The 47,116-nt window shown below is 73.7% G+C and carries 44 protein-coding genes, 1 tRNA gene and 1 rRNA gene; 22 read left to right on the top strand and 24 right to left on the bottom strand.

Going from position 1 to position 47,116, the window contains the following annotated elements; all coding sequences use genetic code 11:
- Nucleotides 1–1,644, bottom strand: a 1,644-nt coding sequence (locus ACSMHG_RS15035) for a non-ribosomal peptide synthetase (protein ID WP_435746538.1), incomplete at its 3' end; no start/stop codon positions are given.
- Between the two features lie 52 nt (nucleotides 1,645–1,696).
- Entirely contained in the window at nucleotides 1,697–3,763 is a 2,067-nt protein-coding gene (locus tag ACSMHG_RS15040) for a SpoIIE family protein phosphatase (RefSeq protein WP_435746540.1), read from the bottom strand.
- 174 nt (nucleotides 3,764–3,937) lie between these two features.
- On the opposite strand from ACSMHG_RS15040, the gene ACSMHG_RS15045 reads away from it, so the two are divergent.
- Together ACSMHG_RS15045 and ACSMHG_RS15050 are read left to right on the top strand one after the other, a co-directional pair.
- Nucleotides 3,938–5,077, top strand: coding sequence for a zinc-dependent alcohol dehydrogenase (locus ACSMHG_RS15045; RefSeq protein WP_435746619.1), 1,140 nt, complete (start codon nucleotides 3,938–3,940; stop codon nucleotides 5,075–5,077).
- Nucleotides 5,078–5,090: 13 nt separating this feature from the next.
- Nucleotides 5,091–5,654, top strand: coding sequence for a hypothetical protein (locus ACSMHG_RS15050; RefSeq protein WP_435746542.1), 564 nt, complete (start codon nucleotides 5,091–5,093; stop codon nucleotides 5,652–5,654).
- A gap of 6 nt (nucleotides 5,655–5,660) precedes the next feature.
- Here ACSMHG_RS15050 and ACSMHG_RS15055 read toward each other — a convergent pair whose 3' ends face one another.
- On the bottom strand, nucleotides 5,661–6,413 hold the full coding sequence (locus ACSMHG_RS15055; protein WP_435746544.1) for an AfsR/SARP family transcriptional regulator: 753 nt from the start codon (nucleotides 6,411–6,413) through the stop codon (nucleotides 5,661–5,663).
- 233 nt (nucleotides 6,414–6,646) lie between these two features.
- Here ACSMHG_RS15055 and ACSMHG_RS15060 point away from each other — a divergent pair, with 233 nt between their 5' ends.
- Nucleotides 6,647–7,564, top strand: a complete 918-nt coding sequence (locus tag ACSMHG_RS15060) for a manganese catalase (protein ID WP_435746546.1) — start codon at nucleotides 6,647–6,649, stop codon at nucleotides 7,562–7,564.
- 10 nt (nucleotides 7,565–7,574) lie between these two features.
- Nucleotides 7,575–8,678 carry a putative manganese transporter gene (locus ACSMHG_RS15065; RefSeq protein WP_435746548.1) on the top strand — a complete coding sequence of 368 codons (1,104 nt, stop codon included), beginning with the start codon at nucleotides 7,575–7,577 and terminating at the stop codon, nucleotides 8,676–8,678.
- Between the two features lie 200 nt (nucleotides 8,679–8,878).
- Here the strand turns inward: ACSMHG_RS15065 and ACSMHG_RS15070 are convergent, their stop codons facing one another.
- The gene (locus ACSMHG_RS15070) at nucleotides 8,879–9,616 is read right to left on the bottom strand and encodes a hemerythrin domain-containing protein (protein WP_435746550.1); all 738 of its coding nucleotides are present in this window, start codon (nucleotides 9,614–9,616) and stop codon (nucleotides 8,879–8,881) included.
- Between the two features lie 53 nt (nucleotides 9,617–9,669).
- Nucleotides 9,670–11,145 (bottom strand): RNB domain-containing ribonuclease, encoded by a 1,476-nt coding sequence (locus tag ACSMHG_RS15075; protein WP_435746551.1) that lies wholly within the window; start codon nucleotides 11,143–11,145, stop codon nucleotides 9,670–9,672.
- Between the two features lie 18 nt (nucleotides 11,146–11,163).
- Between ACSMHG_RS15075 and yaaA the strand changes: the two genes are divergently transcribed.
- On the top strand, nucleotides 11,164–11,943 hold the full coding sequence (gene yaaA / locus ACSMHG_RS15080) for a peroxide stress protein YaaA (protein WP_435746552.1): 780 nt from the start codon (nucleotides 11,164–11,166) through the stop codon (nucleotides 11,941–11,943).
- Nucleotides 11,944–11,958: 15 nt separating this feature from the next.
- Here yaaA and ACSMHG_RS15085 read toward each other — a convergent pair whose 3' ends face one another.
- From ACSMHG_RS15085 to ACSMHG_RS15095, 3 genes are read right to left on the bottom strand one after another with little or no spacing between them, the layout of a single operon-like run.
- Nucleotides 11,959–13,212: a bifunctional RNase H/acid phosphatase gene (locus ACSMHG_RS15085; protein WP_435746553.1), complete on the bottom strand. Its 1,254-nt coding sequence runs from the start codon at nucleotides 13,210–13,212 to the stop codon at nucleotides 11,959–11,961.
- Entirely contained in the window at nucleotides 13,209–13,952 is a 744-nt protein-coding gene (locus ACSMHG_RS15090; RefSeq protein WP_435746621.1) for a zinc ribbon domain-containing protein, read from the bottom strand. Before ACSMHG_RS15090 ends, ACSMHG_RS15085 begins: the two co-directional genes overlap by 4 nt.
- 25 nt (nucleotides 13,953–13,977) lie before the next feature.
- Entirely contained in the window at nucleotides 13,978–15,096 is a 1,119-nt protein-coding gene (locus ACSMHG_RS15095) for a Nif3-like dinuclear metal center hexameric protein (protein ID WP_435746555.1), read from the bottom strand.
- Nucleotides 15,097–15,150: 54 nt separating this feature from the next.
- Between ACSMHG_RS15095 and ACSMHG_RS15100 the strand changes: the two genes are divergently transcribed.
- Entirely contained in the window at nucleotides 15,151–15,462 is a 312-nt protein-coding gene (locus ACSMHG_RS15100; protein ID WP_435746557.1) for an antibiotic biosynthesis monooxygenase family protein, read from the top strand.
- A 16-nt stretch (nucleotides 15,463–15,478) separates the two neighbouring features.
- Here ACSMHG_RS15100 and ACSMHG_RS15105 read toward each other — a convergent pair whose 3' ends face one another.
- Nucleotides 15,479–17,008: an AMP-binding protein gene (locus ACSMHG_RS15105; protein WP_435746559.1), complete on the bottom strand. Its 1,530-nt coding sequence runs from the start codon at nucleotides 17,006–17,008 to the stop codon at nucleotides 15,479–15,481.
- Nucleotides 17,009–17,116: 108 nt separating this feature from the next.
- On the opposite strand from ACSMHG_RS15105, the gene ACSMHG_RS15110 reads away from it, so the two are divergent.
- Together ACSMHG_RS15110 and ACSMHG_RS15115 are read left to right on the top strand one after the other, a co-directional pair.
- The gene (locus tag ACSMHG_RS15110) at nucleotides 17,117–18,223 is read left to right on the top strand and encodes a baeRF2 domain-containing protein (RefSeq protein WP_435746561.1); all 1,107 of its coding nucleotides are present in this window, start codon (nucleotides 17,117–17,119) and stop codon (nucleotides 18,221–18,223) included.
- 4 nt (nucleotides 18,224–18,227) lie between these two features.
- Nucleotides 18,228–19,118 (top strand): glucose 1-dehydrogenase, encoded by an 891-nt coding sequence (locus ACSMHG_RS15115; RefSeq protein WP_435746563.1) that lies wholly within the window; start codon nucleotides 18,228–18,230, stop codon nucleotides 19,116–19,118.
- 59 nt (nucleotides 19,119–19,177) lie between these two features.
- Here the strand turns inward: ACSMHG_RS15115 and ACSMHG_RS15120 are convergent, their stop codons facing one another.
- On the bottom strand, nucleotides 19,178–19,528 hold the full coding sequence (locus ACSMHG_RS15120; RefSeq protein ID WP_435746565.1) for a DUF8129 domain-containing protein: 351 nt from the start codon (nucleotides 19,526–19,528) through the stop codon (nucleotides 19,178–19,180).
- Nucleotides 19,529–19,653: 125 nt separating this feature from the next.
- On the opposite strand from ACSMHG_RS15120, the gene ACSMHG_RS15125 reads away from it, so the two are divergent.
- Genes ACSMHG_RS15125 through ACSMHG_RS15140 form a run of 4 tightly spaced genes read left to right on the top strand, consistent with a single transcriptional unit; the run spans nucleotide 19,654 to nucleotide 23,513 of the window.
- On the top strand, nucleotides 19,654–20,022 hold the full coding sequence (locus ACSMHG_RS15125) for a hypothetical protein (RefSeq protein ID WP_435746567.1): 369 nt from the start codon (nucleotides 19,654–19,656) through the stop codon (nucleotides 20,020–20,022).
- 50 nt (nucleotides 20,023–20,072) lie between these two features.
- A complete protein-coding gene (locus ACSMHG_RS15130) occupies nucleotides 20,073–21,482 on the top strand; it encodes a sensor histidine kinase (RefSeq protein WP_435746569.1) in 1,410 nt (469 codons plus the stop codon).
- Entirely contained in the window at nucleotides 21,467–22,150 is a 684-nt protein-coding gene (locus ACSMHG_RS15135; RefSeq protein ID WP_435746571.1) for a response regulator transcription factor, read from the top strand. Before ACSMHG_RS15130 ends, ACSMHG_RS15135 begins: the two co-directional genes overlap by 16 nt.
- Before the next feature lie 16 nt (nucleotides 22,151–22,166).
- Nucleotides 22,167–23,513, top strand: a complete 1,347-nt coding sequence (locus ACSMHG_RS15140; RefSeq protein ID WP_435746573.1) for an MFS transporter — start codon at nucleotides 22,167–22,169, stop codon at nucleotides 23,511–23,513.
- On the opposite strand, the gene ACSMHG_RS15145 is transcribed toward ACSMHG_RS15140, so the two are convergent.
- The 4 genes from ACSMHG_RS15145 to ACSMHG_RS15160 all read right to left on the bottom strand — a co-directional run bounded on the left by ACSMHG_RS15145 (nucleotide 23,500) and on the right by ACSMHG_RS15160 (nucleotide 27,417).
- The gene (locus tag ACSMHG_RS15145; protein WP_435746575.1) at nucleotides 23,500–24,375 is read right to left on the bottom strand and encodes a serine/threonine-protein kinase; all 876 of its coding nucleotides are present in this window, start codon (nucleotides 24,373–24,375) and stop codon (nucleotides 23,500–23,502) included. The two genes, ACSMHG_RS15140 and ACSMHG_RS15145, sit on opposite strands and share 14 nt — an antisense overlap.
- Before the next feature lie 3 nt (nucleotides 24,376–24,378).
- Nucleotides 24,379–24,771, bottom strand: a complete 393-nt coding sequence (locus ACSMHG_RS15150) for a hypothetical protein (RefSeq protein WP_435746577.1) — start codon at nucleotides 24,769–24,771, stop codon at nucleotides 24,379–24,381.
- Between the two features lie 130 nt (nucleotides 24,772–24,901).
- On the bottom strand, nucleotides 24,902–25,879 hold the full coding sequence (locus ACSMHG_RS15155) for an alpha/beta hydrolase (RefSeq protein ID WP_435746579.1): 978 nt from the start codon (nucleotides 25,877–25,879) through the stop codon (nucleotides 24,902–24,904).
- Nucleotides 25,876–27,417: a flavin-containing monooxygenase gene (locus ACSMHG_RS15160; RefSeq protein ID WP_435746581.1), complete on the bottom strand. Its 1,542-nt coding sequence runs from the start codon at nucleotides 27,415–27,417 to the stop codon at nucleotides 25,876–25,878. Before ACSMHG_RS15160 ends, ACSMHG_RS15155 begins: the two co-directional genes overlap by 4 nt.
- Nucleotides 27,418–27,508: 91 nt before the next feature.
- Here ACSMHG_RS15160 and ACSMHG_RS15165 point away from each other — a divergent pair, with 91 nt between their 5' ends.
- Complete coding sequence (locus tag ACSMHG_RS15165; RefSeq protein WP_435746583.1) at nucleotides 27,509–28,534, top strand: AraC family transcriptional regulator; 1,026 nt, start codon at nucleotides 27,509–27,511, stop codon at nucleotides 28,532–28,534.
- Between the two features lie 4 nt (nucleotides 28,535–28,538).
- Here the strand turns inward: ACSMHG_RS15165 and ACSMHG_RS15170 are convergent.
- From ACSMHG_RS15170 to ACSMHG_RS15185, 4 genes are all read right to left on the bottom strand, one after another.
- Nucleotides 28,539–28,610 (bottom strand) — tRNA-Val (locus tag ACSMHG_RS15170).
- A gap of 195 nt (nucleotides 28,611–28,805) precedes the next feature.
- Entirely contained in the window at nucleotides 28,806–29,270 is a 465-nt protein-coding gene (locus ACSMHG_RS15175; protein ID WP_435746585.1) for a peroxiredoxin, read from the bottom strand.
- Nucleotides 29,267–30,928, bottom strand: coding sequence for an AMP-binding protein (locus ACSMHG_RS15180; RefSeq protein ID WP_435746587.1), 1,662 nt, complete (start codon nucleotides 30,926–30,928; stop codon nucleotides 29,267–29,269). Before ACSMHG_RS15180 ends, ACSMHG_RS15175 begins: the two co-directional genes overlap by 4 nt.
- A gap of 10 nt (nucleotides 30,929–30,938) precedes the next feature.
- Complete coding sequence (locus tag ACSMHG_RS15185; RefSeq protein WP_435746589.1) at nucleotides 30,939–31,397, bottom strand: DUF3052 domain-containing protein; 459 nt, start codon at nucleotides 31,395–31,397, stop codon at nucleotides 30,939–30,941.
- A gap of 187 nt (nucleotides 31,398–31,584) precedes the next feature.
- Here ACSMHG_RS15185 and aceE point away from each other — a divergent pair, with 187 nt between their 5' ends.
- Nucleotides 31,585–34,389 carry a pyruvate dehydrogenase (acetyl-transferring), homodimeric type gene (aceE, locus tag ACSMHG_RS15190; protein WP_435746591.1) on the top strand — a complete coding sequence of 935 codons (2,805 nt, stop codon included), beginning with the start codon at nucleotides 31,585–31,587 and terminating at the stop codon, nucleotides 34,387–34,389.
- 21 nt (nucleotides 34,390–34,410) lie between these two features.
- On the opposite strand, the gene ACSMHG_RS15195 is transcribed toward aceE, so the two are convergent.
- Complete coding sequence (locus tag ACSMHG_RS15195) at nucleotides 34,411–35,361, bottom strand: alpha/beta fold hydrolase (protein ID WP_435746593.1); 951 nt, start codon at nucleotides 35,359–35,361, stop codon at nucleotides 34,411–34,413.
- A 114-nt stretch (nucleotides 35,362–35,475) separates the two neighbouring features.
- On the opposite strand from ACSMHG_RS15195, the gene ACSMHG_RS15200 reads away from it, so the two are divergent.
- The 7 genes from ACSMHG_RS15200 to ACSMHG_RS15230 all read left to right on the top strand — a co-directional run bounded on the left by ACSMHG_RS15200 (nucleotide 35,476) and on the right by ACSMHG_RS15230 (nucleotide 42,538).
- Nucleotides 35,476–36,666, top strand: a complete 1,191-nt coding sequence (locus ACSMHG_RS15200; RefSeq protein WP_435746595.1) for a PucR family transcriptional regulator — start codon at nucleotides 35,476–35,478, stop codon at nucleotides 36,664–36,666.
- Nucleotides 36,667–36,756: 90 nt separating this feature from the next.
- Nucleotides 36,757–37,941: an acyltransferase domain-containing protein gene (locus tag ACSMHG_RS15205; RefSeq protein WP_435746597.1), complete on the top strand. Its 1,185-nt coding sequence runs from the start codon at nucleotides 36,757–36,759 to the stop codon at nucleotides 37,939–37,941.
- Complete coding sequence (locus ACSMHG_RS15210; RefSeq protein ID WP_435746599.1) at nucleotides 37,938–38,942, top strand: beta-ketoacyl-ACP synthase III; 1,005 nt, start codon at nucleotides 37,938–37,940, stop codon at nucleotides 38,940–38,942. The genes ACSMHG_RS15205 and ACSMHG_RS15210 overlap by 4 nt, the downstream gene beginning before the upstream one ends.
- 49 nt (nucleotides 38,943–38,991) lie before the next feature.
- Nucleotides 38,992–39,237, top strand: a complete 246-nt coding sequence (locus tag ACSMHG_RS15215) for an acyl carrier protein (protein WP_435746601.1) — start codon at nucleotides 38,992–38,994, stop codon at nucleotides 39,235–39,237.
- Between the two features lie 61 nt (nucleotides 39,238–39,298).
- The gene (locus ACSMHG_RS15220; RefSeq protein WP_435746603.1) at nucleotides 39,299–40,546 is read left to right on the top strand and encodes a beta-ketoacyl-[acyl-carrier-protein] synthase family protein; all 1,248 of its coding nucleotides are present in this window, start codon (nucleotides 39,299–39,301) and stop codon (nucleotides 40,544–40,546) included.
- Complete coding sequence (locus tag ACSMHG_RS15225; protein WP_435746605.1) at nucleotides 40,546–41,997, top strand: acyl-CoA carboxylase subunit beta; 1,452 nt, start codon at nucleotides 40,546–40,548, stop codon at nucleotides 41,995–41,997. The genes ACSMHG_RS15220 and ACSMHG_RS15225 overlap by 1 nt, the downstream gene beginning before the upstream one ends.
- Nucleotides 41,998–42,112: 115 nt before the next feature.
- Nucleotides 42,113–42,538 carry a hypothetical protein gene (locus ACSMHG_RS15230; protein ID WP_435746607.1) on the top strand — a complete coding sequence of 142 codons (426 nt, stop codon included), beginning with the start codon at nucleotides 42,113–42,115 and terminating at the stop codon, nucleotides 42,536–42,538.
- Between the two features lie 38 nt (nucleotides 42,539–42,576).
- On the opposite strand, the gene ACSMHG_RS15235 is transcribed toward ACSMHG_RS15230, so the two are convergent.
- The 3 genes from ACSMHG_RS15235 to ACSMHG_RS15245 all read right to left on the bottom strand — a co-directional run bounded on the left by ACSMHG_RS15235 (nucleotide 42,577) and on the right by ACSMHG_RS15245 (nucleotide 45,085).
- The gene (locus tag ACSMHG_RS15235) at nucleotides 42,577–43,110 is read right to left on the bottom strand and encodes a DUF3145 domain-containing protein (RefSeq protein ID WP_435746609.1); all 534 of its coding nucleotides are present in this window, start codon (nucleotides 43,108–43,110) and stop codon (nucleotides 42,577–42,579) included.
- Between the two features lie 157 nt (nucleotides 43,111–43,267).
- On the bottom strand, nucleotides 43,268–44,191 hold the full coding sequence (locus tag ACSMHG_RS15240; protein WP_435746611.1) for an alpha/beta fold hydrolase: 924 nt from the start codon (nucleotides 44,189–44,191) through the stop codon (nucleotides 43,268–43,270).
- Nucleotides 44,192–44,278: 87 nt separating this feature from the next.
- Nucleotides 44,279–45,085: a PP2C family protein-serine/threonine phosphatase gene (locus ACSMHG_RS15245; protein ID WP_435746613.1), complete on the bottom strand. Its 807-nt coding sequence runs from the start codon at nucleotides 45,083–45,085 to the stop codon at nucleotides 44,279–44,281.
- Nucleotides 45,086–45,201: 116 nt separating this feature from the next.
- Here ACSMHG_RS15245 and ACSMHG_RS15250 point away from each other — a divergent pair, with 116 nt between their 5' ends.
- On the top strand, nucleotides 45,202–45,720 hold the full coding sequence (locus ACSMHG_RS15250) for a hypothetical protein (protein WP_435746615.1): 519 nt from the start codon (nucleotides 45,202–45,204) through the stop codon (nucleotides 45,718–45,720).
- 22 nt (nucleotides 45,721–45,742) lie between these two features.
- Here ACSMHG_RS15250 and ACSMHG_RS15255 read toward each other — a convergent pair whose 3' ends face one another.
- The gene (locus tag ACSMHG_RS15255; protein ID WP_435746617.1) at nucleotides 45,743–46,750 is read right to left on the bottom strand and encodes a tetratricopeptide repeat protein; all 1,008 of its coding nucleotides are present in this window, start codon (nucleotides 46,748–46,750) and stop codon (nucleotides 45,743–45,745) included.
- A gap of 97 nt (nucleotides 46,751–46,847) precedes the next feature.
- Nucleotides 46,848–46,964 (bottom strand): 5S ribosomal RNA (rrf, locus tag ACSMHG_RS15260).
- Between the last annotated feature and the right edge of the window lie 152 nt (nucleotides 46,965–47,116).

The following is a 47,116-nucleotide window of genomic DNA, read 5'->3' on the forward strand; positions in this document are numbered from 1 at the left end:
CGCGCCGAGCCGGCGGGCCGGGCCGCCCCGCCCCGCGGGGGGGGGGGGGCCGCCCCCCCCCCCCCGCGACCGGGTCTCCTCCAGCTGCGCCACGGTCTGCAGGTGCCACTGGGCGGGCAGCTCACCGAGGAGCTGCTCCAGGCGCACCGACGCCTCGACGTACGACAGGGAGTCGCCGCCGAGCGAGACGAAGGTGTCGTCCGGCGCCACCGCGTCGCGGCCGAGGACAAGCGCGAACGTGTCGGCGACACCGACCGGGGCGGCGTCCTCGGCGCGGGCGGCCGCGGCGAGCGACCGGACCGTCGCGGTGTCGACCTTGCCGCTGGGCAGCCGCGGCAGGTCGGCGACGGTGACCACGGCGACGGCGACCGGGGGCAGCCCGGTCGCGCCGGCGACCCGCGCGGCGACCCGCCGCAGGACGCCGCGTTCCCCGACTCCCTCGACGGCGACGAAGAGCCTCGCGTCGTCGGAGGTGCAGCATGCCGTGAGGCCGTCGTCCGCGAGCAGCTGCTCGACGCGCTCGAGGTCGACGCGGAGCCCGAAGACCTTGGCGAACCGGGCGGCCCGCCCGACGACCTCCACCAGGCCCGCGGCGTTGACCCGCGCCAGGTCGCCGGTGCGCAGCTCGACGGTCTCCCGGCCACGCGCGAGGTCCGCAGGCGAGGCGGCGTACCCCAGCATGACGTTGGGGCCGGCGTACACCAGCTCGCCCACCTCGCCCTCAGGCGCGTCCACCCGAAGCGATCCGCCGGGGATCGCGACGCCCACCGCTGCCGGGTGCGCGTGCGCCAGGTCGGGCGGGAGGTAGGCCATCCGGGCGGTCGCCTCCGTCTGGCCGTACATGACGAAGAGGTCGAAGCCACGACGCTGCCCCAGCTCGGCGAAGCGCCGGACGCGCTCGGCAGGCATCCGCCCCCCGGCCTGCGTCAGGTAGCGCAGCGACGGCACCGACCGGTCCGCGAAGCCGGCCCGCTCCAGCTGCTCGAACGTGTAGGGGACGCCCGCGATCGAGGTGACGCCGTGACGGTCCACCGCCTCCCAGAAGCAGGCGTCGACGACCGAGAGGTCGCTCAGCAGCACCGCCGCGCCGCGGAGCAGGTGGCTGTGGAGCACCGAGAGGCCGTAGCAGTAGTGCAGCGGCATCGTCGTGACGGCGACATCGCTGTCCCGGACGGCGAGGTACTCCGCGATCGACTCGGCGTTCGCCTGCACGCCGGCGGCGCCGAGCCGGACCAGCCGCGGCGAGCCCGTGGTGCCGGAGGTCGAGAGCAGCAGCGAGAGGTCGGGGTGCAGCTCGTGCGCCGAGCCGGTCCGTCGCTCCTCCACGCCCCCGGCCCGGACCACCACGTCGGGGTCGTACGCCGCGACGAGCGCGTCCACGCCCTCGTCGCTGTCGGCGGCCAGGAGGACGACGTGGTCGCCCGCCAGCGCGCCCAGGTGGGCGGTGACCGTGTCGACGTCGTTGCGGGCGGAGACGAGCACCAGGCGGCGGGCCCGGCCGAGCGAGTCGGCGAACCCGCTGACCCGCTCCGCGAGCTCGGTGTAGGTCAGCGCGCCCCGGTCGGTCAGCAGCGCCGGCCGGTCCCCGTGCGCCGCCAGGCGTCCGGCGAAGGCCACGCCGCGAGGAAGCTGCTCGACCGTCATGGAGCGATGATAAGGCTTGGCTAACCTCAGTTGCTAACCTCAGTTGCTGACCTCAGCTGCGACGATCGGCCCGGAGCCGGACGGCGACGAGGGCGACGTCGTCGTCGCGCTGGACCGGCACCATCCGCTGCAGCAGCCGGTCGCAGAACGCCTCGAGGTCGGCGGGCCCCGCAGCGAGCTCGCCGAGGGTCCGGGCCAACAGGGCGAGGCCCACGTCGATCGACTGGCCCCGGCGCTCGACCAGGCCGTCGGTGTAGAGCAGGACGGTCGAACCGGGAGGCAGCGCCACCGTGCTCTCGGTGCGTGGCACCTGGGGATGGAGGCCGAGCAGCAGCCCGGCCTCGTCCTCGGCCAGGAAGCGCACCTCGCCCCGGGCGTCGAAGACCGCCGGTGGCGGGTGGCCGGCGTTGGACCACCGCAGCGTCGTGGGACCCGGTCCACCGACTCCCTCCAGCCGCACCACCGCCGCGGTGGCGGTCGTGGCGATCTCGAGGGTCTCCATGGCCTCGTCCACCCCGCGCAGGACCTCGGCGGGACCGTCGCCGGTGTGCACGGCGATGCCTCGCAGCAGGTTCCGCACCTGTCCCATCGCCGCCGCAGCGGCCGCGTCGTGCCCGACGACGTCACCGATCGCCAGCACCGTGGAGCCGTCCCGCTGCGTGAAGGCGTCGTACCAGTCGCCGCCCACCTGGGCGGCCTCCGACGCCGCCTCGTAGCGGACCGCCACCTCCACGTCCGCGCTGGTGGCCGGGGAGCTCATCATGCTCCGCTGCAGGCCCTCGGCGAGGTCGCGCTGCTCGCCGTACAACCGTGCGTTGTCGACGTGGAGGCCGGCCCGCGAGGCGACCTCCACCACCAGCTCCAGCTCGTCGTCGCCGAGCGGCTGCCGGTCCGGGCCGCGGAACAGCGAGAGGAGCCCGACCGTGCGGTCCCGGCCGTGCAGCGGCACGATCGCCGCCGAGGCGGGGCCGAGGACTCCCACCAGGTCCCGCGCCTCGCCCGGCACCAGCACCTCCTCGATGGCACGGGTGGCGTCGGCCTCGACGAGCAACGGAGAACCGGCACCGAGCGCCCGGGCGACGAAGGAGGTGTCGGTCAGCGACGGGATCCGGCGTTGCGCGTACCGGTCGAGGGTGCTGCGGAGCGCGGGGTCGCGGTGCCAGCAACCCACGTCCCGCAGGCGCGCGCGCCAGTCGGACGGGCCGTCGCTCGCGACGAGCGTCACCAGGCACCAGTCGGCGAGCTCGGGAACCAGCACCTGCGCCAGTCGACCCACGCCCTCGTCGGGTTCGAGCGGACGGGTGAGCGCCTCGGCGACGTCAGCCATCAACGCCGAGCGTCGGGCCTCCCGGGCGAGCAGCACCTGGGCGGCGTGCCGGTCGGTGACGTCGTTGAAGTAGACCGACAGGCCGTCGGCCGAGGGCCAGGCGCGCACCTCGAACCACGCATCGAGCGGGGGCGGGTAGTAGGCGTCGAAGGAGACCGGCTCCCCCGTCTCCACCGCGCGTCGGTAGTGGTGCTCGAAGTCGCTGCCGCGCGCCTCGGGGAAGAGGTCCCAGACGTTGCCACCGGTCAGTCGGGTCCCGACCCCGCCGAGGAGCTCCTCGGCCTTGCGGTTGACGTAGCCGAAGCGCCAGCTCCGGTCGAGGTGGATGAACGCGGTCGGCATCGCCTCGAGCACCCGGGTGACCCGCGCCTCGCTGCTCTGCACCGCGGTGTCGTCGAAGGCCGTGCCCAGCAACCGCCCAGCCGTGCCGTCGGGGCCGGGGTACGCCCGTCCGCGCGCCACCACCCAGCGCGGCTCCGCGTCGGGCACCAGCACGCGGTACTCCGCGGCGTAGGCCCCGCAGGTGGCCAGGGCGGCGTCGATCGCCGCCCTCACCCGCGGCAGGTCCTCGGGGTGGACGGCCGCGTGGAAGTGCTCGATGGTGCCACCGAACTCGGCCGCGTCGAGGCCGAAGATGTCGAGCAGGCGCTCGTCGTAGACCAGGCGCCCGGTGACGAGGTCCCAGTCGAAAGTGCCGACGCCGCCTGCCTCGAGTGCCAGGCGCCACCGGTCGCTGCCGTCCTTGCTCCCACCCTCGCGGGCCGGCCCAGGGACGGTCGGGCGCTCTGCCACACGGCTCCTCGGGTGCTCGTTGAGACCCGAGCCTCCCATGTCCCCCACGCCTTCCGCACGTCAATGGACGAACCGGGGTTCGGCCAGCCGAGCGAGCGCGGTGGGTCTGGCTGCCGCGGATGGGGGTACCCGGCAGTGCTGCCACCCCCGGAGACAGGAGACGCCGTGCGCGCCATGGTCTACCGCGGCCCGTACCGGGTGCGCGTGGAGGAGAAGGACATCCCCCGCATCGAGCACCCGAACGACGCCATCATCCGCGTCCGGCTCGCCGCGATCTGCGGCTCCGACCTGCACCTGTACCACGGGATGATGCCGGACACCCGGGTCGGCCACACCTTCGGCCACGAGTTCATCGGCGAGGTGCACGAGGTCGGTCCGTCGGTGCGCGACCTCCAGGTCGGGGACCGGGTGATGGTGCCGTTCAACGTCTACTGCGGGTCCTGCTTCTTCTGCGCCCGTGGCCTCTACTCGAACTGCCACAACGTGAACCCGAACGCCACCGCGGTCGGTGGCATCTACGGCTACTCCCACACCTGCGGCGGGTACGACGGCGGGCAGGCCGAGTTCGTGCGGGTGCCTTTCGCCGACGTCGGTCCCTCCGTGATCCCCGACTGGCTCGACGACGAGGACGCGTTGCTGATGACCGACGCGCTCTCGACCGGGTACTTCGGCGCGCAGCTCGCCGAGATCGAGGAGGGCGACGTGGTGGCCGTGCTCGGCGCCGGGCCGATCGGGCTCTACGCCGCCCGGAGCGCCTGGCTCATGGGGGCGGGCCGCGTGGTCGTGATCGACCAGCTGCCCGAGCGCCTGGAGAAGGCCCGCACCTTCGCGCACGCCGAGACCCTCGACTTCAGCGAGGTCCGGGACGTCGTCGTCGAGATGAAGCGGATGACCGACCACCTGGGCTTCGACCGGGTCATCGAGGCGGTGGGGGCCGAGGCGGACGGCAACCTGACCCAGCACCTCACCTCCGCCCGGTTCAAGATGCAGGGCGGCTCACCGGTCGCGCTCAACTGGGCCATCGACGGCGCCCGGAAGGGCGGCACCATCTCCGTCATGGGCGCCTACGGACCGATCTTCAGCTCGGTGAAGTTCGGGGACGCGCTCAACAAGGGCCTCACGCTGCGGATGAACCAGTGCCCCGTGAAGCGGCAGTGGCCCCGCCTGCTCGAGCACATCCGCAACGGCTACTTCAAGCCCAACGACATCGTCACCCACCGGTTCCCGCTCGAGGAGATCGCGGAGGCGTACCACGTCTTCTCGGCGAAGCTCGACGGCTGCATCAAGCCGGTGATCGTCACGGACGCCGGCTGAGGAAGGACCCGCCATGCCGTACACACCGCAGAAGCCCCCGCTCCCCGAGACCCCCGAGCAGCTGCGGGCCCGCATCCCCGGGTGGGGTGCGGACCTCGATCCGGCCGATCGGCCGGCGGTCCCGCAGGAGCGGTTCGACCCCTCGGCCAGCGGAGCCCACTGGGACCTCCCCGAGCAGCAGCCCGAGCGCGAGCCCCGCGAGCGCTCGATCGAGCACGCCCGCCTCACCCCCGTCTTCGGGACGACGCTGCCGCCCCGGGGCCTCTCCGGTGCCGTACGGCGCTACGCCTACCGCCGCCACGGCGAGGGCAAGGCCGCCCACTGGCTGCTGCTGATCGCCGCCGACCGCATCGACGTCGCCGAGCACGTGGTCCGCTCCTTCGCGACCACCCGTCCCGACAACCCGCTGACGCAGACGGGGATCAAGGCCGAGGTCACCCACGGTGGGCTGCGCTCCCGCCGAGGTGGCCGACCCGACGTCCGCCACCACCTGCTCGATCCCGTGGTCAACGGGGCGCCGTGGCTGGCGGGCGCCGCGGCGGTCGCGTACGCCGCCCGGCGCGCGATCCGCTCCTGACCGGCCTCAGCCGCGCTCGATCGGGCGGCCCAGCATCGGGCCGACCAGGCGCCGGATCACCGGCGACGGGCTGAGACCGAGCTCGTCGGCGAGCAGCCGGCGGTAGTGTTCGTACTGGCGGAGGGCCTCGGCGTGGTTGCCCTCCGCGAGGTGCACCTCGACCACGCGTCGGTGGGCGCTCTCCCGCAACGGCTCGGCGCGCACCGCCTCCAGCGCGGCGGCGAGCGCCTCGGCGTACCGGCCCTGCTCGCGCAGCGCCTCCGCGCAGCGCTCGAGGGCGTGCAGCCGGAGCTGCCGGTAGGTCTCCCGCTCGATGTCGAGCCAGTCCTCGTGCCAGTCCGGCAGCAGGTCGGTGCGCCACACGCCGGGCCGCACGAGCGCCCCGTTGCCCTCGCCCCGCGCCAGCGCCCCGGCAGCCTCCTCCGACTCCCACAGGTCCACGTGCACGTCGGGTCCGAGCCGCACGGCCGTCGAGGTGCACTGGACCAGGGTGCGCCCGCGAGGCCGGGGCAGCCGCCACAGGACGGTGCGCAGGCTGGCCGCCGCGCGCTCCGGCTCCTTGTCGGCCCACATCCGCTCGGCGAGCGAGCCGCGCGGCGCCCGCGCCCGCCGGTGGATCACCGCCAGCTGCGCGACCAAGCGCTGCGCGGGCCGGGCGAGGGACAGCTCGTCGGAGCCGAAGTGGAGCGCGAAGCCGCCGAGCAACGACAGGCGCAGCGCCGGCGCCGGATGCGGTCCTGAGCTGAGCGTCCCCTCCACGGAAGTTAGGTTCCCCTGCCCCGGCTCTCCAACCCCCTCTTAGGGGTGAGCGCCACGCGGCTGGTGACGCGACTGTGACGCCACCGACACGCCTCGGGACACGCGAGGGGCGCGGCCCCGGCGACGCCGGCGTCGGCGCGGCGGCCGACGCCAGGGCCCACGAACCGGTCACGACCGGCCCCGAGGGTGGTGTCACCGGGTGCGGCAGGCGCACCCTCGACGGAAGGCGCGGAATGTTCGCACACACCAAGCAGCTGCAGTACGACGTCAAGCCGGACCGGCCGGACGCCATGTTCGCCGCGAAGCTCCAGGAGGTCGTCGGCGGTCAGTTCGGTGAGATGACCGTGATGATGCAGTACCTCTGGCAGGGCTGGAACTGCCGGATCCCCGGCAAGTACAAGGACATGATCCTCGACATCGGCACCGAGGAGATCGGCCACGTCGAGATGCTGGTGACCCTGATGGCCCGGCTGCTCGAGGGGGCCCCCTCGGAGACGCAGGCCGAGGCCGCCGCCGCCAACCCGGCGCTCGCCGCCGTGCTCGGCGGCCAGAACGTCCAGCACGCGATCGTCACCGGCGGCGCCGCGATGCCCACCAACAGCCAGGGTGTCCCGTGGAACGGCGGCTACATCGTGGCCAGCGGGAACCTCCTGGCCGACTTCCGCAGCAACGTCGCGGCCGAGGCGCAGAGCCGGCTGCAGACCGCGCGGCTCTACAACATGACCGACGACCCGGGCGTCAAGGACACCCTGCAGTTCAACCTCGCCCGCGACACCTTCCACCAGCAGCAGTGGCTGCTCGGCATCGAGCAGCTGATCGAGGACGGCTACACCGACGGCATCGAGGACTCGCTGTCGGAGGAGGAGAAGACCGGGCCGGGCCACACGTTCTACCACTTCACGGCCGACAGCAAGGCCGGCGAGGGGCGGTGGGCGCAGGGCACCACGCTGATCGGCGACCACGAGATCCAGTACGAGCCCGGGCTGCCCCTCACCGACGACCTGCAGGAGATCCCCGCCCCCGACCCGCTGCTGCACGCGACGTACGACGGCAGCAAGGGGCCCGGCAAGCCCGGCAACGCCGCCGGTGCGTACGGCCAGGGCGCGGAGAACGTGCTGAGCAAGGCCAAGGAGAAGCTCACCGGCGAGTGAGCGGACGACCATGACCGAGCTCCTGCTGCGTCCCCTCGCCGACGCGTTCATGACCGTCGGGGTGTTCGTCGCGCTCCTGGTCGTGCCCTTCGGCTGGGCGCGCCACCGGTGGGGCCACCGGATGGATGCCGCTCTCGAGCGGCACCAGCGGTGGGGCCCGCTGCTGGCCGCCCTCCTGACGGTGCCGCCGGGGTGCGGCGGCGCGATCGTCGTCATGTCGGTCTACGCCCGCGGCGCGGTGAGCTTCGGGGCGGCCGTCGCCGCACTGGTGGCCACCATGGGCGATGCCGCGTGGGTGCTCCTCGCAGCGGAGCCGGTCCTGACCCTGCAGCTGAAGGTCCTGCTCGTCGTCACCGGCGCGGTGACGGGCTACGTCGTCGACGCGGTGGGCATCGCCCCGCGGCGTCGTGCCGACGCACCCGTCCCCGCGCCGACGGCGGCCCCGGCCGCCCCTCTCCCGGCGGCACCCGGACCGTCCCTGCGGCCGCGCCCCACCGTGCTGCTCGAGGCCGGCACCCTGCCGGCCTTGATGTGGCTGGTGCTGGGCGCCGGCGCGACCGTCAGCCTGCCCGTCACCTTCCAGGTCCTCGACCCGGCCGCCCTCGGGGAGCCGCTGCTCGGCGGCGTCGACCCGTACCTGGCCGTCGGCCTGGTGGGGACCGTGCTGGCCGTCGGCTTCTTCGTCCGCAACGGGTGCAAGGTCGCCGACGACACCTTGACCGGCGAGCCCAGCTCCATGGGACAGGTGCTCGCCAAGGGAGCCGACGAGATCTCCTTCGTCACGGTGTGGGTCGCCGTCGCGTACGTCGCGTGGTCGCTTCTCACCCACCTCACCGGGTTCGACGGCTCCCAGCTGCCGCTCCTGGGCATCGCCGGCGTCGTGGTCGGTGCCCTCATCGGGCTGATCCCCGGCTGCGCCGTGCAGATCGTCTTCTGCGGCATCTTCCTGGCCGGAGGCATGCCGCTGTCCACCCTCGTCGCGAACATGACCAGCCAGGACGGCGACGCCCTCATCCCGCTCCTGGCCCTCGAGCACCGCTCCGCCCTCGTGGCGACGGTGCTGACGACCGTCCCGGCGCTGCTCGTCGGCTCGGCCCTGCTCGTCCTGTCCTGATCCGGCCCCTCGTCGATTCCTGGGGCCTTCCCTGAAGCACTGCCCTCCGAGGAGGAACGATGTCCGTCACTCCCCTGTCCACGACGCAGCTGCACCTGCTGCTCGCCCTGCTCGCCGCCGTCGCGGGAGCCGTGAGCAGCACCGGCGCCGGCCTGGTCGCCGGCGCCGCCGCTGCCCTCGCGGCGACCAGCGTCATGGCCCTACGCGCGTGGGTCCTCCACGTGGGTGCTGGCGTCCTCGCCGACCCGCAGCGGGGCGAACCGCTCGATCCGGCCGGCGACGCCGGCCAGCGTCTGGCTCACGCGGCGTAGCCGCTCGGCGTCCGGCCCTGCAGCCCGCTCCGACCGGTGGTCGACCACGTCTCGCGCGCGGTCGATCACGGTCAGCGGCACGCCGGCCAGGGCGTTCCCGGGGGGCCGTCGGGCGACGGTCGGGTGCGGCCTGGTCGGCGCCGTGCGGCGTACCGCCTCCCAGGCGAGGCCGAGCGCCCGCAGCTGCGCGACGCCGACCGCGGCCTGGAGCCGCGGGAGCAGCTCGTCCTCCTCGTCGCGGGCGTCCTCGCGGAGGACCTCCGCGAGGCGCTCGAGGAGCCGCCGGCGCTCGGCGGGGTCGAGGTCGTGGTCCCGGTCGTCGCGCTCGAGCCGGACGACGAGGTGGTTGACCTCCTGGTGCTCCTGCTCCACCTGGAGGGTCAGCGCCTCGCCCTCCTCGCGCGGGAGGATGCGGCGCAGCACCGGCCACAGCACGGACTCCTCGGCGAAGGCGTGCGGGAAGACCAGCCGGTTGAGCTCCCGCAGCACCGCCCGCTGCCCGGCACCGCTGCTGTCGAGGAGCGCCTCGAGGAGCTCCTCGAGGCGGGCATGGTCGCGGCGCTGGCGGTGCAGGACGCTCCAGCGCCCACCGAGCTCGTCCACGGTCTGGTCGGCGATGCTCCTCATGCCGAGATGGGTACCCGTGTTCCGCCGGGTCCAGCCGGTGGTCCAGCCGGCGTTCAGCCGCCGGTTCCGCCCGCCCCGACGTCCTCGACCAGCTCGAAGGCCACCCGCCGGGTGGCCGGGTCTGCCTCGACGAGGCGGACGCGGACCTCCGTGCCGAGCGGCAGGTCGGTGACCGAGGTGGCCCGGGCCTCGACGGCCGGCTCGCGGAGGACGACGTCACCCGCCTGGAGGTCCTCGTCGACGTCCACGACGACGGCGGTGAACTCCTCGCCCACCCGGGGTGCGAGCAGTCCCGCCTCGACGAGGTCGAGGATCGCGCCCTCGTAGCGGCTCGCCCGCTGGCCCGAGCTCTGCATCAGCCCCGGCAGCTCGGGGAGCCGTTCGCGCACCCACCCCGGCACCTCCTCGCCGGCGCAGAGGGCCAGGCAGACCTCGCCGGCGTACCGGTCGGCCAGGCGCCGCAGCGGTGCGGTGACATGGGCGTACTCCGAGGCCAGCGCCGCGTGCTGGGCGTCGGCGGGCACCTCGCCGTCGAAGGCGACGTAGCCGCTGCCGCGCAGCAGCCGGGTGCAGGCCACCACCATCGCGGCGTGGTGGGGCAGCGTCGGGTCGAGCGATCGGACCAGGTCGCCGTAGAGCTGCTCGGCCGGCCACTCGATGCCGAGCGCGCGAGCCGTCCGGTGCAGCCGCTGGACGTCGCGCGGGTCCGGCGGCGGGAGGGTGCGCAGCAGGCCCACCTGGGCGTAGACCATGAGCGAGGCGGCGGCGAAGCCGGTCAGCAGCGAGATCTGGGCGTTCCACTCCTCGACGGGCAGCTGTCGGCGGAAGGCCAGGTCCCAGCGGTCCCCGTCGACGACCACCTCCTGCTCGGGCAGGGGGAGGCTGACGCCACCGCGCGCGGCCTCCCGGGCCAGGCGGAGGGTCCCCACCTCACGCAGCAGCTCGAGGGTCGCTCCCGCGGTCCCCTCCTCGAGCGCGGTGTGGGCCTGCTCGTAGGAGAGCTGCGCCCGCGACCGGACGCGGGCCCGCTCGACGGTCACCTCGGTCCCCTCGCCCTCGGCGTCGACGCGGATGGTCCACAGCAGCGCGGGACGGACCTGGTCCGGCAGCAGCGAGCCGGCGTCCTCGGAGATCACCTTCGGGTGGAGCGGGATCTTGGAGTCCGCGCCGTAGAGGGTCTGGCCGCGTCGCCGCGACTCGACGTCGACCGGGTCGCCCGGTGTGAGGAACGCGTGCAGGTCGGCGATCGCGTAGTGGACGACGTAGCCGTCGCCGTCGCGCGCGATGTGCAGCGCCTGGTCGAGGTCGCGCGCCGACGGCGGGTCGATGGTGACGAACGGCAGGTCCGTCCGGTCCAGGTCCGGCAGTCGGGGTGCCGCGGCAGCCGCCGCCGCGGCCTCCTCCACCTCGGGCGGGAAGTCCGGCGTCACGCCGATCTCGGCGCGGATCGCCTCGATCCCGCCGCGCAGGCGCTCGGCGGCCACCCCCTCGTGCCTCGTGCGGACCCGGACCACGCGGTTGCTCGGCATGCCCCGTACCTTAGGCCGGTGCTGATCCTGCTCCCGCCGAGCGAGGGCAAGACCGCCCCGCGCCGTGGCGCGCCGCTCGACCTGGACGCCCTCTCCTCCCCCGTGCTGCGACCGGCGCGGGAGCGGGTGCTGGCCGCGCTCGTCGGCCTCTGCTCCGGTGACGCCGCGGAGGCCGCGACGGTCCTCGGCCTGGGGCCGTCCCAGGCCGAGCTCGTCGAGCGCAACGCGCTGCTCCGCGACGCCGCGACCGCCCGAGCCGAGCGGGTCTACAGCGGCGTGGTCTACGACGCGCTGGACCCCGCGACCCTCAGCGCGGCGGCCAAGAGGCGCGCGGCGTCGCGGGTCGCGGTGGTCTCCAGCCTCTTCGGGATGGTGCGGCTGGGTGACCGGATCCCGGCGTACCGGCTCTCGGGCGATGCGGTCCTGCCGGGGCTGGGCCCGGTGGCCGCCGTCTGGCGGGAGGCGCTCGGCCCGGCGGTCGTGGACCGGCTCGGCCGTGGGCTCCTCGTCGACCTCCGGAGCAGCACCTACGTCGCGTTCTGGCGGCCGACGCCCGACGTCGCGGCGCGGACTGCCTCCGTGCGCGTGCTCCACGAGGTCGACGGTGCCCGGAAGGTGGTCAGCCACTTCAACAAGGCGACGAAGGGCCGGATCGTCCGAGCGCTGCTCGAGGACGGCCGGGACCCGCGCACGCCGGCCGCCCTCGCCGACCTGCTCCGCGAGCTGGGCTGGACCGTCGAGGTCGGGGAGCCGACCGCCCGCGGCACGCTGCTCGACGTGGTCGTCAGCGAGCTCTGACCGGGGCCCGGCCGCTCACCAGCGGCCGAGCTCCTCCACGAGGTCGTTGCCCGGCGGCAGGGCGTTGAACAGCCGCATCGACCCCCGGCGGCCCTCCGGTGCCGCCCGGTCGGGGAAGAAGGACAGCACGGTCACCGACGCGGGGGTGAGCTCCATGCGGAACACCGCGTCCAGCGGGGCGCCCACGGCGTGCGAGACGAGGGTCTTGATCGGCGTCACGTGGCTCACCACGACCACCGTGCGGCCGGCGTGGTCGGCGAGGACCCGCTCGAGCCCGGCGAGGACCCGGTCCTCGACGGCGCGGAACGACTCGCCTCCGCCGGCGGCGACGTCGAGGGACCCCAGCCAGGCGTCCAGGCCCTCGCGGTCACGCTCGGACACCTCCGCGAAGGTCAGCCCGTCCCACGAGCCGAACTCCATCTCGGCGAAGGCGGGCTCCTCCTCGAGGGGGCGGCCCAGCACCTCGGCGAGGATGTCCGCCGACTCCCGCGTGCGGCGCACCGGGCTGGCGACCACGACGTCGACCCGGTCGGCGATCGGTCGCAGCCACTGTGCCGTGGCCCGGACCTGGGCGCGGCCCTCCGCGCTGAGCCCGGGGTTCGCGCTGGCGAGGCCGCCGGAGAACCTCTTCTCCTTGGTGTGGGCGGTGACGCCGTGCCGGACGAGCACCAGCGTCGTCGGTCCGCCCGCGTCCGGGGACCAGCCGCGCGCCTGCGCCTGCATGGCGGCCGGACGGTCGCCGGCGGCCGCGGCGGCGGGACTCTCGATCTCCTCGATCAGCGAGTCCTCGTCCGGATCGCCGGAGGAGCCGCCCGTCGAGGCCACGGTCACGCCCGACCGCTTGCCGTCGAGCGCCTCGTTGGCGAGCCGGTCGGCGTGCTTGTTCCGCTCCCGCGGCACCCAGGTGTACGTCGTGCCGAACGGCGCGAGCCGGTTCGCCTCGGCGGCCAGCGGGCGCATGTCCGGGTGCTTGATCTTCCAGCGGCCCGACATCTGCTCGACCACGAGCTTGGAGTCCATCCGGACCTCGATGTCGGCCTCGGGCGCATGCTCCTCGGCGAGCCGCAGGCCGGCGATCAGGCCGGAGTACTCCGCCACGTTGTTGGTGGCGCGGCCGATCGTCGTGCCGTCCTCGGCGATGACCTCGCCGGTGTCGGCGTCCTTGAGCACCGCGCCGTACGCCGCCGGCCCGGGGTTGCCCCGGGACCCGCCGTCGGCCTCGATGACGACGCGGCGCGCGCCGGCGCCCCGACCACCAGCCGCGCTCACAGCCCGGACTCGGGCGTGCGCACCAGGATGCGGGAGCACTCCTCGCAGCGGACCACCTGGTCGGCCGGCGTCTTCTTGATGACGGCGAGCTCGGCGTTGTCGAGGGTGAGCCGGCAGCCGGTGCACTGGCGCGTGCGGAGCTCGGCCGCACCGACTCCGCCCTTGGCGGCGCGCAGCTTGTCGTAGAGCGCGAGCAGGTCGTCGGGCAGGCCCTCGACCGCGGGGCCGCGCTCAGCGTCCGCCTCCTGCAGGTCGGCGTCGATCTCGGCGAAGCGGCGATCCCGCTCGGCGCCCAGCGCGGCGAGCCGCTCGTCGTGGGCCGCGAGCTGCTCCTCGAGGTGGCTGAGCGCGCCCTGTGCCTCCTCGAGCCGCTCCATCACCTCGAGCTCGTCGTCCTCCAGGGACCGGACCCGGCGCTCGAGCGACTCCAGCTCGTGCTGCATGCGCTCCAGGTCCTTCGGGTTGGTGATCAGGCCCTGGTCCATCCGGTCCCGGTCCCGCGTGCGGCGGGCGCGCACGGACTCGACGTCGGCGTCGACCTTGGCCTGCTCGGCCACGAGGTCGTCGACGACGATCCGGGCGTCGCGGGCCTGGTCGTCGAGGGCCTGGCGGCTGCGCTGGAGGTCGGCGATCTCGGCGAGCTCGGGCAGGCGGGACCGCTGGTGGCGCAGCTGCTCGGCGCGGGAGTCGATCCGCTGGAGGTCGAGCAGCGCGAGCTGGGCGGCGGGGTCGGCTTTCAGGGCGTGCTCCTGGGTCTGGGGCGGGTCAGGCGCGGAAGGTCCACGGGTCGGTGCACGTGGTGCTCACGCGGGTGCCCACCGTATCGCCGATGGCCTCGCGGACCCGCCTCTCCACCACCGGCAGCCAGGTCCACTCCGCGGCCCAGTGCGCCACGTCCACCAGCGCCGGCCCGCCGTGCTCGAGGAACTCGCCGGCCGGGTGGTGACGCAGGTCGCTGGTCAGGTAGACGTCGGCGCCGCTGGCCCGCACCCGGTCGAGCAGGAAGTCCCCTGCGCCGCCGCACAGGGCCACCCGGCGCACCTCGCGGTCGGGGTCGCCGCCGACGCGGACACCGTGGGCCGTGGCGGGCAGCACCTCGGCGACGTGGCGGGCGAACTCACGGAGCGTGGTCGGGGCGACGTCGCCGATCCGCCCCGTCCCGGTGCCGCCGACGCCCGGGTCGACCACCTCGTATAGGTCGTAGGCCGGCTCCTCGTAGGGGTGGGCCGCCAGCAGCGCCCGCACGACCGCCGCGCGGCGGGCGCGCGGGAGGACCACCTCGACCCGCACCTCGTCGACGACCTCGGCACGGCCGACCTCGCCGATGGCCGGGTTCGCGCCGGGCAGCGGCCGGAACCGTCCCTCCCCCCGCACCGAGAAGGACGCCTGGTCGTAGTCGCCGATCCGGCCGGCGCCGGCGGCCGCCAGCGCCTCGCGCACGGTCCCGGCGTCCTCGACCGGGACGAAGACGGTGAGCTTGTCGACGGGTGCTGGCGGTGCTGTCAGGAGCGGCTCGGCGCCGGTGAGGCCCAGCGCACCCGCGAGCGCCTCCGAGACGCCGTCGACCGCCTGGTCGGCGTTGGTGTGCGCGGTGAGCAGGGCGCACCCCGCCTGCGCCAGCGTCGTGAGGGTGCGTCCCTTGGGGGTCGCGGTGGTGAACCCGTGCACCGGCTTGAGGAAGAGCGGGTGGTGCACGACCAGCAGGTCGGCGCCCCACTCGGCCGCCTCCTGTGCCACCTCGAGCGTCGGGTCGACCGCGAACAGCACCTTGCGGACCGGGGCCTCGAGGTCGCCGTGCACGAGTCCGACGGCGTCCCACCCCTCGGCGGTCTGCGGCGGGTACCACTCGTGCAACAGGTCGACGACGTCGTTCAGCGCGGGCACCGGTGCAGGCTAGCCCCATGGAGGCCGGCGGGTGGGCGCCCCTAGTCTCGCCCCATGCCCGTCGTGAAGATCAACGCCATCTCCGTCCCGCCCCAGGCGGGAGCCGAGCTCGAGAAGCGCTTCGCCGCCCGTGCCGGGACCGTCGAGGGGACCCCCGGTTTCCTCGGCTTCCAGCTGCTGCGCCCCGTCGCCGGCGAGGACCGGTACTTCGTCGTCACCCACTGGGAGGACGACGCCTCGTTCGAGGCGTGGCGCGACGGCGACGCCCGCGCCGCGCACGCCGGCGCCCCGGCGGGCGGGCCCGTCTCCTCCGGCGCCTCGCTGCTGGAGTTCGAGGTCGTCCTGGACGTCGGCCGCCCGGCCTGAGCCGAGGAGGCCCGGGTCAGTTGACCTGCCGGTCGCGTCCCTCCCAGTAGGGCGCCCGAAGCTTGAACTTCTGCAGCTTCCCGGTCGCGGTGCGGGCGAGCTCCTCACGGAGCTCCACGGACGTGGGCGCCTTGTAGCCCGCGGCCCGCGCCTTGCACCACGCGATGAGCTCCTCCTCGGTGGCCGAGGCGCCCGGAGCGAGGACGACGAGCGCCTTGATCGTCTCGCCCCACTTCTCGCTGGGGACGCCGATGACGGCGACCTCGGCGACCGCCGGGTGCGAGAAGAGCACGTCCTCGACCTCGATGGACGACACGTTCTCGCCGCCGGTGATGATGACGTCCTTCTTCCGGTCCGCGATCGTCAGGTAGCCGTCCTCGATGGTCCCCCCGTCGCCGGTGTGGAACCACCCGTCGGCGAGCGCCGCAGCCGTCTCCTCGGGCTGCTCCCAGTAGCCCTCGAGGACCACGTTCGAGCGGGCGAGCACCTCGCCGTCCTCGGCGGTGCGCAGGCGTACGCCGAGCGCCGGCGCGCCCGCGCGCACCAGCTTGGCGGCCCGCTCCTCCGCCGACAGCCCGTCCCACTCGGACCGGCTCCGGTTGACCGTCAGCAGCGGCGAGGTCTCGGTGAGCCCGTAGATCTGGATGAACTCCCAGCCCAGCTCCTCCTCGACCCGCGCGACCGTCCGAGTGGGTGGCGGGGCGCCGGCGACGATGATCCGCACGCGGTCGCGACCGGGCACCTCCCCCTCCCACGTGGCCAGGGCGTCGAGGACCGCCGCGACGACCGCCGGGGCGGCGCACATCACCGTCACCCCGTGGTCGCGCACGCGGCGCAGGATCTCCGTGCCGTCGATCTTGCGGATCACCACCTGCTTGATGCCCAGACCCGTGGTGACGAACGGCATCCCCCACCCGTTGGCGTGGAACATCGGCAGCGTGTGGAGGTAGACGTCGCGGTCGGTCAGGCCCGCGTGCAGGCCGAAGGTGAGCGCGTTGACCCAGATGTTGCGGTGCGTGATCTGCACCCCCTTGGGACGAGCGGTCGTCCCGGAGGTGTAGTTGAGGCAGGCGGTGGCGTTCTCGTCCGGCTCCCAGGGCCGCGGCTCGGTGCCGGCAGGCGCGTACAGGTCCTCGTCGTGGCCGAGCGTGTGGCGCAGCTCGGCGCGCACGCCGCCCAGCTCGTCCTCGAGCTCCGGGTCGACGTAGAGCGCGCGGGCACCGGAGTGCTCGACGATGTAGCGGACCTCCTCGGGCCGCAGCCGGAAGTTCACGGGCACGAGCACCCGGCCCGACCCCGCGACCCCGAAGAACGACGCCAGCAGCCGCGCGCTGTTGTGGCTCACCACCGCCACGCGCTCCCCGACCCCGACGCCGAGGGCGTCGAGCTTGGCCGCCTGCCGCGCCGCCAGGTCGGCGAGGTCCGCGTAGCTGAGCTCGCCCAGCGAGGGCGCCGGCTGGTGCGGCTCGTCGACCACGCCCGTCCGCTCGCCGTACACGAGGGCGGCGCGCTCGATGAAGTCGGAGATGCTGAACGGGACGAGCACGGGACCTCCGGTGGGTCGGCGAACGTGACGGGCGCCACTGTAGGCAACCGGCGTTGCCTCCCGGTTGCCTCCCGGTTGCTCCGGCGCGGGACGGGGAACAGGGCCGCCATGGACACCACCGACCTCAGCACCCTCAAGCAGGCGACCGGACCGTTCGCCACGGTCCTCGTCGACGTCAGCCACGGCACTGAGAGCGGCGACCAGGAGCACGGTCTCCGCGTCCGCGCCGCATGCGACCAGCTGCGCGAGCAGGGCGCCGGCGACGAGGTCGTCGACGCCGTCACCCGCAGCCTGATGGAGCCCACGGACCGGCCGGCGCCGGTCGGGCGTCTGGTGGTCGCCAACGCCGGTGGCGTCGTCCTCGAGGACGTCGCGTCGGTCCAGGTCGACCAGCCGGTCGCCACCTGGGCGCCGTTGCCGGACCTGGCGGCCTGGATCGAGCACCGCGACAGCACGGTCGCGTTCGTCCTCGCCCTGGTCGACCACACCGGCGGCAACGTCTCCATCCACACCTCCGACGTCCCCACGGCGCTCGAGGAGGAGGTCCTCGAGACCGACGGGCGTCGCGCCGACGACATCAACAAGGTCAGCGTCGGCGGCTGGGCGCAGGGGCACTACGAGACCCGGGCGGAGAACGCCTGGCGCGACAGCGCCGAGGAGGTCGTCGACGCGATCACCTCCCACGTGCGTGCGGGCCACCGCCTCGTGCTCCTCGCCGGCGACCCCACCTCCAAGGGCATGGTCCGCGAGCGCCTCGAGGACAGCCCCGCCGAGATCGTCGAGCTCGAGTCCGGCCAGCGTGCCGAGGACGGCGGCGACGAAGCGCTCCAGGAGGCGATCCGCTCGGCGCTGACCGACCACGTGGTGCAGCGCCGCCTCGCGCTGGTGCACGAGGTCAAGGAGCGCCTCGGCCGCGGCGAGTCCGTCGCGACCGGCGTGGACGACGTCGCGGACGCCTTCGTCCGCGGGCAGGTGGACACGCTCCTCCTCGACCCGGCGTCGGCGGCGGAGCTGGAGCTCGATCCGACCGCGTACCAGGGCCTGAGCCTCGGCGAGGGCCTGCCCGACGGTCCGCTCCGCGTCGACCAGGCGCTCGTGGCGGCCGCCGTCCTCACCGACGCAGCCGTGGCGGTGAGCCCCCGAGCCGCCCTCGGTGGCGAGCCGGTCGCCGCACTGCTGCGCTGGGACCAGGCCGCCGTCGGAAGCCAGGAGTGACGCGATGAGCGACGGACACGGCCGGCACGAGCAGCCCGACACCGAGGGCGAGCAGCTGCCTCCTCCGGGCTCACCGGACTCGGTCACCCCCGCCATGGGCGACGAGCCCGACCACGGCGAGGCGAGCTACCGCGGGAGCGGTCGCCTCCAGGACAAGGTCGCGATCGTCACGGGCGGCGACTCCGGGATCGGCCGTGCCGTCGCGCTCGCCTTCGCCCGCGAGGGCGCCGACGTCGTCCTGGCCTACCTCCCGGGCGAGGACGAGGACGGCCGGATCACCGCCCGCCTGGTGGAGGACGCCGGCCGGCGTGCCGTCACCGTCCCCTGCGACCTCACCTCCGAGGACGCCTGCCAAGAGCTGGTCGACCGCACCGTCGAGGCGTTCGGCCGGATCGACGTGCTCGTCAACAACGCGGCCTACCAGATGGCCCAGCCGGGCGGCATCGCCGACATCACCACCGAGCAGCTCGATCGCGTGTTCAAGACGAACCTCTACGCGATGTTCTGGCTGTGCCGGATGGCCCTGCCCCACCTCCGCGAGGGCTCGTCGATCATCAACACGACCTCGGTCCAGGCGTCCTCGCCCTCGGTCCCGCTCCTGGACTACGCGGCGACCAAGGCGGGGATCGCGAACTTCACCCGCGGCCTGGCGGGCCAGCTCGGCCAGCGGGGCATCCGCGTCAACGCCGTCGCGCCCGGGCCGATCTGGACACCGCTCATCCCGGCGACCATGCCGGAGGACATGGTCGAGGGGTTCGGCGAGTCGACGCCGCTGGGCCGGGCCGGCCAGCCGGCGGAGGTGGCACCGGCGTACGTGTTCCTGGCGTCCGCGGACGCCAGCTTCATCTCCGGGGAGGTCGTCGCCGTCACCGGCGGGAAGCCCGTCACCATCTGACGGGCCCCGGCCGGTGACGGCCGAGCGACCACCCAGCGACCACCCAGCGACGGCCCGCCTCAGCGACGCGGCTGGGCGGGGTTCGTCGGCACGCCCTGGGAGGGCGGGTTGATCGCGGGCTCCTCGGTCACGGCGGCACCGCCCTGGGAGTCCGCCCGTGGCGCGTGGTCCACCTCCGGCGCCTCGGCCATCGGGGACCCGCCGGACAGCGGCGCGCCGTCGCGGACGGCCGCGAGGCGGTTCTCCAGCAGCTGCACCACCTGCACGCGGTCCGCGTGGGCGCGCTCGTAGGCGAGCAGGGACTCCAGGGCGCCCGCGTCCAGGGAACGGATCCGGCCCTCGAGCGAGCCCACCGGCATGTGGTCGTAGTCGGGAAGGGGCAGCTGGTCATGGTGCGGCGCGTCGGCCACGGTCATCTCCTCGTCGTCGGGGACAGGTCCTGCCCGGGTACCCGCGGGCGGTCCCGACAACCTCATGAGAGACCTCTCATGCGGCTCTCACCCGTCTCGCACCGTCGGGCAGGATCGTCGTCACCATGCGCGCGTCCTGGAAGCACCTCCTCGGCCTCGCGGTCGTCCTCCCCCTCGGGGGGTACGTCGCGGGCTCGCTCGCCGCGTCCAGCGCCGACGACCCCGCTCCCCGGGAGGTGATCGTCATCCGCGAGGCGCCGCCGCAGCAGCTGTCCCCCGGGTCCCGGCTTGTGCCGTCGCCGTCTCCCTCGTCCCCCGCAGCGCCGCCCGCTGCCCCGGGTGACGACGCCGCGGACGACGGCGGCGGGGTGACGGTCGTGGGACCGGAGCCGGACGACCTCGAGGACGATGACGGCCGTGCCGACGACGACGACCGCGACGACGACCGCGACGACGACCGCGACGACGACGGTGGCGAGGAGGACGACGACTGACCGCGATCACCCCGACCGAGGAAGCCCGTGCTCGCCGCACGGGCTTCTCCGTGCGCGCCCGGATCACCGCCACGGTCGCCGTCCTCGTCCTGGCCGCTCTCTCCGGCGCCGGCCTCATCGTCTACGTCGTCGAGAGCCAGCGCGTCGAGGCGCGCACCGTCGACGAGGTCGAGCAGGAGCTCGAGGAGTTCGCCATCCTCGCCGAGGACGGGACCGATCCGACCACCGGACGCCCGTTCACCGACGTCAAGGCGCTGCTCCGGCTGTTCCTCAACCGCAACGTGCCGGACGACGACGAGGCCCTCATCGGTTGGGTCGGTGACGGCCCGGTCTACGTGTTCCCTCGGGACGACCCCCTCTACAAGGACGAGTCGGTCCTGGCCGCGGCCGAGCCGCTCGTCCGCAGTGGCGGCTCCGCCCGCCTGGAGACGGCGTACGGGCCGGTGCTCCTCGCCGCGCAGCCGGTGCGCCAGGGCGACGAGCGCGGCGCCCTGGTCGTCGCGGTCTACCTCACCGAGGACCGCGAGGAGCTGCTCGACACGATGCGGACCTACGCGATCGTCGCGACCCTGCTGACCGTCCTGGTCGTGGCCGCCGCCGCGTGGCAGTCCGGACGGTTGCTCGCGCCCCTGCGGCTGCTGCGGGCGACGGCCGACGAGCTGCGCGAGACCGACCTGTCACGGCGGATCCCCGAGTCCGGCAACGACGACATCACCGCGCTGACCCGCACGGTCAACGCGATGCTCGACCGCCTCGAGACGGCCTTCGGCGAGCAGCGACGGTTCCTCGACGACGCCGGCCACGAGCTGCGCACCCCGCTCACGGTGCTCCGTGGCCACCTGGAGCTCCTCGACGCCGGCGATCCCGCGGAGGTCGCGGAGACCCGTGCCCTGCTGCTCGACGAGGTCGACCGGATGGCCCGGCTGGTCCGTGACCTGATCCTGCTCGCCAAGTCCGACCGGCCCGACTTCGTCACGCCCGCGCCGGTCGACGTCGCCGCGCTCACCGAGGACGTGCTGGCGAAGGTCCGCGCCCTCGCCCGACGCGACTGGGTCCTCGACGCGGCCGCCGACGTCACCGCGCGCCTGGACAGCCAGCGGATCACCCAGGCGCTGCTCCAGCTGGCCGACAACGCGGTCAAGCACACCGAGGACGGCGACACGGTCGCCGTCGGCTCGTCGTACGACGGCGAGCGGCTGCTGCTCTGGGTCCGCGACTCCGGCCCGGGCGTCCGCGAGGCCGACCGGGAGGCCGTCTTCGAGCGGTTCGGCCGGGGCGCCGTGGTGGCGGGTGACGACGGGTTCGGCCTCGGGCTGTCCATCGTCCGAGCGATCGCCACCGCGCACGCCGGGACCGTCCACGTCGAGGATGCCCGCCGCACCGCACCGCACGGGGCCCGGTTCGTCATCTCGTTGCCCAGCACCGCCGTCGTCGAGGAGGTCCCGTGGCCCGCATCCTGATCGTCGAGGACGAAGCACGCATCGCGTCGTTCGTGGCCAAGGGCCTGCGTGCCGACGGCCACCAGACCACCGTGGTCGACGACGGCCACCGGGGCCTCGACGAGGCGCTGTCCGGTGGCCACGACCTGATGGTGCTCGACATCGGCCTGCCGGGCATCGACGGCTTCGAGGTCCTCGAGCTGCTGCGGGCCCAGGGGTCGCGGATGCCGGTGGTCGTGCTGACGGCCCGCGACTCGGTCACCGACACGGTCTCCGCGCTCGAGGGCGGTGCCGACGACTACCTGGCCAAGCCGTTCCGCTTCGCCGAGCTGCAGGCACGGATCCGGCTCCGGCTCCGCCAGGCCCAGGGCGACGCCGCAGGCGGCTCCGCGGGTGCCGGGGGTGGGACGGTCGAGGCGGGCGGGGTGCGCCTGGACCTGAGGACCCGGCGCGCGACCGTCGACGGCGCGGAGCTGGACCTCTCGGCCCGCGAGTTCGCGCTCGCGGAGATCTTCATGCTGAACGCGGGACAGGTGCTCTCCCGCGAGCAGCTCCTCGACCACGTGTGGGGCTTCGACTTCGACCCCGGCTCGAACGTCGTCGACGTCTACGTCGGCTACCTGCGCCGGAAGTTCGGCGCCGCGACCATCACCACGGTCCGCGGGATGGGGTACCGCTTCGAGCGCTGAGGGGTACCAGCGGTCCGTGCCGACCCGCAGCGACCGACTCGACGCCCTCCCCTTCACCCGCCAGCACCGACGGCTGGTGCTGGGCTCGGGCGTCGGCTGGGCGCTCGACGCCATGGACGTCGGGCTGATCAGCTTCGTGATGGCCGCGCTGGCGGTGCAGTGGGACCTCAGCCGCACGACCCTGTCGTGGATCGGGAGCATCGGCTTCGTCGGCATGGCGCTCGGCGCCACCCTCGGCGGACTGCTCGCCGACCGGATCGGCCGCCGGCAGGTCTTCGCCCTCACCCTGCTGGTCTACGGCCTCGCGACCGGTGCCGCTGCGCTCTCCTGGTCGGTGGGCGCGCTGCTCGTCTTCCGGTTCCTCATCGGCCTCGGGCTGGGGGCGGAGCTCCCCGTGGCCAGCACCCTGGTGAGCGAGTACGCACCGGCCCGGATCCGCGGCCGGGTGGTCGTGGCGCTGGAGTCGTTCTGGGCGGTCGGCTGGGTGCTCGCCGCCCTGATCGGCTACTTCGTCATCCCGCTCTCGGACGACGGGTGGCGGTGGGCGCTCGCCCTCGGTGCCCTGCCGACCGCCTACGCGCTGGTCGTGCGGTGGGGGCTGCCCGAGTCGGTCCGCTTCCTCGAGAGCAAGGGCCGCTACGCCGAGGCGGAGGCCGCCGTGCGGCGCTTCGAGGAGTCCGCCGGCGTCGCCGCTCCCGCCGAGGCACCGGCGGACCCGGCCGGCCGGACCGCGGCCACGACGACGGCCCGCCCGCGGACCGGCCGCCGGGCCAGGACGCTGTGGGGCGCTCCGCACGCCCGCTCGACCGCCGCCCTGTGGGCGGTGTGGTTCGGGGTGAACTTCTCCTACTACGGCGCCTTCATCTGGATCCCGTCGTTGCTGGTGGCCGACGGCATGACGCTGGTGAGGTCGTTCGGGTTCACCCTGGTGATCACGCTCGCCCAGCTGCCCGGGTACGCCGCGGCGGCGGTCCTCGTCGAGGTGTGGGGCCGCCGGGCGACGCTCTCGAGCTTCCTCGTCGGGTCGGCCGTCTCCGCGGTGCTCTACGGCCGGGCCGATTCGGAGACCGCGATCGTCGCGGCCGGGATGGCGCTGTCGTTCTTCAACCTCGGCGCGTGGGGCGCCCTCTACGCCGTCACGCCCGAGGTCTACCCGACGGCGCTCCGAGCCACGGGCGCCGGCGCCGCGGCCGGCTTCGGCCGGATCGCCTCGGTGCTGGCGCCGCTCTCGGTGCCCTGGTTGCTGGACCTCGGCACCGGGACGACCGGGCTGTTCGTGGTCTTCGCCGCGTTCTTCGCCGTGGCCGCCGGCGCTGCATGGGGCCTGCCGGACCGCACCGGCGACGCGCTCAGCGAGTCGTGAACCCGGCCAGCCGGGCCCGCGGCAGCCGCGCCAGGACCGGCTCGAGCGCCTCGGCAACCTCGTGCGGCAGGGGCCGGTCGGCCGGCCGCTTCTCGAGCATCGCGCCGACGACCTTGACCACCTCGTGCGGCACCCGGTCCGGCAGCGCCCGGGGGCCGGCCCACACCTGCGGGTAGCGCTGCTCGACGTCCGGCGCGTCGAGGTCGCCGTCGTCGAAGGGCCGGTAGCCCGCGACCGCCTCGAAGAGAGTCGCGCCCAGGCCCCACACGTCACTGGCATGGCCCGGTGCGCCGGTCTCCGGTGGATCGGTCTGCTCCGGCGCCAGGTAGGCGTCGGTCCCGATCGGTGACGTGAGCGACGCCGCGTCCGCCACCGGCCGGGCGACCGAGAGGTCGATCAGCCGCGCCGGCGCGCCCATGATGATGTTGCTGGGCTTGATGTCGAGGTGGGTCCAGCCCAGGTGGCGCAGGTAGTGCAGCGCGGAGGCCACCTCGATGGCCAGCGGGAGGTACTGCTGCTCCTGCAGCGGGCCGTAGCGGCGCACCAGCGTGGACAGGCGGGGCCCGTCCACCTGCTCGAGCACCACGTGCGGCCGCTCCCCCGACAGCTCGTGCCGCAGCCCGCGCACGACCACCGGGTGGTTGACCGTCGCCAACGCCTCGACCTCGCGGCGCAGGCCGCGCAGCGACGAGGCGTCGGCGACCCGCCCGGGACGCACGACCTTGACGACCACCGGCGCGTACGTGACCTCGTCGAAGGCGAGGTACGCCTCGTACGACGAGCCGCCGCCCAGCAGCTTCACGGCCGTCAGCTCCGAGGTGATCGACTCACCCTCGGCCAGGTTCCAGCTGTCCCGGGCCATCGGTCAGCGCCCTCGCGTGTCGTTGCGCGAGCGGTCGTTGGTCTTGTTCTTGCTCCAGTCCCGGGTGCGGTCACCGCCGTCGCGGGTCCAGTCGCGGGTGAGGTCGCTGCGGCTCTTGTCCCGGTCACGGCTGACGTTGGTGAACCGGCTGTTCGTGTGGTCCCGGGTCGACTTGCTGGCGCCGGTGTTGCGGCTCCGCGTGTCGTCGTTCGTGTCGTCGTTGGTGTCGTCGTCGTCGTCGTCGACGGCCATCACGACGTCCGGGTTGTCGTCCTTGCGCTGGAACGCGCCGTCCCTGTCGTCCTCGGCGAACGCCACCGGGGCGCCCCACGCGACCAGGCCGGCGCTGACGCCGCCCGCCACGGCCAGGACGCCGGTCCTCATGAGCTTGCGCATCGTTTCTCCTCCGTCGGTGATCGGTGTCATCTGCTGACGGGTGGAACTCTGCGCGGCCGGGGTGAGGTGTCCGTGAGCCGCGGATGAGGACGCTCTCACGAACCGACGAGCGGCGCCGCCGGGGGCCGGATCAGGAACGCAGGTGCCGGGCGAGCCAGTCGTCCACGCACGCGTACGCCGCGCGGCGCGGCTCGGGCAGGGACAGGAAGACGTCGTGCCGGGCGTCCACGACGGGCACCACCGTCGTCTCCCCGCCGAGGCACCCCGCCCAGCGGGCGATCTGACGGACGTCGAGGACCGTGTCGGCTCGGTCGCAGGCGTCGCTGTGCACCCGGGAGTAGTGGGTCTTGTCCGAGCGCAGCACCAGCGACGGGACGCCGATCTCGAGCCCCCGGTGCAGTCGCGCGTGTCCGCGCCGCACGGCGTTGAGCCAGCCCACGGTGACCGGGAAGCCGGTGAGCGGCTTGAGGTCGAGGTCGTAGTCCCACTCGCCGGTGCGGCTGACGTGCAGCGAGTCCCCGTAGACGGTGCTCGCAGGCAGGTCCAGGGCGCGCAGCGGCGCCACCTTGGCGACCGCGCGGAGGGCCTGGGTGACCGGGCCGCGCATCACCGGCTTGCCTTGCAGGTCGAACCACGGGCTGTTGAGCACCAGGCCGGCGACCGGGGCGGTGCGACCCTCGCGGCGCCGGCGGTCCAGCCACAGCGGGGTGATCAGGCCGCCGGTGGAGTGGGCGACGACCACGACGGGCGCGTCGGCGCCGTGGTCGGCCGCGACCAGCTCGAGGGCCTGCTCCAGCTCGGCGTCGTAGTGCGCGAGGTCGGCGGCGTAGTGCGCGGTGTGCCCGGCGCGTCGGGACCGGCCGGACTTGCGCAGGTCGAGGCCGTAGAAGGCGAGCCCCCGCTCCGCGAAGAAGTCGGCGAGCTCGGTCTGGAAGAAGTAGTCGGAGAAGCCGTGCACGTAGAGCACGGCGCCCCGCACCTCCTCCTGGGCCTGCACGGTCCGGCGGACGAGGACCGCGACGACCTCGCCCTCGCCGTCGGGGTCGGGGCCCAGCTCGAGCACCTGCTGCTCGTAGCCCTCACCGAGGAGGTCCGGCTGCCAGCTCATGCGCCCACCTCCATCGGCTCGGCCGCCTGCTGGGCCGGGGCCGGCGGCTGCACCGGTGCCAGGGTCCGGGCGAGGTCCGTGCGCAGCGTGCGGACCGAGTCCAACACGTAGTTCTGCCGCACCTGCCACGGCGCCTTGTCGCCCTGGCGGGGGAACGCGCCGATGGAGCGCTGGACGTAGCCGGCGGCGAGGTCGAGCAGCGGACGGGGCGCGAGGTCCCCCTCGGGCTGCGGGACCACCGCCTGGTGGCCTGTGCGCTCCATCCACCGCAGCACCTTGCAGACCAGGCGGTGGGTGAGGTCCGCGCGGAGGGTCCACGACGCGTTGGTGTAGCCGATGCAGACTGCGAAGTTGGGCACCCCGGTCATCATCGCGCCGTTCCAGACGAACTGCTCCGACAGCTCCACCGCCCGGCCGTCCACCTGCGGCTCGATGCCACCGAAGGCCAGCAGCTTCAGGCCGGTCGCGGTGACGACCACGTCGGCCTCCAGGACGCGGCCGGACTCCAGGGCGATGCCCTCGGGCACGAACCGCGCGATCCGGTCGGTGACCACCTCGGCTCGTCCGTCCTTGACCACGCGGAAGAGGTCGGCGTTCGGCACCGCGCACAGGCGCTGGTCCCAGGGGTCGTACGACGGCGTGAAGTGGTCCGCCACCAGCTGCGCGTCGCCCAGGATCTTCGTCGACAGGCCGGTGAGCAGCTTGCGAGCCTGGGCGGGGCGCCGCTGGCAGAACTGGTAGAACGCCGTGCTGAAGGCGATGTTCTTCGCCCGGATCACGTGGTGGGCGAGGTCGGCCGGCAGGACGGCCTTGATCTTCTCCGCCTTCCGGTCCCGGCCCGGCACCGCGCTGATCCAGGTCGGGGTGCGCTGCAGCATCGTGACGTGCGCCGCCGCGTCGTCGCCCCGGAGCATGGACGGGACGAGCGTGACCGCGGTCGCGCCGGAGCCGATGACGACGACCCGCTTGCCGGCGTGGTCGAGGTCCTCAGGCCAGAACTGGGGGTGCACGACGGTGCCGGCGAAGTCCTCGACGCCCGGGAACGCCGGGTCGTGGGGGTGCTCGTAGTCGTAGTAGCCGGCGCAGGAGTAGAGGAAGCCGCACGTCATGGTCCGGCGGGCGCCGGTCCTGGGGTCCTCGACCGTGAGCGTCCACCGGGACCGGGCGGTGTCGAAGTCCGCGCCCACGACCTTGCTCGAGAACTGGATGTGCCGGTCGATGCCGTGCTCCTGCGCCGTCTCGCGGATGTAGGCGAGGATCGAGGGCCCGTCGGCGAGCGACTTGCCGTCGCGCCACGGCTTGAAGGAGTACCCGAGGGTGTACATGTCGGAGTCCGAGCGCACCCCGGGGTAGCGAAACAGGTCCCACGTCCCGCCCAGGTCCTCGCGCGACTCCAGCACGGCGTACGTCGTGCCGGGGCGCTCGGTCTGCAGCCGGTAGGCGGCACCGACCCCGGAGAGCCCGGCGCCCACCACGACGACGTCGACGTGCGGGGGTGCGTCCTGGGCCGGTTGCTGGCGAGGCACGGTCTGCTCCATGGACCCATGATCGGCGACCCAGGCCGGCCAGCACTTGCCCTGACGCGACATGGATTTGCCCGGTGGCGACAGAGCGCGCGAGGCTGCGGCGGTGGCCTACATCCGCTCCGCCGGCCTGCGCGGCCTCCGCGCGACGGTCGCGGAGCTCGGTGGCGACGCCGAGCGGCTGGCGCGGGCCGCCGAGCTGCCCGTGGAGGCCCTCGACAGCGACGACGTGCTCGTGCCGGACCGGGCGGCGGCCGCCGTGCTCGAGCTCGCGGCCCACGAGCTGAACGTGCCCGACCTCGGCCTGCGCATCGCCCGGCGCCAGGACCTCGCGATGCTGGGGTCGCTGGCGGTGGCGATCCAGCACTCCCCCACGCTGGGCGACGCGCTCGCGTGCACCTCGCGGTACCTCTTCGTCCACGCCGGCTCCCTGAGCCTCACCGTCGGGCCCGACCCGTCGGGCGACCGCTCCTCCGCAGCGCTGCTCTACGGACCCGCCACGAGCGCGGGTCCGGTGCAGGGCACCGACCTGGGAGTCGGTTTCGTGCACCGCACGATCACCTACCTGGTCGGCGGGCGCTACGGCCTGCGCAGCGTCGACCTGCCCTACCGGCCGGCCGCCCCACCCGCGGCGTACGAGGCGTTCTTCGGCGCGCCCGTCCGCGTGGGCCGCGACGTCCCCGCCGCGGTGCTGCGGGTGCCGCGGGAGCTGTCGTCCCACGCGCTCACCGGCGTCAACGACAACCTGCGCCGCCTCGCGCTCGCGTTCCTGGCCGAGCAGGCGCCCAGCCTCGAGCAGCGCCTGGCGCCCCGGGTGCGCGCCGTCGTGCAGGAGGCGCTCGGCACCCGTCCGGTGGACGTCGGCACGGTCGCCTCCCTGCTCGACCTGCATCCCCGCACCCTCCAGCGCCGGCTGGCCGCGGAGGGCACGACGTTCGGCGCGGTCCTCGACGACGTACGGCGCCAGGTCGCCCTGCGGCTGCTCACCACCACCCGCCTGCCCCTCGGCCAGGTGGCCGGCATGGTCGGGTTCGCCGAGCAGTCCGCGCTCTCCCGCTCGGCCCGCCGCTGGTGGGGGGCGGCTCCCCGGGCAGTGCGCTCCCGTGGCGCCGCGGGGAGCGCCACCTCGTGACCGGTGGGCGCAGAGGGGATCGAACCCCCGACCGCCTCGTTGTAAGCGAGGAGCTCTACCGCTGAGCTATACGCCCGGTGCCCGCGCGGGCGGCCACAGACTAGACGGTGGCCGGCGGGACGACGCCTACCGGATCCACCCGAGCCCGGGAATGAGTTGAGCCGCTGGCGTCTCGGGTCACCAGCGGCTCAACGACCAGAACTCTAGGCGCCCTCACCGGGCCCCGCCGGGGAACGGCCGAGGTCGGCCCCAGCGGTCCAGACCACCGCCCTCAGGCGTGGGCGGCCAGCTGCCTCAGGTGCTCGTCGAGGTCGCGTCCCTCCGAGGTGGCGTTGTGGACCGCCCAGCGCACGGTCCCGTCCCGGTCCACCACGTAGGAGGAGCGGCGCGGTGCACCGGAGCGTTCGTCGAAGACGTCGTAGGCCCGGGACACCTCACCGTGCGGCCAGAAGTCCGAGAGCAGCGGGAAGTTCAGGCCGTCGGCGTCGGCGAAGGCGCGCAGCGCGAACATCGGGTCGCAGGAGATCGCCAGGACCTCGGTGTCGAAGGTGAGGAACTCGTCCAGCCGCATCCGGACCTCCGCCATCTCGCCGGTGCAGACGCCGGAGAAGGCGAAGGGGAAGAACAGGAGCGCCACCGCCTTGCGCCCCCGGTACGACGACAGGGTCACGTCCTGGCCGAACTGGTCGCGCAGGGTGAAGTCGGGAGCCGCGCCCCCCAGGACGAGGCCGGTCACCGGTCGGCCCCGTGCTCCCCCGCGTGCTCGCCGTCACCGTCCACCTCGTGCTGCAGCTCGCGCTTGAGCACCTTGCCCGTGGCGTTGCGGGGCAGCTCGTCGAGGAAGACGATCTCGCGCGGGACCTTGTAGCGCGCGAGGTTCTCCCGGACCCAGCCCTTGAGCTCGTCCTCGTCGACGGAGGCGCCCGTGCGCACCACGACCCAGGCCTTGAGCCGCTTGCCGTAGTCGGGGTCGTCCACGCCGACCGCCGCGACCTCGACGACCGCCTCGTGGCGGGCGAGGCAGTCCTCGACTTCCTTGGGGAAGACGTTCTCCCCGCCGGAGACGATCATCTCGTCGTCACGGCCCTCGACGTAGAGCCGGCCGTCCTCGCCGATGCGGCCGACGTCGCCGGTGGCCATCAGCCCGTCGATCATGTCCTTGTGGCCGCCGCCGGTGTAGCCCTCGAAGAGCAGGTTGTTGCCCACGAAGATCCGCCCGGAGGTGCCGGCGGGCACCTCGTTCCCGTCCTCGTCGTAGATCCGGACGGTCGTCGCCCACGGCGGCATGCCGGCCGAGCCGGGCGCCTCACGCAGGTCGACGGGCGTGGCGATCGAGGCGTAGGCCACCTCGGTGGAGCCGTAGATGTTGTAGAGGTTGTCGCCGAAGTGGTCCATCCACGTGACGGCGAGGTCGCCGGGCAGCGCCGAACCGGAGGCCGCGACCACCTTGACGGTCTCCAAGGAGTACGACGACAGCACCTCCTCCTCGAGGCCGAGGATGCGCTGCAGCATCACGGGGATGACCACGAGCGAGTCGCAGCGCTCGCGCTCGACCAGCTTGAGGGCCTCCTCCGGCTCGAACTTGCGCCGCAGCACGATGGTCGAGCCGAGAAGCATGGCCAGCGCCATGTGCGCGAAGCCCCACGTGTGGAACAGGGGCGCCGCGATGTGCGTGGTCCACCCGTGCCGCAGCGGCATGCGCGAGAGCAGCGAGATCGCGGCGTCGACGCCTGCCTCGTTGCGCGGCGCGCCCTTGGGGGTGCCCGTGGTGCCCGAGGTGAGGATGACGACCCGGGAGTGGCGGGCCGGCGGGTCGAGGTCGGCGTCGTCCTGTCCGGCGAGCAGCTCCTCGAGCGTGGTCACGCCGGCGGGCTGCTCCTCGGAGTCGGTCCAACCGACCACCCGCCGCTCGACGTGGGCGCTCTCCAGCAGCCCGGTGAACTCCTCGTCGTGGACCACCACGGCGGGATCCTCGCGCTCGAGCACGTCGACCAGCTGCGGGCCGGCGAACGCGGTGTTGAGGTAGAGCAGGTCGGCGCCGAGCTTGGCCACCGCGACCGTGACGTCGACGAACCCCCGGTGGTTGCGGCACATGACCGCCACGGAGTCGCCCTCACCGACACCCTGCTCGCGCAGCGCGCGGGCCAGCGCGTTGGAGCGCCGGTGCAGCTCGCCGAAGGTGAGGGTGCCGAGCTCGTCGACGAGGCCCACCCGATCGGGGTAGCGCAGCGCCAACGACGCGAAGCCGCCCGCCGGGCCGGTCCCCCACGCCCTGACCGTGCGGGCGAGCCGGGCGAGGACCGCCGGGGAGTAGGGGCGGACGATCCCCGAGGAGGCGAGCACCTTGGCACCGGTGCCCGCGGCCGTCGCGCGGCCGAGCAGGTTGTGGAGCACGGGTCGAAACCTACGCGGGCGTCTTGGGCGCCACGAGGCGGGTCGCGGTCCAGTCCTTGCTCACCGCCGCGGTGGTCGTCTGCGCGAGCCCGGCGACGGGCGCCGCCTCCGCGATGTCGGCCGCGTCCACCGCGTTGGGACGGCCGACCTTGGGCGTGAGCAGCCAGATCGCCCCGCCACCGACGAGGTCGGTCAGCGCGTCGACGAGCCCGTCGACCAGGTCGCCGTCCTCGCGCCGCCACCAGAGCACGACCGCGTCGACGACGTTGCCGTAGTCACCGTCGACCATGTCGGCGTCGATGGTGTCCTCGATCGAGACCCGCAGCTCGTCGTCGGTGTCGTTGTCCCAGCCGAGCTCCTGCACGACCATGCCCGTCTTGAACCCGAGGCGTTCGGCGGGTCCGTCCTGCTGCGACGGGCCGCTCGGGGATTCGGTCCGGGTGGTCCCCCCACCCTCGGTCGAGCTCAACGTGGTCCTCCAGACGCGGTCGGGACGGCCGCGCTCCGCGGCCGGATGAGGAGTAGTCCAGCGGAGACCGCGCCGGACCGCAACTGTCCCGGCCCCCGAGACCCGCGGTCCGGGGGGCGTCCGGCGCTCCGGTCCGCCTACTCGCGGGTAGATTCCGTCCCTCGGGCGCGCGTGCAACGATGCAGCAGTGACCGGAGAACAAGCCACCACCTCAGGCACCCGGACCGGCTCGACCCCCTCGGTGATCCACGAGGGGCTCCCGACCCAGCTGCCCGACATCGACCCGGACGAGACCCACGACTGGCTCGACTCCTTCGACTCGCTCGTCGACGAGCGCGGACGCGAGCGCGCCCGCTACGTGATGCTGCGACTGCTCGAACGTGCCCGCCAGATGCAGGTCGGCGTCCCCGCCCTACGCAGCACCGACTACATCAACACCATCCCGCCAGAGCGCGAGCCCTGGTTCCCCGGCGACGAGGAGGCCGAGCGCCGCATCCGGTCCTTCATCCGGTGGAACGCCGCGGTGATGGTCTCCAGCGCGAACCGGAAGGGCCTGGAGGTCGGCGGACACATCGCGACGTACCAGTCGTCCGCGAGCCTGTACGAGGTGGGCTTCAACCACTTCTTCCGTGGCAAGGACTCCGACACCGAGGGCGGCGTCGGCGGCGACCAGGTCTACATCCAGGGCCACGCCTCCCCCGGCATCTACGCCCGCGCCTTCCTCGAGGGCCGGCTGAGCGAGGACCAGCTCTACCGGTTCCGCCAGGAGGTCCAGCACGGCCCGGGCCGGGGCCTCGCGTCGTACCCGCACCCGCGGCTGATGCCGGAGTTCTGGGAGTTCCCCACCGTCTCGATGGGCCTCACCGGCATCAACTCGATCTACCAGGCGCGGTTCAACCGCTACCTGCACAACCGCGGGATCAAGGACACCAGCCAGCAGCGCGTCTGGGCCTTCCTCGGTGACGGCGAGATGGCCGAGCCCGAGTCGCTGGGCGCCATCGGCGTGGCTGCCCGCGAGGAGCTCGACAACCTCACCTGGGTCATCAACTGCAACCTGCAGCAGCTCGACGGCCCCGTGCGCGGCAACGGCAAGATCATCCAGGAGCTGGAGTCGACCTTCCGCGGCGCCGGCTGGAACGTCATCAAGGTCGTGTGGGGCCGTGAGTGGGACCCGCTGCTGGCCAGCGACGTCGACGGCGTGCTCGTCAACCGGATGAACACCACGCCGGACGGGCAGTTCCAGACCTACTCCACCGAGAGCGGCGAGTACATCCGCGACCACTTCTTCGGGGTCGACCCGCGGCTGCGGGCCATGGTCGAGCACATGACCGACCAGCAGATCTCCAAGCTGCCCCGTGGCGGTCACGACTACCGCAAGGTGTACGCCGCCTTCGACGCCGCCACCAAGCACGTCGGGCAGCCGACGGTGATCCTGGCCAAGACCGTCAAGGGCTGGACGATCGACGCCCTCGAGGGCAAGAACGCCACCCACCAGATGAAGAAGCTGACCCAGGACGACCTCAAGAAGTTCCGGGACCGCCTCTACCTGCCCATCTCCGACCGCGACCTCGAGCGGTCCTACGAGGAGACCGGCGCTGCTCCGTTCTTCCACCCCGGACCGGAGTCCCCGGAGATCGCCTACATGATGGAGCGGCGGGCCGCCCTCGGGGGCTCGCTCCCCAAGCGGGTCGTCCGCGCCAAGCCGCTGACGCTGCCCGGCGACAAGACCTACGCCGAGCTCAAGCAGGGCTCCGGCAAGAACGCGGTCGCCACCACCATGGCCGTGGTCCGCCTGCTCAAGGATTGGGTCAAGGACCCCGAGATCGGCAAGCGGATCGTGCCCATCGCCCCCGACGAGTACCGCACGTTCGGCATGGACGCGATGTTCCCGAGCGCGAAGGTCTACAACCCGGCCGGCCAGCAGTACGAGTCGGTGGACCGCAACATGTTGCTCTCCTACAAGGAGTCCGCCCAGGGCCAGATGCTCCACGAGGGCATCTCGGAGGCGGGCGCCATGGCGTCCGCGACGGCGGCCGGCTCGGCGTACGCGACGCACGGCGAGCACATGATCCCGTTCTACATCTTCTACTCGATGTTCGGGTTCCAGCGGACCGGCGACTCGATCTGGGCCATGGCCGACCAGCTCGCCCGCGGCTTCCTCATCGGCGCCACCGCCGGCCGGACGACCCTGACGGGCGAGGGCCTGCAGCACGCGGACGGCCACTCGCCGCTGCTCGCCGCGACCAACCCCGCGGTCGTCCACTACGACCCGGCCCTCGCCTACGAGGTCTCCCACATCATGCGGTCCGGCCTCGAGCGGATGTACGGCGAGGGCGGCCCCGACGGGTCCGGCGAGAACGTCATCTTCTACCTCACCGTCTACAACGAGCCGGTGCGCCAGCCCAAGGAGCCCGACGACGTCGACGTCGAGGGCATCCTGCGAGGCATGCACCGCGTCTCACCGGCCTCGGGCGAGGGACCGAAGGTGACCCTGCTCGGCTCGGGCGTCGGGTTCCCGTGGGTGGAGGACGCCCGCCGGATGCTGGCCGAGGAGTGGGGCGTGCAGGCCGAGACCTGGTCGGTCACCTCGTGGAACGAGCTGGCCCGCGACGCCATCGAGGCCGAGGAGTGGAGCCTGCTCCACCCCGGCGAGGAGCCGCGCACGTCGTACGTCGAGGAGCGGCTCGTCGACGTGGAGGGGCCGGTCGTGGCCGTCTCGGACTTCATGCGGGCCGTCCCGCTGCAGATCGCCCGCTGGGTTCCCGGTGACTACCGGGTGCTCGGTGCCGACGGGTTCGGCTTCGCCGACACCCGGCCCGCGGCACGCCGCTACTTCCACATCGACGCCCAGTCGGTCGTCGTCCAGGCCCTCCAGGCGCTGGCCGACGCCGGGCAGATCGACCGCTCGCAGGTCGAGAAGGCCTTCCAGGCGTACCGGATCGACGACCCGACGGCCGTCGCCGGCGTCGAGCAGGAGGGCGGCGACGCCTGAGGCGACACCCCCGGACGCCGCTCAGGCGGAGCTGATCTCGGTCACCGAGGCCAGCTCCGCCTGGGTCGAGCAGCCGTCCTCGAGCAGACGGCGGAACCGCTCCCGGTCGTAGGTCGAGGGCTGCGTCGTGCGGACGAAGTCGTGCAGCAGCCTCGCGAAGCGCTCCGGGTGGTCCTTGTGGGGGAAGTGGCCCGCGTTCGGGAGCACCTCGACGCGCGCGCCGGGTGCGAGCCGCGCGGCGACCTCCGCGTGGCGGGCCGGGATCACCGTGTCGTCGTGGCCCCACACGACCGCCATCGGCATCTCCTCGGTCAGGTAGGCCCGGTCGGCCATCGTGACGACCTGGCCGCGCCAGTCGACGACCGCCCGCACCACGTGGCGGATGGCGTGGCGGGCGGCGGGGTCCTTGAAGGACTCCACGATGTCGGCCACCTCGCCGAGGTCCCGCAGGTGGCGCGAGGGCGCTGCGGCCAGCGCCTTCATGGCCGCGCGGCCGGCGTGACGGAGGCCGGGCAGCGCGAGCACCCCCATGGCCTGGTGGAAGCCCGGAGTCGTGATCGCCCGGATCGCCGGCGACACCTCGGGTCCGAGCCCGCCTGAGGCGACGAGGACCAGCCGATCGGTCCGCTCTGGGAACTGGTAGGCGAACTGCATCGCCACCCCGCCGCCGAAGCTGTGGCCGACCACCGTGACCCGGTCGACGCCGAGCACGGTCAGCAGGTCGCGCATGCCGTTGGCGAAGCCACCGAGGCTGTAGTCGGCGCGCGGCTTGGCCGAGTCGCCGTGGCCCAGCAGGTCCGGCGCGATCACCGTGTAGCGGCGGGCCAGCAACCCGATCACCGGCGCCCACGTCGTGTGGTCGCAGCCCAGTCCGTGGAGCAGCAGGAGCGCGGGCCCGCTGCCGACCTTCACGAAGGCCCGGCGGTGCCCGTGGATGGTCACGTGCTGCACGTCGTACGGGTGGTCGGGCACCGGGTCCTCCTGCGGCGGAGCTGAGGGGCGAAGGTCGACAGGTTCGCGCACTGCTGGGGCGCCGCGCGTCCTCCGACCGGTCAGTTCGCCGGCCGGGAGGACTAGCCTCGCCCCGTGGCGACCCGTCCTGCAGGAGTACCCCGGACCCGCACCGCCGATTCCCTGCGGCGGGCGACAGGGGCCCTCAGCACGGCCGCGACCGCCCGGATGGACGCCGAGCTGCCGTGGTTCCGGGAGCTGAGCGCCGAGGACCGCTCCTGGGTCGGACTCATCGTCCAGGCCGGCATCAAGCGCTTCGTCGACTGGTTCATCGCCGACGACGACGCCCACGCCCCCGGCGCTAACCAGCTGGCCGCCTCGGTGTTCGGCGCCGCGCCGCGCGCGCTCGCCGGCGTCATCACCCTGCAGCAGACGGTCGACCTCGTGCGCCTCTCCATCGAGGTGGTCGAGTCCGACATCGACCGCCTCCTCGCGCCCGAGGACGTGCCGACCGTCCGCGCCGCGGTGCTGCGCTACGCCCGGGAGGTGGCCTTCGCGACCGCCGAGGTCTATGCACGCGCGGCCGAGGTCCGCGGCGCCTGGGACGCCCGGCTGGAGGCCCTCGTCGTCGACGCCGTGCTGCGGTCGGAGGCCGACGAGGCCGTGCTGAGCCGGGCGAGCGCCCTGGGCTGGGGATCGGCGGGCGACGTCGCCGTCGTGCTGGGGACGGTGCCCGAGCGGCGGCCCGCCACCGACCTGCCGGAGGAGGTACGCCGGGTCGCGCGCGCTGCGGGCCTCGAGGCGCTCTGCGCCGTGCAGGGCGACCGGCTGGTGGTCCTCCTGGGCGGTGTCGAGGACCCGCGCGTGGCGGCCGAGACGATCGTCGGCCTGTTCGGCGACGGGCCGGTCGTGGTGGGCCCGGCCGCCGACGACCTCGCGAACGCCCACGTGTCGGCCCGCGCAGCCGTGTCTGCCCACCGGGCGGCCGCGGGCTGGCCGACGGCACCACGACCGGTCCAGAGCATCGAGCTGCTGCCCGAGCGTGCCCTCGCCGGGGACGGCCATGCCCGGCGCCACCTCGTCGAGGAGGTCCACCTCCCGCTCGTCCGTGCCCGCGGCACCGTCGCCGAGACCCTGTCGACCTACCTGGACCAGGGCTCCTCGATCGAGGCGACCGCACGGGCGCTCTTCGTGCACCCGAACACCGTCCGGTACCGGCTGCGGCAGGTCGCCGACCTGACCGGCTTCAGCCCCAGCCGGCCGCGGGACGCCTTCGTCCTGCGGATGGCCCTCGTCCTCGGGCGGCAGTCCATCCGCACGACCTGAGCTGTTTGTAGGGGTCCCACAACAATCGGGCCTCCGTTTTCGTGCTCGTCGGAGGGGAGCGAACCGGTCTCTCAGGGCAGGCTGGAGCACGTGCTCGTCATCGTCGCGCCCGGCCAGGGTGCCCAGTCCCCCGGCTTCCTCCGCCCGTGGCTCGAGGACCCGACGTTCGCCTCGCGCTTCGAGTGGCTGGCGACCGTCGCCGGGATCGACCTCGTCACGCACGGGACCGAGTCCGACGCCGAGACGATCCGCGACACCCGGGTCGCCCAGCCGCTCCTGGTCGCCACCGGCCTGGTCGCCGCCCTCGAGCTCTTCCCCCACCCCGCCGACGCCTTCGCCCGGATCGGTGCGGTCGCCGGCCACAGCGTCGGCGAGCTGACCGCGGCCGCCGGCGCCCGGGCGATCACCGCCGAGCAGGCGATGGTGCTGGTCCGCGAGCGTGGTAACGCCATGGCGCAGGCGTCGGCCACGACCCCGACCGGGATGACCGCGGTGCTGGGCGGGGACCGCGAGGAGGTCCTCGCGGCGCTCGACCGCCACGGCCTGACGGCGGCCAACGACAACGGACCCGGCCAGCTCGTGGCCGCCGGCACGGTCGAGCAGCTCGCCGCCCTGGCCGACGACGCACCGCCGAAGGCCCGGCTGGTGCCGCTGAGCGTCGCCGGCGCCTTCCACACCGAGCACATGCGCCCGGCCGTCGACCGCGTCGCCCACCTGGCCCGCTCGGTGTCGACGCACGACCCGCGCACGCGGGTGATCTCGAACCGCGACGGCCACGTCGTCCACGACGGCAGGGAGGTCCTGCGCCGGATCGTCGGGCAGATCGCCACCCCGGTACGGTGGGACCTCTGCCTCGAGACGATGGCCGACCTGGGCGTCACCGGCATCCTCGAGATGCCGCCTGCCGGGACCCTCACCGGCATCGCCAAGCGTGCGCTCAAGGGCGTCGCGACCTTCGCCCTCAAGACACCGGACCAGCTCGACGCCGCGCGCGCCTTCTGCGAGGAGCACGGCGAGTCCTCGGAGATGGAGACCTCACCGACCTGGCGGATGGTCGTCTCGCCGGCGAAGGGGACCTTCCACCTCGCCGGCGCGGTCGCCGGCGCTCCGGTGCTCACCGCCGGCACGGCGATCGGCGACGTCGCCAGCCTGCGCGACCGGATCTCGGTGACCGCCCAGCACGGCGGCCAGGTCGTGGAGTGGCTGGTCGAGGACGGCGACCTGGTCTCCCCCGGCCAACCGCTGCTCCGGCTGCACCCCGAGGGCGCCGCGTGAGCGCCGCCCTGCGTCCGCCGAGCGGCTCCCCCCACGCTCGCCTGTGGGGCATCGGCTCCTACCGTCCCGCGCGGGTCGTGGCCAACGCCGAGCTGGTCGAGGCCATCGACTCCAGCGACGAGTGGATCCAGCAGCGGACCGGGATCCGCGAGCGCCGCTTCGCCTCGCCCGAGGAGACGGTGCAGATGATGTCGGTCGCCGCGTCCCGGCAGGCGCTGGAGCGCGCCGGCGTCGACGCGCGCCAGATCGACTGCGTGGTCGTCGCGACGGTCAGCCACCTGCTGCAGACGCCGGCCGTGGCGACCGCGATCGCCCATGAGCTGGGCACCGACCAGGCCGCGGCGTTCGACATCTCGGCCGCGTGCGCCGGCTTCTGCCACGGGATCTCGCTGGCCGCCGACATGGTCCGCGGCGGGAGCGCCCGGCACGTCCTCGTCATCGGCGTCGAGCGGCTCTCCGACATCACCGACCTCACCGACCGCGGGACCGCCTTCATCTTCGCCGACGGCGCCGGTGCGGCCGTCGTCGGCCCCAGCGACGAGCCGGGCATCGGGCCGGTCGTGTGGGGGTCGGACGGGGAGCAGTTCGACCTCATCCGCACCCGCGAGGACTGGCGCGACGTCCTCGCCGCCGACGCGCCGGTGATGCCCCACCTGGTGATGCAGGGCAGCGCGGTCTTCCGTTGGGCCTCGTTCACCATGGCCAAGGTCGGCCTGCAGGCCCTGGACCGCGCGGGCGTCGCCCCCGACCAGCTCGACTGCTTCGTCCCGCACCAGGCGAACATGCGGATCACCGACGCCATGGCCCGCGCCATGAAGCTCCCGGAGACGGTCCGCATCGCCCGGGACATCGCCGAGCAGGGCAACACCTCCGCAGCCTCCATCCCGCTCGCCCTCGACCGGATGCTCGCCGAGGGCGACGCCCGGTCCGGCGACACCGCGCTGCTCATCGCCTTCGGCGCCGGCTTGGCGTACGCCGCCCAGGTCGTCACCGTGCCCTGACCCCACGTCGGGGACCGTCCGCACCACCCAACCGAGAGGAACCACCAGCATGGCCACCACTGAGGAGATCCGCTCCGACCTCGCCGAGATCGTCAACGAGGTCGCCGGCGTGGACGCCGCCGACGTCCAGCTCGACAAGTCGTTCGTCGAGGACCTCGACGTCGACTCGCTGTCGATGGTCGAGGTCGTCGTCGCCGCCGAGGAGAAGTTCGGCGTCACGATCCCCGACGACGAGGTCAAGAACCTCCGGACCGTCGGCGACGCCGTCGCCTACATCGAGCGCGCCTCCGCCTGACCGCACCGATCCCGGCCGCCGCCGGACCATCCCGCCGCACGCCCACTCCCCGAGGAGAACCATGTCCGCCACCCGCGTCGTCGTCACCGGCCTGGGATCGACCTCCCCCGTCGGGGGCGATGCCCCCTCCACCTGGACCGCGCTGCTCGAGGGCCGCTCCGGTGTCGCGGTGCTCGAGGAGGAGTGGGCCGAGCCCCTCGGCGCGCGCATCGCGGCGAAGGTGGCCGTGGAGCCCTCGGAGGTCCTCGACCGGGTCAAGGCCCGGCGGATGGACCGCTCGGGGCAGCTCGCCATGGTCGCCGCCCAGGAGGCCTGGGCCGACGCCGGGCTGAGCGGCACCGCCACGGAGGCGGGCGTCGACCCCGATCGCCTCTCCGTGGCGATGGCGTCCGGGATCGGCGGGGTCACCACCCTGCTGCAGAACTACGACTCACTGCTCGAGAAGGGCCCGCGCCGGGTGTCCCCGCTGGCCATCCCGATGCTGATGCCGAACGGACCGGCCGCCGGCATCGGCCTGGCGCTCGGGGCGCGGGCGGGCGTGCACACGCCCGTCTCGGCCTGCGCCTCCGGCAACGAGGCGATCGCGCTGGGCATCGACCTCATCCGCCTCGGGCGGGCCGACATCGTCGTCTGCGGTGGGACCGAGGCAGCGGTGCACGTCCTGCCGATGGCCGCGTTCGGCCAGATGATGGCGCTCTCCAAGCGCAACGACGACCCGACCGCCGCGTCGCGGCCGTGGGACAAGGGCCGCGACGGCTTCGTCCTCGGCGAGGGCGCCGCCGTCCTCGTCCTCGAGTCCGCCGAGCACGCCGCTGCTCGCGGCGCCCGGGTGTACGCCGAGGCGGCCGGCGCGGGCATCACCGCGGACTCCCACGACATCGCCCAGCCCGACCCGGTCGGAGCCGGCGCCACCCGCGCGATGCGGACCGCCCTGGAACGCGCCGACCTCTCCCCCGCCGACGTCGTCCACATCAACGCCCACGCCACCTCCACCCCCCAGGGCGACGTCGCCGAGGCGCTCGCCATCCGCAACGCCCTCGGGGACGCCGCCGGGGGCGCGGTGCTGACCTCGACCAAGTCGATGACCGGGCACCTGCTCGGCGCCGCCGGCGCGCTGGAGTCCGTGGCCACGGTGCTGGCCCTCCACCACCGCACCGTCCCGCCCACCATCAACCTCGAGGATCCCGAGGACGTGGGCCTCGACCTGGCCGACAAGGTCCGCGACCTGCCTGCCGGTGACGTCGCCGCCCTCAACAACTCCTTCGGCTTCGGCGGCCACAACGTGGCCATCGCCTTCCGGAGCGCCTGATGACCGCCGACGCCGCCACGACGGCGACCGCTCCCCGCACCACCACCAAGGTGCCGCGGGACCAGGACCCCCGCCACCCGTTGACCAGGCTGCGGGCGCTCCTCGACGACGACACGCTCACGCTGATCAGCCCCGACGACGACTCGGGGATGCTCGCCGCGGTGGGCACCGTGGGCGGCACCCGCGTCGTCGCGTTCTGCTCCGACGCCACCGTCATGGGTGGAGCGATGGGCGACCAGGGCTGCCGCGTGGTGGTCGACGCCTACCACCGCGCCCTCACCGACCGGGTCCCGATCATCGGGCTGTGGCACTCCGGCGGCGCACGACTGGCGGAGGGCGTCCTCTCCCTCCACGCCGTCGGGCGGATCTTCCAGGTGATGACCCAGGCGTCCGGCCAGGTCCCGCAGATCTCGGTGGTGCTCGGCCCCGCCGCCGGCGGCGCGGCGTACGGCCCGGCGCTGACCGACGCCGTGATCCTCGGCCCGGAGGGCCGGATCTTCGTCACCGGCCCCGACGTCGTGCGCTCCGTGACCGGTGAGGACGTCGACATGCTGCGGCTCGGCGGCCCCGAGCCGCACGGCCGCCGGTCGGGGGTCGTGCACATCCTGGCCGAGTCCGAGCGCGAGGCGCTCGACCGCGCCCGTGACCTGGCCACCCTCCTCGGCACCCAGGGCAGCCTGCGCGTCGAGGAGGTCGAGGACCGCGACCTGGAGGCGGTGCTGCCGGAGTCGCGCAAGCGGGCCTACGACGTCCACCCGCTCGTCGAGTCGGTCCTCGACGAGGGCACCATGCTGGAGCTCCACGCTCGGTGGGCCCCGAACATCGTCACCGCGCTCGGTCGGCTGGGCGGGCGCACGGTCGGTGTCGTCGCCAACAACCCGCTGCGCCTGGGCGGCTGCCTGGACTCCCTCTCCGCGGAGAAGGCGTCCCGCTTCGTCCGGATGTGCGACGCCTTCGGCGTGCCGCTGGTGGTGCTCGTCGACGTGCCGGGCTACCTGCCGGGTGTCGGCCAGGAGTGGGACGGCGTGGTCCGCCGCGGCGCGAAGCTGCTGCACGCGTTCGGGGAGTGCGTGGTCCCCCGCGTCACCCTGGTGACCCGCAAGACCTACGGCGGCGCCTACATCGCCATGAACTCCCGCTCGTTGGGGGCCACCCGCGTCTTCGCCTGGCCGGGCGCGGAGGTCGCGGTCATGGGGGCGGTCGCAGCGGTCCGGGTGCTGCACCGACGACGCCTCGCCGAGGTGGCACCGGAGATCCGGCCCCAGGTCGAGGCGGAGCTGGCCGCCGAGCACGAGCAGCTGGCCGGCGGGGTCGACCGGGCCGTCGAGATCGGCGTGGTCGACGAGGTCGTCGACCCGGCGCTCACCCGCAGCGCCCTGGCCCGCGCCATCGACGATGCCGTGCAGGCCGGCGGCGTCCACCGCGGCGCCCACGGCAACATCCCGCTCTGACCGGCCCCGGCGGCCCACCTCCCGGTCGCGGCCCGCTCATCCCCACGGGGCCGTAACCGCGGGCGGCACCTACCGTTGGTCCTCCGAGACCGTCGTCACACTGTCGGAGGAACCCATGACCCGCACGACCCCCCGGGCGGTCGTCGCGCTCGTCGTGACCACGCTCGCGGTGCTCGCCGGCGCCCTGCAGCCCGTCGCGGCCTACGAGCACAAGGACTGGGGCAAGACGGCGTCGTTCGACCGGTGGATCCGGCCGGGCTGCCACGAGTACAACTACCGCTACGTCGTCGACCCGCCCAGCGACGACTGGGCCGCGGAGATCTTCCTCGTCGACCGCACGGGCGAGAAGATCGCGAGCCACGCGCTCGACGTGGACGTCAACCCGGCGAGGGGCAAGCGGCAGTGGACGCTGTGCCGGCCGACGATCAAGCCGGGTCGCTTCAAGATCAAGATGCGCGTCACCTGGCAGACCAGCATCATCGAGATCAACAAGGGCTGGGTGAAGCCCTCGTACTTCCGCCTGGAGCCCAAGCGCCGCTGACGCGCGCTGTGACTCCTGGCGCGCCGGTCGTCCTCGGCTCAGACCACCTGGTGGAGCCAGCGCACCGGGGCGCCGTCACCGGCGTGCCGGAAGGTCTCGAGCTCGTCGTCCCACGGCTTGCCGAGCAGCTTGTCGATCTCGACCAGGAGCGTGGTCTCGCCGAGGGCCGCCTTCACCACGGCGGCCTTGAGCCGGTCCTCCGGGATCATGATGTCCCCGTGCAGGCCCGTGACGGCGTGGAAGACGCCCAGCTCCGGGGTGTAGGAGTAGCGCGCACCCTCGGTCCCCGAGGTGGGCTCCTCGGTCACCTCGAAGCGCAGGTGGTTCCAGCCGCGCAGCGCCGAGGCGATGGCGGCAGCCGAGCCGGGCGCGCCGGCCCACGAGAGCTCGGCACGATAGGTGCCCGCCTGCGCCGGCTGGGGCGTCCAGTCGGCGTTGACGGCAGCACCAAGCACACCACCGACGGCCCACTCGATGTGCGGGCACAGCGCGGACGGCGCTGAGTGGACGTACAGGACGCCCCTCGTCGCGGTGCGGGTAGCAGTGCGTGCGGTCACCGTGACCTCCTTCATCCTCCGGCGCGAGCTACGCCTTCCCCAGCGGTCTCGTACGGGAGTGAAGTCGATCGAGTGACAGCGATGTAGTTGTGGTTCCCATTGTGACCCATCCGGCTGCCAATCACCAGCGGTATGGACATGTGGCGCGTCACCGGCGCCGCGACGCCACCGGTCAGCCGGCGGCAGCGGCGCCCTCCGGTGCACCGCCCAGCGCGAGCAGCGCTCCGAGGACCTCCTCGGTGACCCCCAGGCCCCCGAGGTGGCTCTCCCCCTCGATGACGGACAGGGCGGCGTGCGGCAGGCGGTCGACGACGTGCTGGCCGTGACGGAGCGGCACGATGTGGTCGCCGTCGCCGTGCCACCACCGCACGGGGACCCGCACCTCGTCCAGCCGGAATCCCCAGTCGCGGGTCAGCAGGACGAGATCCGTCAGCGGAGCGGAGGCCTGGAAGCGGCTGCCGTTGAGGAGGTCGTCCACGAACATCGCCTTGAACTCCGGTCGGGCGACCAGGCGCCGGTCCCCCGGTGGCTGGAGCGCGGCGTACGCGTCCAGGAAGCTGCCCGCCGCCGGGCGGACCAGGCGGACGAAACCCGTGAGCGCCACCCCGAGCGGCACCCGCGCGACCGCGAGCAGCGGTGCCAGCTGCACCGCCAGCTGGATCGGCCCACCCTCGGCCGCGTCGGGGCCCACGGTCGGAGCCACTCCGCCCAGCACGCCGATCCCGAGCACCCGATCGGGCAGCACCGCACCGGCCGCCAGGACGTAGGGCCCGCCACCGGAGAGCCCGACGAGCCGCACCGTGTCGACGGCGAGCGTGTCGAGCAGGAGCTCGAGGTCCCGGGTCCAGTCGAGCACGTCGGGGTAGACGTGCGGCGTCGACGTGCCGATCCCGGGACGGTCCACGCCGATGATCCGTACGCCACGGTCCGCGGCGAGGGCACGCGCCTCGAGCGGCACCTGGCGCCGGCCACCCGGGGTCCCGTGCATCCAGACGATCGCCGGACCGCGGCGCGCACCGTACTCGGCGAAGCTCAGCCGTCGCCCGTCGCGCACGGCGACGCTGCCCTCCAGCGCCGGCCGGTCGACGTTCCTCATGCCCGGGAGTGTGGCACGGGTGCCGCGCCGTCGTGGCCCAGCGTCTCGGTGCCCGGGGTGGTCCCGCGGGGCCGTCTTCTGGAGCCGTCACGGCGACCGGAGCGCACCGCCCTGGACGACGTTGGCGGCATCGGTGAGGGCACCGAGACGGACAGCGTCCTCCCCCGTGGGAGGCTCGCGGTCCTCGACGACGTCGACCACCACGCAGGTGACGTTGTCCCGGCCCCCGGCGGCCAGAGCCTCCTCCAGGAGCAGCCGGGCCGCATCGTCGGTCCGGGGGCCGCCGAGCAGCTCGGCGATGCGCTCCTCCGACACCAGGTCGCTGAGCCCGTCACTGCACAGCAGGAGGCGGTCGCCCACCACGACGTCGACGGCGACCACGTCGATCTCCTGCTCGGCGGGGTCGCCGTCCAGCGACCGGAGCACGACGTTGCGCCACGGGTGCCGGGCCAGGTCCCCGGCGCGCAGCTGCCCCGACTCGAGGAGGTGCGCGACGTAGGTGTGGTCCGTCGAGAGCCGGACGAGCGTCCCGCCCCGCAGGCGGTAGGCACGGGAGTCCCCGACGTGGCCGAGGACCACCCGGTCGCCGTCGGAGAGCACCGCCGTGAGGGTCGTCGCCATCCCCAGCCGGCTCAGGTCGCGCTGGATCGCCCGCCGGATGCCGGCGCGGGCCAGGTCGGTCGCCCGGGCGAACACCTCCTCGGGGTCGCCGACCCCGCTCGCGACGGCGTCGAGGAACGCCTGCGCCGCCGTGGCCGAGGCCACCTCGCCCGCCGCAGCACCGCCGACACCGTCCGCGACCAGGCACAGCCCCCCACCGACGAAGCCGGAGTCCTCGTTGTTGCTGCGGACGAGGCCCACGTCGCTCACCCCGGATCCCACGAACCGCAGCATCGCTCCTCCTTCGGAAGGCCCCGCGCGACGCACGGTCATCGAGGCAGTGCTCCGCAGTACCCGCCGCCGGGACCCGGCACTCAACGGCGCTCCGTGACGTGGCCTACTCTCCCGCCATGACCACCACGGCACCCCTCGAGGTCAGCCGACGGCGCCGGGCCGTCCGCGTCGCGCTCTGGGTCGCGCTCGCGGTCGCGGTCGCCGCCGTGCTCGCGTGGTACACGACCCGGCCACCGGCCCTTCCGACGTCCCCCGCCACGCCGCAGGCGACGACGCCCGTCGGCGTACCGGTCTACGTCGGCATGTTCGCCGCACGGCACGACTTCGCGCGGACCCTGACGGTCGACGGCGTCAAGGTCGAGGCGACCGCGAACACCGAGGTCGACGTGGCGCCACTGCTCTGCCGGGGTGGCGCCTTCACCGCGACGTCGGACCCCGAGGCGTTCTGCAGCGAGCTGGTCGACCCCGAGGGGCAGCGCCTCACGCCCGGCGACTCGCTGGTCGTCGAGGTCACCGGGCAGCTGCCCGCCGTGGTGGTCATCGACCGCGTGCGCGTCGGGTACCAGGACGGCATCAGGGCCGGCACCCAGCCGGCGGGCGTCGCCCACGCGGTCGTCAGGGTGCTGGGCCGCTGAGCGACCCGGCGCCCGTCGCAAGTCAGTCCTGCGGGATCCGCTTCTCGAGCGCTTCGGCGCGGTCGGCTGCATCGGTGATCTCGTCGCTGTCGATGGCGTGCGTGCGGTGGAACCAGGCCAGCGCATCGGTCAGCCGCCCCGCCGCCTCGAGGGTGTCGGCGTAGGCGTACCGCAGGCGCACCACCCAGGACGCGCGGGTCTTCGAGGTCAGCGGGGCGAGCTCGAGCGTGCGCAGGGCAGCGTCGAGCTGGCCCATGTCCCGTCGGGCACCGGCCTCGACGATCGTCATCTCGGCCTTGGCCTCGGGAACGAAGTTGGCCACCGACGGGCTCTTCGCCAGCTTCAGGGCCTGGTCGGGGTGGCCGAGCGCCCGGTGGCAGTCGGCCATGATCGGCAGGTACGCCGTCCCCCCGTTCATCCGCTTCGCCGCGCGCAGCTCGGCCAGCGCCTCGGCGTAGTGACCAGCGGCGTAGGCGGCCTCGCCGGTGGCCTCGCGGACCACGGCCAGGCGTGGCGCGCGGGCCCGGGCGGCGAGCGTGTGCTGGTACGCCGTCTCCGGGTCGTCGTCGATCAGCGAGCCCGCCGCCGCGAGGTGCCGCGCCACGCGGGAGGCCAGCTTCTCGGGCAGGCCCCTGAGCTGAGCCGTGATCGCCCGGTCGAGCTCCTTGCCGGTGATGTCCTCCGGGAGGTCGGGACCGTCGTACCGCGCCTGCTCCGACGTGCGGTCGCCCTGCTTCTCCGCAGGCCGCTTCCAGTCGTCCTTGCGGCCGGGACGGGAACCCTTGCCTGCCCGGTCGGGACGGCCACCGCCACCACTGTCCCGGCCGCCGCGGCGCTCACGGCGATCATCCGATGTGGGGTCGAAGCGCTCAGCGCGCTCGCTCGAGCGGCCCGAGCGGGCGGCGGGCTTCCCGCCGGACTGGCCCGACCGGCCGCCGGCCGAGGAGCCCTTGCCCCCGCGTGGACCCGTGGGACGACCTCCGCTCCCCGTCCCTCGGGACGGGCGCTGGCTGCGACGATCCTCGGCCACGACGTACCTCTGCACTTCCCGGGCCACTCGGCCCGATTCGCTGACTTGCCGGAGAAACACGTAGAGGCCACCTTGCGGTGGCCTCTACGGAGTGTATGTCCGGCGGCGTCCTACTCTCCCACAACCTCGCGGTTGCAGTACCATCGGCGCTGAAAGGCTTAACTTCCGGGTTCGGGATGGGACCGGGTGTTTCCCTTTCGCTATGGCCGCCGTAACTCTTGTGGTCACACCCAGGCCGGCTGTTGCCGGCGGGGTGTTTCCAGGTCTCTGTTCACATGTGATGGATCGTGTGCGCCACCCAGGCACCCCGCCAAGCGGGGGCACCACGGGAGCGTGTGTGGTGAATTGGTTCGTGGACGCGAGCAC

Source organism: Nocardioides ureilyticus (assembly GCF_051280745.1).
Classification (GTDB): domain Bacteria; phylum Actinomycetota; class Actinomycetes; order Propionibacteriales; family Nocardioidaceae; genus Nocardioides.

Bases quoted from the DNA above. Each gene is read 5' to 3' on its own strand.
- ACSMHG_RS15045 (WP_435746619.1), top strand. From the start codon at position 3,938: ATGGTCTACCGCGGCCCGTACCGGGTGCGCGTGGAGGAGAAGGACATC.
- ACSMHG_RS15050 (WP_435746542.1), top strand. From the start codon at position 5,091: ATGCCGTACACACCGCAGAAGCCCCCGCTCCCCGAGACCCCCGAGCAG.
- ACSMHG_RS15060 (WP_435746546.1), top strand. From the start codon at position 6,647: ATGTTCGCACACACCAAGCAGCTGCAGTACGACGTCAAGCCGGACCGG.
- ACSMHG_RS15065 (WP_435746548.1), top strand. From the start codon at position 7,575: ATGACCGAGCTCCTGCTGCGTCCCCTCGCCGACGCGTTCATGACCGTC.
- ACSMHG_RS15070 (WP_435746550.1), bottom strand. From the start codon at position 9,616: ATGAGGAGCATCGCCGACCAGACCGTGGACGAGCTCGGTGGGCGCTGG.
- ACSMHG_RS15075 (WP_435746551.1), bottom strand. From the start codon at position 11,145: ATGCCGAGCAACCGCGTGGTCCGGGTCCGCACGAGGCACGAGGGGGTG.
- ACSMHG_RS15100 (WP_435746557.1), top strand. From the start codon at position 15,151: ATGCCCGTCGTGAAGATCAACGCCATCTCCGTCCCGCCCCAGGCGGGA.
- ACSMHG_RS15110 (WP_435746561.1), top strand. From the start codon at position 17,117: ATGGACACCACCGACCTCAGCACCCTCAAGCAGGCGACCGGACCGTTC.
- ACSMHG_RS15115 (WP_435746563.1), top strand. From the start codon at position 18,228: ATGAGCGACGGACACGGCCGGCACGAGCAGCCCGACACCGAGGGCGAG.
- ACSMHG_RS15125 (WP_435746567.1), top strand. From the start codon at position 19,654: ATGCGCGCGTCCTGGAAGCACCTCCTCGGCCTCGCGGTCGTCCTCCCC.
- ACSMHG_RS15145 (WP_435746575.1), bottom strand. From the start codon at position 24,375: ATGGCCCGGGACAGCTGGAACCTGGCCGAGGGTGAGTCGATCACCTCG.
- ACSMHG_RS15150 (WP_435746577.1), bottom strand. From the start codon at position 24,771: ATGCGCAAGCTCATGAGGACCGGCGTCCTGGCCGTGGCGGGCGGCGTC.
- ACSMHG_RS15155 (WP_435746579.1), bottom strand. From the start codon at position 25,879: ATGAGCTGGCAGCCGGACCTCCTCGGTGAGGGCTACGAGCAGCAGGTG.
- ACSMHG_RS15160 (WP_435746581.1), bottom strand. From the start codon at position 27,417: ATGGAGCAGACCGTGCCTCGCCAGCAACCGGCCCAGGACGCACCCCCG.
- ACSMHG_RS15215 (WP_435746601.1), top strand. From the start codon at position 38,992: ATGGCCACCACTGAGGAGATCCGCTCCGACCTCGCCGAGATCGTCAAC.
- ACSMHG_RS15220 (WP_435746603.1), top strand. From the start codon at position 39,299: ATGTCCGCCACCCGCGTCGTCGTCACCGGCCTGGGATCGACCTCCCCC.
- ACSMHG_RS15225 (WP_435746605.1), top strand. From the start codon at position 40,546: ATGACCGCCGACGCCGCCACGACGGCGACCGCTCCCCGCACCACCACC.
- ACSMHG_RS15230 (WP_435746607.1), top strand. From the start codon at position 42,113: ATGACCCGCACGACCCCCCGGGCGGTCGTCGCGCTCGTCGTGACCACG.
- ACSMHG_RS15235 (WP_435746609.1), bottom strand. From the start codon at position 43,110: ATGAAGGAGGTCACGGTGACCGCACGCACTGCTACCCGCACCGCGACG.
- ACSMHG_RS15240 (WP_435746611.1), bottom strand. From the start codon at position 44,191: ATGAGGAACGTCGACCGGCCGGCGCTGGAGGGCAGCGTCGCCGTGCGC.
- ACSMHG_RS15245 (WP_435746613.1), bottom strand. From the start codon at position 45,085: ATGCTGCGGTTCGTGGGATCCGGGGTGAGCGACGTGGGCCTCGTCCGC.
- ACSMHG_RS15250 (WP_435746615.1), top strand. From the start codon at position 45,202: ATGACCACCACGGCACCCCTCGAGGTCAGCCGACGGCGCCGGGCCGTC.